Source organism: Shewanella nanhaiensis (assembly GCF_019457885.1).
Classification (GTDB): Bacteria; Pseudomonadota; Gammaproteobacteria; order Enterobacterales; family Shewanellaceae; genus Shewanella; species Shewanella nanhaiensis.
In genome coordinates this window covers 57,672-115,342 of sequence record NZ_JAHZST010000016.1, presented here as the reverse complement: position 1 = coordinate 115,342, position 57,671 = coordinate 57,672, and the positions used below count along the sequence as shown (strand labels likewise).

Below are 57,671 nucleotides of genomic sequence, written 5' to 3'. Positions count from 1 at the left end.
GATCTCGGCTTAAATTAGTAAAAATAGCCAAGTCGAAGGGGACCGCATCGACTCTTGCCTGTATCAGGCCATGGCTCGACACTTCCATCGCACACAGATCTGCACCCTGCTCATTAAAAGCGTTAAGTTGAGCCATGATGGTAATAGGATCAGCGGTTGTATTACCACTGTCGACTAAATCCCCCCAAAGTCCATTCCCTAAGGTTCCCATCACAGCAGGCTGTTTGCCTAAACAAACTAACAGTTGCGCCATAAGCTGTGTAATAGAAGTTTTACCGTTTGTGCCTGTGACACCAACTAATTTCAAACGTTCAACAGGCAGCGGATAGGCCTGAGCAGCCAAAGCAGAGAGTTGACGGTTTAGCTGAAAGAAGAAGATCTGGGTGCTGTTACTAATCAATGCTTTGCCGTGCATATCTGGCTCGTCAGTATGAACCAGTGACACTTGTGCACCATTTTTCACCGCAGCTTCGATATAATCTCGGCCGTCAACTTGATGCCCAGGTACAGCAACAAACAGATCGCCTTGGGCTACCTCTCGGCTATCAAGGCTCAACTTGTTAACACTCTCAGATCCTGAGTAATGGAACCAAGGTGCTAATAGATCTCTTAGTAGCATCACTCTGCCCTCCTTGTGCTTCCAGCTAAACGCACCTTCTCAGTTGAGGAGATTGGCTCAACATTGAGCATCTGCAATGCACCCGACATCACCTTGGCAAAAGCTGGTGCAGCAAGATCACCACCATAATATTTGTCACCTTTAGGTTCATTAACCACAACCGCAATTGCCAGTCTTGGATTATGAACAGGCGCAACGCCAGCAAAGACTGCCACGTAATCTTCGCCATAGCCGCCAGCGACCGCCTTTCGAGCCGTACCGGTTTTACCCGCCACTGGATAACCCTCAATATGCGCTTTAGTGGCCGTGCCACCTTTCTCGGTCACACCAACCAACATCTCCATCACACTCTGCGCCACATGGGGAGAGATCACTTGAGTCCCTTCCGGTTGCTGTTTAAGCTTTAAAATTGACACAGGGTATAGCACCCCTTTGCTCCCTAAGGTCGCATAGAGTCTGGCTAGCTGAAGCGGGGTCACCATAAACCCATAACCAAAAGATAGCGTTGCTCTTTCAAAATCTGACCAACGTCGACGGTCATGGATAAGCCCTGAGCTCTCCCCCTCAAGATTGATGCCTGAGTAGTTACCCAGCCCCATGGTTTGATATGAACCTAATAACTCCTGTACTGGCATAGAGAGGCCGATTTTAGCCATGCCTACGTTACTCGAATGCACTAAGATCCCAGAAAGTGACAAGTCCCCATAATCTCTACCGTCACGAACAATCTTGCCACCTATCCTCATGCGCCCAGGGTAAGTTTTAAAGATTTGCTCCTCTTTTATCGTCCCCGCATCAAGCGCTGCAGCGACCACAAAAGGTTTAATGGTCGATCCTGGCTCATAGGCATCTGTCAGCGCGCGGTTACGCATTCGATAGCTTTGTAGGTTTTCACGAGAGTTGGGGTTATAAGATGGTGTATTGGCCATAGCCAGTACTTCACCGGTATGCACATCAAGCACCACAATTGACGCAGAAGTCGCTTGATTAATCTCAGTTACTCTCTTTATTTCGCGGTAAGCCAGTTGCTGAATACGCTGATCGATACTAAGAACCAGATCGTTCGGGCTTTCTCCCTCATGGACCATATCCAGACGCTCTACAACATGGCCATCACGGGATTTACGTACCTTCTGCTTTGAAGGAGTACCAGTTAACCAATCGTTGTAAGAGTTTTCAATCCCCTCAATTCCCACATCATCAATGTTAGTGATCCCGACTAATTGAGCGGAGATCTCACTGGTTGGATAGTAACGACGGGATTCAGATTTCAGATAGACACCAGGTAACCTTAGCTGCTTGATATACTCAGCAACCGCGGGCGTTACCTGACGTTTAAGGTAGGTAAAACGTTTTCTAGGGTTAGATTGAACCCGCTTAAGGATCTCATCTTTAGGTTCATGCAGCACATCGGCCAGCGCCTGCCAGCGGCGCATATCAACAAAGCCATTCTTATCATGTACAACCTTAGGATCGGCATAAACCGCTTTAACTGGAACACTCACCGCCAGCATTTCGCCATTGCGATCTGTGATCAAGCCACGCTGTACCTCACGACTTGTTGTTCTTAGGGTGCGCATATCACTTTCATGGCGAAGCTTCTCAGGCTCGACAATCTGAATATAAGCAGCACGACCAATAAGACTGGTAAACAGCAGGCAAACAAAAGCCACGACGACATATAAACGCCATTGTATTAGTTGCGGCTTCTTCTTACGTTTTGCCTGCTTACTCATAACACTCTCACCGTTCTGGATTCTTTAGGAGTAAAATAAGCAAGATCCAGATTATCCGGTTGGTTCATACTTATGGCACTCTAACGACAATTTCTTCTTTCGGTAACGGACGGTTCATCTCTAACTCTTTCGATGCAATTCGGGTAATACGGCTATGTTCCGATTGAGACTGCTCCTCAAGAAGCAAATTCCGCCATTCAATATCCAACCTATCCCGCTCCTGTAACATCTGATCCCACTGGCTGGTATATTTGCGCGTAACATGGCTTGTATATACAACAGTAATTGCATTTCCTAGCACAGCACATGCAAGCAACAAAACCCACTTATGGTGCCAAAGATCAAGTAGCACGATTTTGGGTAGATTAAATTGAGGCTGACTCAAACCTGCTCCTTAACCTTTTTCTTTATCTTTCATAGCCCAAACCATCATGGCTGTTATCACCAGTGTTTCATTAGTATTCCAGTCTCTGCGCAATACGCAGAACTGAACTACGGGCACGAGTATTACGCTCAATCTCTTCATCGGATGGCTTAATTGCTTTACCCACGCCCTTAAGAAGACGAGTCTTATTAATCTCCGCTTCGGTGATCGGCAGTCCATGAGGGACACTCTCTCCCTGACTGTGACGACGAATAAAGCGTTTAACCATCCTGTCTTCAAGAGAATGGAAACTGATAACCGATAATCGACCTTGAGGGGCCAATACCGTTAATGCTCCCTCTAACGCCTGATCTATCTGCTCTAATTCACTATTGATATAGATTCTAATCGCCTGAAAAACCCGTGTAGCAGGGTGTTTATTACGCTCTTTGCTCTTAGAGATACGTGCAATCAGATCAGCCAACTCTTTGGTACGTAAAAATGGCGTTTTTTCACGATCTGCAGCAATACATCTGGCGATATGGCGAGAATTTTTCTCTTCACCATAGGTTTTAAATACCCATGCCATATCCTCTACTTCTGCACGCGCTAACCAATCGGCAGCGGTCTCTCCTTGAGAGTTATCCATGCGCATGTCGAGCGGACCATCACGTAGAAAACTAAACCCACGCTCGGCATCGTCAAGTTGAGGTGATGACACCCCAAAGTCCAGCAACACCCCGTCAATTTTACCTTTTAAACCAAGCTCTTCTACATAGGTCGCTAGCTGGCCAAAGCCACCATGAACTATGCTAAACCTTGCATCATCAGCAAACTGCTTAGCCGCTTCAATCGCTTGTGGATCACGATCGATCGCAATCAAACGACCATTTTCACCTAGGTGTTTAAGCACTTCGCGAGAGTGGCCACCACGGCCAAATGTGCCATCGATATAGATGCCATCTTCTTTTATATTTAGACCTGCTACGGTTTCCGTCAGCAGAACTGATAAGTGTGCGAATTCTTGGCTCATTATTTTCTTCTATCTAATTTATTTAAATTCACTGTTTAAAGTGAAAAATCGGCAAGACGTATATTTTCAGCGAACTCTTCATCCTGAATCGTCTCCCGGCTTTGCTCTATCTGATGCTGCCAAGCAGTTTCATCCCAGAGCTCAAATTTATTCAGCTGTCCCACCAGCATGGCGCGTTTACCTAAATTGGCATATTGACGCAGGGGAAGAGGTAACAATAACCTGCCGTTACCATCCAGCTCACATTCATGTGCATAACCTAGAAGCATACGTTTCATCGCGCGCTCAGCTGGCAAAGTATCTGACAGCAACAGCAATTTAGCTTCGATCTTGCTCCACTCATCCAGTGGATAGAGCAGTAAACAAGCGGATTGGATATCAACTGTGATCACTAACTGGCTGTTATATTCAACGTGCAGAGGCTCCCGGTAACGCTTTGGAATAGCGACCCGACCTTTTGTATCAAGGTTAATAGCACTGGCACCACGAAACACGTTAGCTTGTCCTTAGCTCCTAGAAAAGATCCACAAAGATCCACAATTTCCCACAAGACCTAAGTTTAGAGATAGAACGCAAGCATTGTCAAGCAGTCACAGCGATAGGAACTATTTATGAATCCAGTATTCAAGCGGGTTAGCAGCAGATTTCAAATAGAAGGAGTTGTTGAAATAACAAGGGATAAAAGTGGATCTCCCACCCATAAACTGCTGAAAAAACAGGCAGAACATACATACATTAATCTTTATTTATCTTAAAAGTGGTTTTATTTCCCAATATTACACTTTTGAACTGTGCTTTGATGTTTACACTTATATTGCTAGTAATTAAGTACAGTAATCTCCTCTAAGTACTTTTAAGAGACAAATTCAGAGAATGGGTAATGCACATCATGCTTAGTTATAGTGGGGTCATCAGTTATAAAATTAACGAGTTAGCTTTTTTAGTCTAGCCTTACATGTATATACAGGCTTTATATCTACATTGCTGTAGCAGGTGAAAACCAGAAAATTAAGGAGTTATCGCTGAAGTTTTCATCTTAAAAGGCTAAATATTGACCAATCACTGCCGATAGAGGATTATAGAAAAGTGAACGGGGGAATTATGATAGGTTTAGACAGCCTCTACGCTATGTTAGCTCGCCCAGTACAGGCAAGCGTGAAGCGAAAGCGAATTGTTGAAGAGACAGAAAACAGTGCAGGTATTGCAGAGGATAGCCATGAGGCGCCACAATCTCAGCTTCCGCCTAATTTAGAGCGGCGTCGAACACTCGAAGACAGACGCGGTACATCTCGTGGAGATCGTCGCCGAAAAGCCAAACAAGAGGAAGAACTCGAAGATAACAAAGCGTTACTTGAATCACCTCTCCCGCGGATCGACATAGACGTTTAATTTATCCATTAATCGTTTGCGAGACAGCACTTTGCCAGCCTGCATATAACTCATCTTTTTGCTCTTCACTGATAGATGGCACAAAAGATTTATCGATATCGGCCCTATGCTTAAGCTCTGAGGTAGAGTCCCAGAATCCCACAGCTAAACCTGCAAGAAACGCAGCTCCCATAGCCGTCGTTTCTGTGACAGCGGGTCGCTGCACCTCAACCGAAGTAATATCGGCTTGAAACTGCATCAAAAAGTCATTGGCAACAGCACCACCATCGACTTTAAGTTGCTTTAGATCCACGCCACTATCTTTAGCCATAGCATCGAGTAGATCTCTGCTCTGATAGGCTATCGCTTCCAGTGCAGCCCGAATAATGTGATTTCGATTTGAACCTCGGGTTAGCCCAACTAATGCCCCTCTGGCACTTGGATCCCAATATGGCGCCCCTAAACCCACGAAGGCTGGCACCAGATACACGCCATTTGTACTCTCGACTCTTGAGGCAAAGTACTCAGTATCCTGAGCATCTCTAATCAACCCAAGCTCATCCCTTAGCCATTGAATCGTTGCACCTCCCATAAATACTGAGCCTTCCAGAGCATAGTTCACCTCTCCCTTGGCACCAATTGCTATGGTTGTCAGTAGCCCATGATTCGACTTTACAGCTTTTTCTCCTGTATTCATCAGAAGGAAACAGCCAGTACCATAGGTATTCTTTGCCATACCCGGCTCAGTACATAGCTGACCAAAAAGCGCTGATTGCTGATCGCCAGCAATCCCAGCAATAGAGATCTCCCCCCCTTCGCCTGCGATACGGGTTTTACCATAGACGGCACTAGAGGGTTTCACTTTAGGAAGAAGAGACTCAGGGATAGTTAATGCTTCAAGTATCCGCTTATCCCAGCTTTGGGTATGGATATTGAACAATAAAGTACGACTGGCATTGGTCGGGTCGGTAACATGGACTTTGCCTTCAGTCAGCTTCCATACAAGCCAAGTATCTATAGTGCCAAATAACAGCTCACCTCTTTTCGCACGCTCCCTCACGCCCGGAACATTGTCTAAAATCCATTTAATTTTAGTGCCAGAAAAGTAAGGGTCTAAGAGTAGACCTGTAGTATCTCGAATATACTCCTCCAACCCTTGAGATTTAAGCTCTTCACAGATCTCACTACTGCGTCTGCACTGCCAAACAATGGCATTATAAACTGGCTTGCCAGTTTGCTTATCCCAGATAACCGTTGTCTCACGTTGATTGGTGATCCCAATCGATGCGATCTCACTGGCATGGATACCACTTCGTGCTATGACCTCTATTAAAGTGGAGCTCTGGGATGCCCATATCTCCATAGGATCATGTTCAACCCAACCCGCCTGGGGATAAATTTGAGTAAACTCACGCTGTGAAATCGACACAATATTCGCATCATGATCGAAAATAATCGCTCTGGAACTGGTAGTTCCCTGATCCAGTGCCACAACATATTTTTTAGTCACAAATCTTTCCTTAAGCTCGATGTTCTACTTAATATTGAGTTTGTTGCAAAACGCCCACTTCAGGCTCAACCTCTGGCTTTGTGCTCAGCTCATCACATGAATGGGCAGGAAAATACCAAAACTCAGCAAGCTTACCATCAACGACTCTGAAGGTTCCAATACTACACTGGGACAGCTCTTCACCATCATTATCCCACGTGACTCTCTCTACAGTACTAACATAGTTGCCAGACTCCATCATATCGAGAATCTTCGCATTGGCACCTTTGAGACTTTCAAAATAATCTGTCATTGCAGCGCCAAACTCGGCTTTACTGGATGTTTCAACTTCAACCTTTTTACCTGTGATATGCATCCAGGTAACATTGTCAGTGGTGTGGGAGACCATCAAGCCTACATCATGCTGGTTATAAGCCTGTATAAAGCTCTGAACGACTTCACTCGATGTTGGAGTCGTAGCAGCACTTAAGGTGAATGGTAAAACGGATAATGTGGCCACCAATAGGAAGGGCTTCATTGTACACCTCTGTAGTTGTGACTTAAGTTTGAATAAAAGGTATTACTTAACAAAATTCACTTCATTAGATGAATATAATCTTATGAAGTTCATTTTGCTAACAAAAAATCTCCTCCTTTTGACTTAAAAAAAAGGGCTGGCACCTAAGTACCAACCCTTTATCAATAAAGTCTACATTAGAAACGGTAGCTAGCCTGCACACCCACTAACATAATATTACCGCTAACTTGCCCCTCAAACACCCCACCAAACGGCAGAGAATCGGTTTCAGCCTCATGCATTGGAGACTCATCAGCAAAGATATAAGTTGCCCCAAAATCAAACGCTAAATTTTCGCTATATTGGTAGCCATAACCAGCACTCAACCAAAGACGGTTAACTTCAGGAATCGTTGCCGTACGATGAATATCATCAACCGCGGCCTGATCATAGGCAACACCCGCTCTTAGGCTTGATTTTGCAGACAGCGCATAAGTCGCACCAAGAGCAAAACGGTAGTTATCTTTCCAGTTTTCCTCTTTAACTAAAATAGCGGAGTTACTTAGCTCAGGAATTTTAGCTTCAAGCTTCTCGAATGAACTCCAATCAGTCCAGTTTACGCTGGCATGAACAGCAAGCTTATCCGTTAATTGGTGGAAACTGGCAATCTCAGCTGTGGCTGGAAGCGTAAGCTCCATTGCGCCCGCATAAATTTTGCTCGCATCCATGCTACCTTCAAGCATGCTAAAACCTAGGCCATTGGCTTCACCTTCCAAGTTTTGCTCAACCTCAGAACGATAGTTAAAGCCAATACGGTTATTAGCATTGATCTGCCACGCACCACCTAACTGCCATCCCCAAGAGGTATCATCCCCCTCCATATACTTTAGAGTGGTTCCCTTAGGAATGATGAGGTTTGCCGATAATGGAACATCGACAGAGCTCTTGGCACCGAAGCTGCCTTCACCCATCACAAAGCGAACACCAGCACCGATACTAAGCTGATCATTGATACGGTATGCAATATTAGGATTAAGCTCTATTGTTGTCACCGAAGCTTCATTACCAAATTGGTTACCACGAAAGCTATCATCAAGCTCTGTCGCCATACCAAAGTTACTTCCTAAGGCTAAACCTAAGAACCACTGCTCACTTAACTGATGTGATACATAAAAATTGGGAACAACCGCATCACCAGCAATATCTTTTGCCGATGTTGGGTTTTTACCGTCTACATAGGTCACTTCGCCATCAACATCGATATTTGGCATAACCAAAATCGCACCTGTGGTCATTTGAGTGCCTTGAAGATAGGTGAGCATGGCTGGGTTACGAAATTGTGCAGCCGCGTTATCGGCCATGGCAGCTTCACCGGCGTAGGCACGACCTAATCCGGTAGCAGAATACTCAGCTAACTGAAAACCAGCCGCTTGAACTTGAGTCGTTGTTCCCATGATGGCTGCAATCACAGCCACAGATAAAATGCGCTTATTCATTATCTCTCTCATCTTTATGTATCACGCTTAGCGCTATCACCCTTAACTTAGAGTAATAACTCAACAATTTTCTGAAGCGCAGTGTACTCACGCAGCACATCTTTGCAAGCAAACTCGATAAATCAGAGAAAAACACTGGATAAAATAGATAACGCGACATAAAAAAGGAGAAAATAACTTTTTAAACAAGGCTAGCGAGTTAAAAGAGAGTATTTGATTCGGAATTTCGATTAGAAAAACCTAAGGGATTTATAAAAAGACATTAAAAATCAATAAGTAAAAATAGGCACAAGCAAGAACATATGTGCACTGAAGATCAGGTTTATGGCCAGTGTAAATAACTAGCTTGCTTTGTGAATAGAAATATCAAAAAGAGGACCAATAAAATAGTCTTATTTTTCAATAAACTAATCAATACGGATTCGTCATTAAAACAAAAGCCAGACAAGCTTAAGCTTATCTGGCTCATTTTTTATAACACGTCAGTACAAATGTACGCTTAAATATCAATGATATCTATCACGCTTTCCAAGCTGGAAGTTGTGACTCATAGCTCGCGATCTTCGCTTCATAAGCTAAGGTCAAGCCAATCGCATCTAAACCATTAAGCATGTTATGCCTAGCAGAGCCTGCGATCTCAAAATTAAACACTGCGCCAGAGGGAGATGTCACCGTTAGCCCCTCTAGATCCACTGTGATCTCAGCCCCTTCGTTGGCTTGAACTTCGTCCATCAACTGCTGAACTTCAACATCACTTAGACGCACAGGCAGTAAACCATTATTAATGGAGTTGCCATAGAAAATATCGGCAAAGCTTGGGGCGATGATAGCTCTTAGACCAAAATCAGCTAACGCCCAAGGTGCATGTTCTCGGCTCGAACCACAGCCAAAATTCTCTTTAGAGATCAGTATCGACGCACCTTTGTATCTTGACTGATTTAGAGTGAACTCAGGGTTTGGCTCATCACCGGCATCATCGAGATAGCGCCAATCATGAAAAAGATGAACACCAAAACCATCACGAGTCACTTTAGATAAAAACTGTTTAGGGATAATCTGATCGGTATCGACATTGGCACTGTCGATCATCACAGCCAACCCGGTATGCTTAGTAAATGCTTCCATGATAATCTCCTAAAGCGTTTGACGAATATCGACAAAATGACCAGCAACCGCGGCCGCAGCAGCCATGGCAGGACTAACAAGGTGGGTTCGACTCCCTCGTCCCTGACGCCCTTCGAAATTACGGTTACTCGTAGAAGCACAGCGATCGCCAGCCTCCAATCGGTCATCATTCATCGCTAAGCACATAGAACAACCCGGTAGACGCCACTCGAATCCCGCTTCGATAAAGATCTTATCTAGACCTTCGGCCTCCGCTTGCTCTTTAACTAAACCTGAGCCTGGTACCACAATCGCTGTCACACCTTCAGCCACATGCTTACCTTTAGCATGCAAAGCCGCATCACGTAGATCTTCAATACGCGAGTTTGTGCAAGATCCAATAAAGACCTTATTGATACTCACATCTTTCATGCTAGTACCCGCGCTCAACGCAACATACTCTAACGCTTTTTCGATGCTGGCCTTAACCGTTGCATTAGGCTCATCTTGAGGATTTGGCACAACACCATCGATCGCCACCACCTGCCCTGGGTTAGTTCCCCAAGTAAGTTGAGGTGCGATGTCAGTCGCTTCGAGTATAACTGTTGAATCAAAAACGGCGTCTGCATCCGTTTTCAGTTCAGACCAAGCCGCAATCGCCTGCTCCCAACTCTCTGCCTTAGGCGCGAACTCACGGCCTTTAAGATACTCAGCAGTTGTTGCATCTGGTGCAATCATGCCAGCTTTAGCACCCATCTCAATTGCCATGTTACATACCGTCATACGGCCTTCCATAGAGAGCGCTTCAATAGCCTCACCACAGAATTCGACCACATAACCTGTACCACCATCCATGCCGATCTTACCGATAATCGCAAGTACGATATCCTTTGCGGTAATGCCAGGTGTCACATGGCCTCTAACCTCAATCTTCATCGTTTTGGCTTTGTTTTGACGCAGTGTCTGAGTTGCCATGACATGCTCAACCTCAGAGGTACCGATCCCGAACGCTAGCGCTCCAAATGCACCATGAGTCGCGGTATGAGAGTCGCCACACACGATAACAGTACCCGGCAAAGTAATACCAAGCTCAGGGCCCATCACATGGACAATACCTTGATTTTTATGATGAATGTCATAGAGTTTGATACCGAACTCTTTACAGTTATCCTGTAGCGTTTCCACCTGAATACGGGCCATAGGGCTTAATGCATCTAAGCTAGCACTCTTGGTAGAAGTGTTATGATCCATGGTGGCAAAGGTTTTCTCTGGCGCACGTAACCTACGTCCAGCGACCTTTAAACCACTAAATGCCTGAGGTGATGTCACCTCATGTACTAGGTGTCTGTCTACGTAGATAAGCGGCGCTTCACCTTCATTAGCCATAACGACATGACTGTCCCAAACCTTCTCATATAATGTTTTAGCCATGAGTTATGCACCCTCTTTAATGACTTGAGCAATATAATCACCCATCTGCGAAGTCGTCTTCGCATTGACTCGCTCATCAGCTGGTAGCAACTCGCCAGTTAGATAACCATCACTTAGCGCTTTACCAACAGCGGCCTCGATTGCCGCTGCGGCCTCTTCTAATTTCAAGCTATGGCGCAGTAGTAATGCAGCAGATAAGATCTGAGCAACAGGGTTAGCAATACCTTGCCCTGCAATATCCGGCGCACTGCCACCAGCAGGCTCATAGAGACCAAAGCCTTTACTGTTCAAGCTCACCGATGAAAGTAGCCCCATAGAGCCAGTTAACATGGCTATCTCATCTGAGATAATGTCACCAAACAGGTTAGAACAAAGCATGACATCAAACTCATTGGGACGACGTAGTAGCTGCATAGTCGCATTATCGATATAGATATGCTCTAACTCCACATCAGGGAAATCTTTGGCCACCTCTTCAACAACTTCACGCCACAGCACAGAGCAAGCCAGTACATTGGCTTTATCCACAGAGGTAACCTTCTTGCGACGACCTTGAGCAGCCTCAAATGCGATCTTAGCAATACGTCTGATCTCTTTACGGCTATAGCGCATGGTATCGAATGCTTCTTCACTCTCCCCTTCGCCTTGACGCCCTTTTGGCTTACCAAAGTAGATACCACCTGTCAGCTCACGCACACATAGCACATCGAAGCCTTTCGATGAGATGTCACTGCGTAGCGGCGACATATGCTCAAGCCCAGAGTGCAGTTTTGCCGGGCGCATATTGCAAAATAGTTCGAAATGACCACGAAGCGGCAGTAAGGCACCACGCTCAGGTTGATCATTAGGCGGTAAGTGCTCCCATTTAGGACCACCTACCGATCCAAAAAGAATGGCATCAGCCGCTTCGCATCCCTTTAAAGTCACATCTGGAAGCGGGCAACCATGATTATCGATAGCTGCTCCGCCTATATCGTATTCGCTATATTCAATAGCAAGCTCGAATCGCTCCTCTACAGCACTGAGCACTTTTCGCGCCTCAGCCATCACCTCAGGTCCAATTCCATCTCCGGCTAATACCGCTATTTGATAACTCATTCGACACTTAACTCCTGCTCTTTAATTTTAATATTCTAATGATTTCTAAGCATTAAACGCCACCAAGAGATCTCGCTTTTTGCTGGATCTTTTGCTTACAATCTGCAACCTTATCTGCACGCCATGTCAGGTTCATTACATGTATGAGCGCCTGCACCGACGCTTCAACCACATCGGTCGCTAAACCAACACCGTGGAAACTCTGCTGCTGATAACTCGCCTCAATATCCACCTGACCTAGGGCATCTTGTCCCTCACCTTTAGCGCTTAGTTTGTAGCTGGTGATATTAATTTCACGCTTGCTAGCACGTGCAATAGCATTATAAGCAGCATCCACAGGACCATTACCTGTAGCAGCCTCAGTGACTACCTCGCCATCAAGTTCTATCTTCACTGTGGCAGTTGCATTTCCCTGTGTGGAATCGGAGTGCACAACTAACTGCTTAAGTTGATAAAATGATTCCTCTTCAGCTTGTGCCTCCATAAAGGTCAAAGCTTCAAGATCGTAATCAAACACTTGGCCTTTCTTATCCGCAAGTTTCAAGAAAGATTCATATAAGGCATCCATATCATAATCGTGCTCGCCATAACCCATCTCCTCCATACGATGCTTGATCACATGTCGACCAGAGCGAGATGTCATATTCAAGTTGTTACGTGGAAGGCCGATACTTTCCGGCGTCATGATCTCGTAGGTATTTTGCGATTTCAGCATGCCATCTTGATGGATACCCGATGAGTGAGTAAATGCATTCGCCCCCACGATAGCTTTATTAGCCTGTACAGGCATATTACAAAGCTGACTGACTAAGCTGGAGGTACGGTGGATCTCTTTAGCATTGATCCCTGTCTCTAGTCCAAGTGACGCTTTACGGGTCGACAAGATCATGGCGATCTCTTCGAGTGAACAATTACCCGCTCGCTCACCAATACCATTAACCGTACACTCAATCTGACGTGCACCTTGCTGCACAGCGGTAATTGAGTTCGCGACTGAAAGACCCAAGTCGTCATGACAATGGACAGAGATCACCGCTTGATCGATATTGGGCACTCGGTTAAACAGGGTTTCAATGATGCCACCAAACTCACTCGGCACTGTGTAGCCCACAGTATCAGGAATATTAATTGTCTTAGCGCCAGCCTTGATCGCCTCCTCAACCATACGACACAAGTTATCGATTGGCGTACGACCCGCATCCTCACAGGAAAACTCTACATCATCAGTAAAGCGACGAGCATACTTAACCGCACCGACAGCCATCTCCAGTACTTGATCGAAAGAGCGTTTTAGTTTGCTTTCAACGTGAATCGTCGAGGTTGAGATAAAGGTATGAATACGGAACTGATCAGCAACAGATAAAGATTGCGCTGCCGCATCGATATCTTTTTCAAGGGCTCTGGCTAATGCACACACTCGGCTGTTTTTAACCGTTCGTGCGATCGTCTCTACAGATTTAAAATCGCCAGGAGAGGAAACAGGAAAACCCACCTCCATCACATCGACACCTAAACGCTCCAATGAGAGTGCTATCTGTAGTTTTTCCTTAACCGTCAAACTGGCCGCTAGGGCTTGCTCCCCATCACGTAGGGTTGTATCAAAAATAATCACTCGGTTAGACATCTAGTTTCTCCGTGGAATAGCTAGTTATTTAATGCGCTACTTCTCGTTGCTCGGGTACAAAAACAAAAAACCCCGCGATTCGTAGCGCGGGGTTTTGAATGTTGGTGACTCTAATCAAGCGTGCAACACTACATCCTCCGCGCAGAGACTGCGAGAATGAGAATGAGGAGGTTGAGTAATGCACGGCTAATATTCATCTGTCTTAATTCGTTGTTATATTCAATCCACATAAATAATTATGCGTTCATTTTTTGATAGAGCGGTTAATTTTTAACGTGAGGAGCCTCAAGTGTCAACCCCATTTTCCTCATTCAGGACAGATTAGACCAGAAAAACTCTGTTCTGCATCTTTAAATGAACTAGGTTACTTCCTAAACTTCAGTTGTTACATTTTGAGCTCCTCTTGCAACTAGCCTAACTAAGCATTCATACAAACATCACGCCTTGCTGATTTTTAATACAACATAGAGGCATAATTCGTTATAATGCGTGATTCAACGTGTTGAACTGTTAATTGGAACTTTTATAAATGGATTTTCGCCTCATAGTAGTGTGCCTGCTATTCTGGTCTGCACCAGTATGGGCTGATACTATGGACCGCCTCGATAATATTAATACCTTGCTCTACGAGTACCCGAGCAGGGCGCTTGAGGAGATCAACAAACTCGACAACATCAGCTCCCCTATTAAGTTATCCGAAACCGAAAAGCTGCGACTCTCTCTATTACGCTGTGAAACCTATCTTCAACTCGGTGAAAATCAAGCCGCAATCAATATCGCTAGAATGGGCGAAGCTAAGGCTAAAGTCCTCCAGCTAGAATCGGCACGGCCCTACTTTCTCAACTGTATGGCAGGCGCATTTACTAATTTTGGTGATTACCGACAAGCGCTCCCCCTTCTCGATAACTCCATTGAACTCTCCCGTGAACTCAAACAAGCACAATCTCTTATTAATGGGCTGCGAATAAGGGGGATCATAGATACCCAAATTGACAGTTATGGTAACGCTTCAGAAGATCTGCGTTTAGCGATAGATATCTTCCCAGAGCTCGCAAATCAAGCGCTTAATTGGAGCTGGCCACCATTGGCCCATGTGCAGTTATCATTAAGTCAACTGCTAGCTAAGAGAGGTGAGTTTAAGCAAGCCTACACTGTGATTGAAAATGCACTAAGTTCAGAGCCACTTAAGGGAAAGGTTAAAGCATTAGTCATCACTCAGTTAGCCAATATGGCACAACTCAATAACTTGCCAACCAGCGACACCTTAATCCTCAACGCAAAAAATCAGTTACCAGAGCTCGGCAGCGCCTTTGAACTGGCTCAAAGCTACACTCAGATGGCCCAACTTGAATACCTTCGCGGTAATTTACGCAGAGCAATTCAACTTTTGGAGATCAGTTTAAATACCTTTAAGAAAGAGAATAAATCGCTAGAGATAATTCGTACACAAAGGCAACTGGCAGAAGTGCTACTTGCTCATGGTATGACTGACAAGGCATTAGCCTTAATGGAAAACACGATAGCACTGGGCGTTCGCACATCACGCTACGATGAGTTGGTGATCTGCTATGAGATTTTAAGTCAGCACTATGAAAAAAATCAAAATTACAAACTAGCGCTAAAATATCAAATCATGCGTTTTAATCAGGCTGAAAACGCCTATAACTTCATTAAAGATACACGACTACTGCAGCTAAACACTAAACTAAGCAAACAAAACCAACTGTTTAAATCAGAAACAGATAGAAGTATTGCATCAGTAAATCAGGGGTTTGGAGTTAAATCTGGCTATCTAATTCTACTTACTCTGCTATTTCTCGCTCTGCTATTTAGCTTCATAATATTTAAAACGAAACAGCAAGCTAAGCGAATAATCGCGACACCTGAGCCAAACACCAAAGAGCAGGAGATAGAGCGACTACTAAGTAACAGTAAGCTAGGTGGATTCCCCTTGAGCCTTATCTTGATAAAAACCTTGCAGGTTTATCGTGACGATCTCCCCATACTCAATTCCCAACTTGAGAAGTTACTTAGAGAGCAGGATGTTATGCTCAATTACAGTGATGAGGAGATAGTGTTACTCCTGCCCTATACCAAAGAGAAGGGAACGTTAAAGGTTATAGAGCAGATAAAAGAGCTGATGACACCTTTACTACATGATAAAAAGTGCCAAATTGGTTACTCAAAGATGCAGCAGCAGGACAGCCTTAGCTCCCTAGTTAAACGCGCTAACATCCAGCAGCTAAGGCATAGTAAGCAACATAAAGTTGCGGCGGAATAATACCGATCAGTATAAGACCAATGGTCTACTGTTGAGATAACTAACTATTGGTTAAATAGTTGCTTATCTCATCAAGAAACTCATCACCAAAACGGGTCAACTTACGCTCGCCAACTCCATTTACGGCCAACATCTCCCCAGAGCTCGTAGGGAGTATGGCCGCCATCTCAGCTAAAGTCGCATCGTTAAATACCAGATAGGGGGGCACATCTAACTCTTCAGCTAATTTGCGTCTTAACTGCTTAAGTCGAGCAAACAGTTTACGATCGTAGTTAAGTGGCGCTCGCGTGCTACTGCCTCGACGCTTAGTGGTGCTTTGCAGTACCATTCTTGGCTCCGCAAGCAGCAACTCCACCTCACCCTTTAACACAGAACGCGCCGATGGATTCAGTTTAACGGAGGAGCCGCGGGTAATATCCTGACTGGCAAAGCCAAGGTGAATGATCTGACGTATGATACTCAACCAATACTCATGGCTCTTATCTTTGCCGATCCCCCAAGTTGATAACTTGTCATGACCTCGCTCCAACACTGTTGCAGCTTTAGACCCTCTAAGTACCTCAATCAGGTGATTAATACCAAAGCGTTGATCTAAGCGATAGATACAGGACAACACCTTCTGAGCATCTTGAATGCCATTGTACTTTTTCGGTGGATCCAAGCAGATATCACAGTTGCCACAAGGCTCTAGAGCACTCTCATCAAAATAGTGCAGTAACACCTGACGTCGACAAGTTTGTGCCTCGGCAAATGCCGCCATGGTATTGAGTTTATGAAACTCGACCTGCTGCTGAGGACCTGGTTCTGATTGCTCGATAAGATGTCGTACTCGGCCAATATCGGCAGGATCAAACAGCAGTAGCGCCTCAGACTCCAATCCATCTCGTCCAGCTCGACCAGTCTCCTGATAGTAAGACTCAACACTTTTAGGAATATCGTAATGCACAACATAACGCACATTCGATTTATTGATCCCCATACCAAAAGCGACGGTCGCCACCACAATATCGAGTTGATCTTTCAGGAATCGATCCTGAACATCAGCCCGCTCCTCTTGGGTTTTGCCAGCATGATAAGCCTCGGCATTATGACCTTGAAGTCTAAGGCGTTCGGCCACCTCATCGACACGTCGACGGCTACTGCAATAGATAATGCCGCTATTACCGTTTTGCGCTGCAATAAACTGACGCAGCTGGTTAGCAGCATTGAGTTTTTCCGCCACCGTGTAGCGAATATTGGGGCGATCAAAGCTGGTTAACAATGAATATGGGGTAATGGTTAGCCTGTCACAGATATCTTTTCGGGTTGCCTGATCTGCAGTTGCTGTTAACGCCATAATTGGCACATGCGGAAAAACTTCTCTGAGCTTACCCAAGGCGGCATATTCAGGTCTGAAGTCATGACCCCACTGTGAGATACAGTGGGCTTCATCGATAGCAAAAAGGGAGAGGTTCAGTTCATGAAGCCTATCGATAAAATGTCCCTGTAACAAACGCTCTGGTGATACATAGAGTAGTTTAAGCTCACCACTGTGCATCTGTTGTAAAATCCTAGCACTCTCCTCTCTTGGCTGTGAGGAGTTCAGATAAGCCGCGCTCACTCCCATCTGTATCAAGCTATCCACTTGATCTTTCATCAAGGAGATAAGCGGAGACACCACAAGGGTTAACCCTGGCAGCTGCAAAGCTGGCAATTGATAACAGAGACTCTTCCCCCCACCAGTGGGCATGATCACCAAACAGTCATAGCCAGAACAGCTCTGCTCTATCACCTCTTTCTGTCCATCTCTGAATGTCCGGTAGCCGAAAACAGACTGCAGACTTAATGAGAGTGGATCTAATTGAGGTTCGTCTATCACTTGTTCCATTGGGCTTCAGAGTCAGAAATTGGGCTGACTATTCTAATACCAAACTGAGTAAATTGCTTGTCTATTACGCCTCATTATCTGCTGATTTTTCTACTGGATACTTCGAGCCATTAGCTGAATAAACACACCTTATTAACCTGATTTTATTGAGATGTTCTAATTAATCACTCATGTATTTTGCGATTTTTGCTTGCTTAATAACCTAGATAAGGGATAGATTAATTGCTCTAATAATCGACAACAGGGAATGTAATCTCCATGACAACACCGATTCAATACGAGATCCTACAGCGAGTTGCAGAGGTTTTTGATAAGCAGGTTCCCTTTCACAATCTGCTGGGCATGGATATTAAACGATACGACCTTGATGGGGTTGAGGCAGTGGTGAATATGAAACCTGAGCTGATAGGTAATATTCACCAGCAGATCTTACATGGTGGGGTTACAGCCACAGTGTTGGATGTTGTCGGTGGGCTCACCGCCTTTTCAGGCCTAGTCGCCAGCCGTGATGATTGGAGTATTGAAGATCTACAGACCCGACTGCAAACCTTAGGCACCATAGATCTTAGAATTGACTATTTACGTCCCGGAAGAGGAACAATATTTACCGGTACCGGGACTGTGATACGTGCAGGCAACCGTGTTTCTGTTTGTCGAATGGAGCTTCATAATGAAAATGGCGATCATATTGCTTTTGGAACAGGCACTTACATGGTCGGTTAAATAAAATGTAAGTTTAACTTTCCTGCTGTCACAAACAGCTGACACTCGTCGAATCAAGACTGAACTTGAGCCCACTGGTTATGAGGCATACAATAGCGGCCTCTCTCCTTTTGTAACTTGATTAATGCTTAGTTCAGAACAAAACAAAGGTATCGCATCCGCCATATGCGCATACACCCTTTGGGGTTTTGCTCCCCTCTATTTTAAACTTCTCGATCAGGTATCAGCTACTGAGATATTGATCCATCGGGTGATCTGGTCTTTTATTTTTGTCACCCTACTCATGATGATGTTTGGTGGTTTTTCTAGACTGAGACAGGTACTTAAACGCCCCAAGCAGCTAATGGTGCTCACCCTCACCTCGGTGCTTATTGCTGGTAACTGGTTACTCTTTATCTGGGCGGTTAACAACGACCATATGCTGGATGCGAGTTTAGGCTATTTCATCAATCCCTTGGTCAATGTCATGCTGGGCATGGTATTTCTGAGCGAGCGCTTGCGTAAGCTCCAATGGCTGGCGGTTATTTTAGCTGGCACAGGTGTCTTAGTTCAATTGATCTCATTTGGCTCTATTCCCCTTGTTTCACTTGGACTTGCTAGCTCCTTTGGCTTATATGGATTATTAAGGAAGAAGGTTAATGTGGATGCAAAAACAGGACTGTTAGTGGAAACTGCGATTCTATTCCCCATCGCCCTACTCTACCTTTTTGCTAACTTTGGTGACTCTATGACGAACTTGATGAGTAATGAGTTATCCCTCAACCTGCTATTGATGGCAGCTGGAGTGGTCACCACTATCCCGTTACTGTGCTTCGCAGCCGCGGCGGTAAGGATCCCTCTATCTATGCTGGGCTTCTTCCAGTATATTGGCCCAAGTATCATGTTTATCATGGCCATCACTCTCTATAATGAGCCATTCGACCTTGAGAAAGGGATCACCTTTGGGTTTATCTGGAGTGCCTTAATCATCTTTACTATTGATATGTTTTACAAAAGAAAACCTATTAAACAGTAAGATTATGATAAAGACAAAGCCCCATAATGGGGCTTTGTCTTAAATACAGCACAGAGATTAATCAAACTTATAGCTAAACTGCAGAGTCGCTGTTCGTCCAGGTTCGGTGTAAACCACGTAGCCACCAGGAGTAAACGGCATATCATAGGAGCTGTTGATCGTGATCTCATCAGACAGATTTTTTAATATTAAACCTAGCTGCCAATCAGAATTAGTATTGATCAAGGCGATTTGTGCATTGTATTTAACAAACGCCTCCTGCTCAGTGAATGGGTTGAGATCGGCATTGGTAAAGTAACTGGATTTAAACACTGTCTCAGCCATCACTCTAATATCATAATCACTGCTCAGCTCACTACGGTACTCAAGCCAGGTACTGCCCGACACCTTAGGTGACAGCGCATTGGGTTGGCCCGAGAGATCACAAGAGCTGCCATTAGCCTCAATATTAGTTGAGGAGTAACTTAAACTGGTAAAGCATTTTGCTCCACTAAACTCATCCCAGCTAAAATCGAGTAAACCTAAACTACCAGACCACATCCAATCATCAGCAAATGCCCATCGACCATCTAGCTCTAAACCATATGAAGTTGCCTTAGCGCCGTTTTCCACAAAAAAGCCTGTATTGCCATCAAATGTTGAGGTTTGTAGATCGCTAAACTCCATATAAAACACAGCTAAATTAAGATCTGCAGCGCCACCATCTAAGGTCAGCTTACTGCCGATCTCATAGGACAAAACAGATTCATCATCAAACTCGAAGTTCTCGGGAAGATTCGCTCTGGCATCAAAACCACCAGACTTAGCCCCCTTAGCGACACTAGCATAAAACATCGCATCCTCCAGTTGATACCTTACTGAAAGGGCAGGTGTGAAACTCTCCTCAGTTCGCTCGGCTCGAATACTATGATCCGCTCCAGTTCGATAGATGGGGTTAGCGATATTTTGTGTATTGCTGCCAAGTAAAAGAGGATCTAAATAGGGATAATCTGCGCCTAACATCAAGCTGTAAACTGAACCTGGGATAGCGGGAAGCCCAAATTGCTCCAACGCGGGTTTAAGTGCAGGGGGGCTAATAAAGGGCACTTGGGAGATAGGCTCACCAGATACCAGATCCACCAAGGTTAGATCCCGCGCTCCCTCTTTCTCCTCATGGGTATACCTAAGCCCCAAGCTTGCACTCCAGTTATCATCTAACTGCCAGTCAAACTTGCCAAACACACTCATCACCTCAGAGTCGGTCCCGAACTGTCGCACACCATCAAACTGCAGTGCATAGGCTAGAAAGTGTTCATCATAGTTAAGCTCAGAGTCTTGGTAATAGGCTCCAAGAATATAATCAAACGTCTCTCCCCCCTGTGATGCTAAACGAAGCTCTTGGCTAAATTGGTCATACTCTTCATCACTGACACTACGAAACAGTAAGGGCCGTGGGGTTCTATCACCATCATTTGAGGTGTCTACCTGATAGGATTGCCAACCACTGATAGCCGTTAACGTGTGCTCATCAAGTTCATACTCTATCTTTAAGGTTTGATGACTTGCCGTAAACTCCCCCCCTTCAACCTCAACTAAACTCGGTGTTGTTTTTGCCGATGTCAGGCTAACACCATAATCACCTAAACTCGCAGCGAGCGCTGGGTTAGCTGCAGCCAGAGCTGGCTCTAATATGCCTTTGGTATTACTGTCACCAACAAACTCATCTTTGTCTTCTTGTAACTTAAGATCGATACTTAGTCTATCTGTTGGCTGCCAAGCTAAAGATAACCGCCCCAACAATGTTTCATGTTGTACTTCATTTTGCTCTGTCACGCTATTGGTCATATAGCCGTCACTGTCTACCGCTCTAAATGCAAAACGCGCCTGAAAATTGTCGGCTAAAGGGCCAGAAACCGCTCCCTCAAATGTTAACCCCTGATCCGTCATATCATAGTTACCATTAAGGTAACCGCTGAAGTAATCGGTCGGCGCCGCAGTGGTCAAATTAAGTGCCCCTGCTGTGGTATTCATACCAAACAGGGTTCCTTGAGGCCCCCTGAGAACCTCCACCATCTCAAGGTCGAGAAAGGTGCTACGCATCAAGTGTCCTCGACCACGGTAGATCCCATCAACATAGGTTCCTACGGTCTGCTCAAACCCTTGGTTTGGCCCGGAGCCCAGACCACGCATATAAATATTAAATCCCTGACCTGATTGACTCACACTGAAGTTACCAATACGGCTAGATAGCTCCTCGGTGTTGCTAATATTCATATCCTCTATCGCCTCTCTATTGACCGTAGCCACTGAGAGAGGCACCTCTTTGACACTCTGAGTACGCTTTTGCGCCGTGACAGTGATCACCTCAAGCTGTCTTTCACCTACATCACTTGCGCTTGTCTCATCATTTGCATATGACACCAAAGGGGCTCCAATCAAGGCACCAACAATCAATTTCGATAACAATGTTAATCGCATAGTTACTCGCATAATCCACTCTCTTTCTTCTATTTTTAATCGTTATTGGAATACGCAGATGAATACAACTAAACCCCATCTGAAAATTGGCTCACTCTCCCCAGTGAGCCATACCCGTTAAATACAGGGAAATACCGCCTCAAACATAGAGGGCATCATGTAATGAGATTTAGGAAAATACTCCTGCATCACAGCTTTCTCATCACCCGGTTTCAATATTTTCTGTATAGCATGGGGGAAATCGGGCGAGGCAAGTAAGTTACGGATCTGCACTACCGCCATATCCTCATCACCTAGACCATCACCATCTTCAGCCATCTCCAGCCAAGCGACACCACACTGCCTCTTAGCATTTCGAGGACGATCTTCCTCTCGAGACACCACTATCGTGTAGTAACCGTTTTTATCCAAAGGGACCTCTTCATCGAATAGGCAGTCTGTCACTCGGGTATTGGCGAAACTTTGATTCGAGCAGATAGACCAGTAACGCAGATCGGCATCAGCATGTTTACGCTCCCCATAAAATGACTTACTGATATTGGGCATCTTGGCGCGAAGGACTAATACCTTGCCGAACTTTCGATTCACTATGGTACGAATATAGTTGTTATCTAAGTTGGGGTAGAACCCCCCTTCAGAACGTCGTCCCATCTTCACCTTTTCACCTGAGTACATAGAGAGCAGAAACTCTCGATCATATTGGATATACCAAGAAGATGGATTAGTTGCAGGCCAAGTAGCTGGTTTATCTGCTTGATCTCTAAGAGCCACGTATTTCTCGGCGCTGATATTTAGTGCGTTAGGGTCAATTTTAAGCTGTTGACCAGTTTTTAGTGCCGCGCATGCATCACCACCACGTAGCCTTTTACCATCACTTAGGGTCAATACAGGCTCTGGTAGAGGCACGCCACCAGTTATTGAGGCCTTCTCATCAGGCAGATAGATCCGATAGATTAACAGCTGCTGATCTTTTCGATAGCTCGGCGCATAGATATCGGTACGAACCGTATTACGCTGCATCACGCCGCGCTCAATTTGTGGTGGCATTCCCGTTTGAACGGCGATGCTGTAACTTCGCTCTTCAGCCTGCCTGTCTGCACCAGCTTGGTAAGGGTTAGTGTTATTGAGCTTAGGGGCAATAAGGTAATCGGCCACAGAATCTTGCGGTCTTCCACGCTCATCGTAACTGATTAAAGATTGGTATCTTGCATGAGCAAACTCACCATCAACCTCTAGCTTAGCCCCTTTAGGAATAGTAAACGTTGCCGCCCAATAGAAGACATTGGCATCAGGGTAAGCTACGTTAATATAGGGATCGGCACTAAAGGGACCGCGGTTCCAGAAGCAAGATCTAGGCCCCTCGATATCAGCAGTTGGCTTCTCATAATCCAGTGGTTTAGCTTGAATATTCATGCTTGCACCGGCGAGTAAAAAAACAGATACCCATTTAAGGCGTTGCGTGTTTATTATATTAGCGATCTTGTAAGTCATCTTTCTCCCCATCGGAGATGAAACAGAGATGTTTCAGTTCCGTAAATAGATTTAGAGTATTAACCTAGACGATAAAGAGAGGGGCAATTGTCGCCAAATAGACAATCTTTGAGAAAATATAGCCAAGAGGAGTTAACTAGTTTTCTAGCCTACTCCGGGGTTTTTAGTGTCTGTAATCAGGATGAAATAGACTACATTCTGAGCCAATTAAAGACTAATAAATATAAAAATGAGACAGTTATAGCCCATAGGGAAGATGTGGGAGATCAAGTTAGATTTGTTATCAATGGCAGCTTAAATATTGTTGCAACCAGCTTAGATGGCAAGGAGGTAAGATTTCCTCCAATTGGCCCCCAACGTTGGGTTGGCTGGATCTCCTGTTTCGACAATCAAGCACTCTCCCACGACTGGGTCGCCACGGCAAAATCTGAGGTGATCTCAGTGCCAGGCGCTGTGATCCGCAAGCTCTGCGAAAACAATCCCGCCCTATATCCAAAGGTGATGACAGAGATAAACAGACAGTTCAAACTATTAATGAGCTGGACTGAATTTGTCAGCCTCCACTCACTAACAGCCAGAGTCAGAATGTTAGTCCAAATTTTAGCTCAAATTAGTGCCACCCCAATGGATGAAAAACCTGGATGGTTGCAGGTCGATGTCACCCAGGAGCATCTTGCTTCTTTTCTCAATCTCTCACGTCAGACCGCCAATAAACTGCTTGTCGAGTTAGAAAAAGAGCAGATCATTAGTATTGGTTACCGAAAAATTTTAATCAATGGCGAGAAGCTATCTAATCTCGCCAATTAACAAGCTCTGCTTAAAGCCCTAAAGCCCTAAAGCCCTAAAGCCAAAATTTTAGACTTACGTTGATAGTTATACAGCTGCTTCTTCTTATCGGGTAGCTCATCCACCTCAACAATTTCAAAACCATGCTCTAAGAACCAATGGATACTGCGGGTCGTTAAGGCAAACAGACGGGTATAGCCACGTACTCTGGCTTGACCTATGATGTTCTTCAGTAACAGACTTCCTCTGTCAGCGTCACGGTACTCAGGATGAACCACTAAACAAGCGAACTCGCCTGCACTGTCCTCTTCAAAGGGATAGAAAGCCGCACAACCAATCACCAAGCCATCACGCTCAATCAACATGAACTGCTCAATCTCCATCTCAAGCTGTTCACGGGAGCGGCGCACTAAGATCCCCTTCTCCTCAAGCGGACGGATAAGATCGAGTATGCCACCAATATCACCGATACTCGCCCTACGTAGCCTCTCAGCACTTTCAGTCACGATTTGAGTACCGATCCCATCTCTGGAGAAAAGCTCTTGCAGCAAAGAGCCATCATCTAAATAGCTCACAAAGTGACACCGAGAGACCCCATTGCGACATGCATCTATACTGGCTTTTAAGAAAGCTTTAGTGCCGACACAAACACCGACTTCACCATCAATATGATTTAAGATAGATTGTGCTTCATTTGGCATTAACTCGGCCAACACCTCTCCAGTGCTATCTAGTATCCCTTTTTGAGAACTAAAGCCGATCATCTTATCTGCCTTAAGTTTCACTGCAATCTGAGTCGCCACCTCCTCGGCGGTGAGGTTAAAACTCTCTCCCGTCACGGAAGCTGCAATAGGACCTAAGAGCACGATACCTTTATTGTCGAGCTGGGCCTTCAAACCCTGAACATCGATACGCCTCACCTTGCCACTCAAGCAGTAATCGACACCATCATCAACTCCCAAAGGTTGTGCGATAACAAAATTACCGCTGACCACGTTAATCTGTGCCCCTTGCATAGGTGTGTTGCTCAGGCTCATGGAAAGTCGCGCTGTGATATCGAGTTGCAAGCCTCCAACAACTTGCTTAATGACCTTAAAAGCCTCCTCTTCAGTAATGCGAACACCATTGTAATACTCAGGAGTTATCGCTCGTTCAGCCAAGGCCTCATCAATCTGCGGACGAGCACCATGAACGAGCACCATCTTAATCCCTAAGCTGTGCAAAAGTGCAATGTCATTAATGATCGAACGAAACTGGCTTTGAGCCAAAGCTTCTCCCCCTAACATCACAACAAAAGTCTTTCCCCTATGAGCATTCACATAGGAGGCTGAGTGACGAAATCCTTCAACAAGTTCTGTGGTACGCACACTAATATCTCACTTAAGTCATCATTAATCGGCTTACAGCTAGCTACTGTAATAACAAATCGATAATATTGCATTTTAATTCACTTTAACAGCATTTATTGTCACTTCAAGCATTTAAATAAATAACTTGAAGAGTGAGTTTAATAGGAGGCTAGTAGCAATAGAGCGGTATACCACTAAACTGAATATTTTTTCACAAAAGGTAGTAAGTAAAAGTAGAAATTTCAGGCAAAAAAAAGCCCCTTTATAAGGGGCTTTTTAAGAAAACTAGCTATCAAGCAATTACTTGATTTTAGCTTCTTTGTACATAACGTGCTGACGGATAACTGGATCAAACTTCTTGATCTCCATCTTTTCAGGCATGTTACGCTTGTTCTTTTCAGTGGTGTAGAAATGACCAGTTTTAGCGCTAGAAACTAGCTTGATCTTCTCACGATTACCTTTAGATTTAGCCATGGTTTATTATACCTTCTCGCCACGGGCACGAAGTTCAGCAACAACAACTTCAATACCTTTCTTATCGATGATACGCATACCTTTAGTAGAGATACGTAGCTTAACGAAACGCTTTTCACCTTCTAACCAAAAACGGTGGTTTTGTAGGTTAGGTAAAAAACGACGACGTGTCGCGTTTTTCGCGTGTGAGCGGTTGTTACCAACCATTGGTTTCTTGCCAGTTACTTGGCATACTCTTGACATGTCAAACTTCTCCAAAACAATATATATAACGCTCGAGCATTAATGTACCTCGAATATGGCCGTCGCCTGAGGCACACAACAGAGGGCGCATTTTATACAGGATCTAAAAATAAAGATCAAGGGATAGTTAATCTATCCATCCCCGCTCTGCAAATGAAACTATCTCGCGATCGCCTACAACCATATGGTCTAACAAGGAAACATCTATGGTTGCGAGCGCACATTTCAATCGCTCAGTAATTCGCCTATCGGCTTGACTTGGCTCCGCAACTCCTGATGGATGGTTGTGGCAGACAATCACAGCCGCGGCCTTTTTTTCTAGTACTAAGCCAACTACATCACGAGGATATACCGAAGCTGAGTCTATGGTGCCACGAAATAGTTCAACAAACTGAATCACCCTGTGCTGGCTATCCAGTAATAAAATTGCAAAGACTTCATAGGCACGATCACGCAATTGTCTCATTAAATAGTCCCGAGTTAAATCAGGATCACTCAATATTTTGCCTCTTTTTAAATTTTGCGCAGAAACTCGACTACTTAACTCTGCTGCCGCGCGCAGTTGAGCAAATTTTACAGGTCCCATTCCAGATAAACGACAAACTTGAGATTGCGAGGCCACTAGCACCTCTCTAAGGCCACCAAACTCATTGATTAGGTTTCTTGCCAGCTCAACAGCATTTAATCCCTGTGAGCCATTTCTGAGGAGTACAGCTAAAACTTCAGCATCAGACAGTTGTGACACGCCAAACTTGATCAATCTATCCCTAGGACCTTCACCTTCTGGCCAGTCTTTAATTCCCATCACGACCTCCCAGTGTGACTAATCCCTGAGTATGGCTTAGATTACAAAACTTGCACTCTCATACTTAGAAGGTTCTGTTTACTGCAAATCAACTCAACTTAATCTTTGTTTTCATATTCTGATTTTTTGAAACTTGTATCCTCTCAACCCATTGCTTTGTGCTATCTTAAGCGCAATTTCTGTTGTGACTATAAACAACATTTCTTATTGAGCCATGTTATGAACCAGAGTCAGAATAAAAGTCAGGTAACCAAAAATGTCTTGCTCGCCATTGGAGGCGGAATTGCTGCCTACAAGTCAGCTGATCTTATACGCCGCTTAAAGGAGCGCGGATTTGATGTGCGGGTTCTCATGAGTCAAAGTGCAAAAGAGTTTATCACTCCCCTGACTTTGCAGGCCTTATCAGGACATCCTGTCGCTTCAGATCTACTGGATCCTGCTGCAGAGGCTGCCATGGGTCATATTGAACTGGCTCGGTGGGCCGATCTGGTTGTTGTTGCCCCTGCGACTGCTAATCTAATCGCACGTATCAACGCAGGTATGGCCGATGAACTTATCACCACCACCTGTTTAGCCACAGAGGCTCCAGTGATTATCTGCCCGGCCATGAATCAGCAGATGTACCGCAATCATGCAACCCAAGATAATCTAGCAAACTTAACCAAACGTGGTTTAACGATTTGGGGACCTGCTTCAGGCAGCCAAGCGTGCGGTGAAGTAGGCCCTGGTCGTATGCAAGAGCCACTAGAGATAGCCCAGCAAGTAGAACAATTTTTTGCGCCTAAATTGCTTCAAGGGAAATCAATTTTACTAACCGCAGGACCAACTCGAGAAGCGATAGATCCTGTTCGCTACATCTCAAACCACAGCTCAGGAAAGATGGGATTTGCAATTGCCTCTGCCGCGGCAGCTATGGGCGCCGATGTCACCTTAATCGCAGGTCCTGTGCACTTACCAACACCTTCTGGTGTTAAGCGTATCGATGTGGAATCGACTCAAGATATGCTCAATGCTGTTATGCAGTATGTTGATAATAGTGATATTTTTATCGGCTGCGCTGCCGTTGCAGATTATCGAATCGACCAGATAGCCGAAGATAAAATAAAAAAATCAGCACAGGATATGCAACTTGCACTCGTTAGAAATCCTGATATCTTAGCCACGGTTGCCAGTCACAAGCCGCGCCCCTTTACGGTCGGTTTCGCTGCCGAGACTAAAGATGTCGAGCATTACGCCAAAGATAAACTTATCAGGAAAAAGCTCGATATGATTGCGGCAAATGACGTGTCTAATCCAGCTCAAGGATTTAATGCTGAGCAAAATGCACTTAAGGTCATCTGGGCCAACGGACAGCAAGATCTGCCAACCACTGATAAGCAGATATTAGCAGGTCAACTACTCACATTAATTGCGGATCAACTAGCCCTTTTAAAAGACGACAAGTAATGAAGACACCGATTGAAGTTAAAATCTTAGATTCCCGGATTGGATCTGAATACCCTCTGCCTGCCTATGCGACACCAGGCAGCGCAGGCATGGATCTTCGTGCCATGATTGAGACCAGCCTTAGTGTTGCGCCGGGTGAAACCCGATTAATCCCAACTGGAATATCCATCCATGTTGCCGATCCAAGTCTCGCTGCTGTCATTCTTCCACGTTCAGGACTAGGTCATAAACATGGCATAGTACTGGGTAATCTGGTCGGCCTTATCGATTCAGATTATCAAGGACCTCTTATGGTCTCTTGTTGGAACAGGGGTGATAAGCCATACACCATAGAGATAGGTGATCGTCTGGCACAATTAGTCTTTGTTCCTGTAGTACAAGCCGAATTTAAGCTTGTCGATGAATTTGATAATTCACTGCGTGGTGAAGGTGGCTTCGGTCACTCAGGTACCAGTTAGCTACACAGCAAAGCTCATGGATCGGATTAAATAACTCGTTCCATTACATTAAAAAACATAAGAGTGACCTCGCCAGAGCACACATCTACCGTGCTGGCGGAGATATCACCTAGCTCCAGTTGTATAGAGTCAAGGAAAAACAGATGGCTGCAAGCCCAAAGATCAACCGTCGTGAACATATACTCCAATGTCTAGCCACTATGCTAGAAACCAATCCAGGACAGAGAATCACAACAGCAAAATTAGCAGCCGAAGTCGGTGTATCTGAAGCCGCTCTTTACCGTCATTTTCCCAGTAAAGCGAGGATGTTTGAGGGATTAATCGACTTTATTGAAGAGTCGCTACTGTCACGCATCAACCTCATAATGGATGAAGAGAAAGACACCATGAAGCGCTGTCAGCATCTGCTACAACTACTACTGATATTCGCCGAGCGAAACCCAGGGATCTCACGCCTGCTCAATGGCGATGCACTACTAGGTGAACATGATCGCCTCCGCAGTAGAATAGGACAGATATTTTCTAAAATTGAGACCCATCTAAAACAGATCCTACGCGAAAAAACACTCCGTGAAGGAAAAGGTTTTAATCTAGATGAAGCCATACTGGCTAACTTACTGCTGGCAGTCGCTGAGGGGCGCATCTCTCAATTTGTTCGCAGTGAGTTTAAACAAAAGCCCACCACACATTTTGAAGAGCAGTGGGTATTTATCCAGCAGCAACTGCTACTGAGCTAAATAACCCGCCAGTGACATAAGTGACGGCTGTTTGCCGTCACTTCTACCTGATACCTGCACACAACTAAATTTTTAACACCCATTGAATCCCTACAACTTTTCCCTTACCTTGAACACTAAAGACAAGTGTTAACACTTTTACACAAGGCGTTACAAGGAAGTTGTATGACATTAATAAGATCTATCACTATCACGCTACTGGTCGCTATTGGTTTGCCGTCTCAAGCCAATGCAGCAGATAAGTTAACTCCCGAACAGCTATTCAGCCGAGGGGCTGAATTTACTGACGTTAAGATATCGCCCGAAGGTGATTACATCAGCGCCATCACTAAACATGATGGTAAAAAGAAACTGCTTATTCTTGATTCAAAAACGAACAAACTTACTCATGCGGTATTTTTTCCTGGTAATGCACAAGTTCGTGACTATGTTTGGGCTAATGATGAGCGCATTGTGCTTCAGATAGAGCATCTCAAAGGCTGGCAAGACCATCCGCTATATTACGGTGAACTATTTGCAGTCAATGCCGATGGCTCCCGACCAATCTATCTCTTTGGCCACAAAAGCGGTGGTCAACAAACTGGTTCACATATAAAACAAAACACGCCGATGCGAGCCACAGCTTACATCCTAGATCCACTCCCTGAAGATAAAAAATATATACTAATTAAAGCACTCCCGTGGGGTCACGGGGGAAGCAACTGGCAAGAAAACACTCAAAAAGTTTTCCGAGTTAACCTCTACAGTGGCAAACGTAAAAAAATAGCCAGCGCCCCTATCCCAAATGCAAACTTTCTCACCGATAATGACGGTGAAGTACGCTTTGTCAGTGGCACCAGAGATTATATCAACTATGAGCTGTTTTACCGCCAAGACAGCAAATGGGTAAATGTCGATAAGCTAACCCACAACTTAAACAACTTAACTCCTATCGCCTTTGGTGATGACAAAGACAGTCTCTATGTCACAGGTAGTGAGTCCGGTAAGCCTGAAGGCGTCTACCTTCTTAATATCAAAACAGGTAAACAGAAATTAATCAGTCAAGATAATGTGGTTGACCCAAGCAACTTCTGGATCAATAAAACCAGTAAAAAACTCTATGCCGTTGAGTATGAAAATGGTTATCCAGAATATGAGTTTATCGCCCCAAAAGACCCATCTGCTAAATACATTAAACAGCTACTGGCATCCCTACCCGGCCATCAAATACACTTGGTCAGCCAAACCAATGATGCTGAAAAGATGATTATTAAGGCATTTAACGATCGAAACCCCGGCGATTACTACCTATTTGACTCCAAAGCTGTCAATCTTGCCTATCTTTTCTCAGAAAAAAAATGGCTCGATCCGGATCAGATGGCTGAGGTGAAGCCCGTTAAGTTCACCAGCCGAGACGGAATTGAGATCAACGGCTACCTGACACTCCCCTATGGCGTAGATGCTAAAAACTTACCGCTTGTAGTTAACCCACACGGCGGCCCCCATGGCCCAAGAGATTGGTGGGGATTCGATCCTCAAAATCAACTGATCGCTAGCCAAGGTGCTGCCGTACTGCAAGTCAACTTTCGTGGCTCTGGTGGCTACGGAGCTGATTTTGAACATGCTGGCCATCAAAAATGGGGCACTAATATTCAATATGACATTATTGATGCCACTAAATATGTTATAGAGCAAGGGATAGTAGATAAAGAGAGAGTCTGTATTGCAGGCGGAAGTTTCGGTGGCTACTCAGCACTTCAGAGTGCCATTATCGAACCAGATCTTTTTAAGTGTGCAATCGGCTTTGCAGGCGTTTATGACCTTCCACTTATGTTTGAAGAGGGCGATGTTCAAGGCAGACGTGCAGGAGAGCGCTATTTAAAGCAGGTTTTGGGTGAAGATGAACAAGTGTTGAAGGCTATGTCTCCAACCCATAATGTTGATAAGCTCAAAGCCAAACTACTACTGGTTCATGGTGGTGATGATGAACGTGCCCCTATCGAACAGTTTGAAGCATTAGAGGAAGCACTAAAAAAACACAACTACCCCTTTCAACAGCTAGTCATGGATGACGAGGGGCATGGCTTTTATAACGACGAACACAGAGCCAAATATTTTGGTGAGATGATGGGGTTCTTAAAAAAGAACCTTAAGCTATAACCCTATAAAACGTGCTGAAAAGCCGATGACCATCATCGGCTTTTTTCTTATCTAAAGCCTTTTTTATGGTGTATATTTACACCAAATAACGGTATCCTCCGTTCTCTCTGAATTCATGCGAACAGTTGCCACTCTACATTTTCCGTTTTATGTGAGATAACTAGCTCTCCCTAAGAGATTCGCAGTCTCTAGACAAAAGATACCGAATATCACCACTTATAATTATGGTGGAGGAACTTATGACATCAAAAGAAGCAATCCTAAGTGAGTCTGCACAGCTTGTTCAGGCTGCGCTATTGGAGCGTGGTTTAGAAACTCCTATGCTACCGAGCGAATTTAGCGCCAAAGAGCGCAAAGTTAAGATTGAGCAGCATATGCGTGAGATCTTAACCTTGATGTCTCTCGATCTCTCTGATGATAGCTTGGCTGATACCCCTAAGCGTATCGCTAAAATGTATGTGGATGAGATCTTCTCTGGCCTAGATTATGCCAACTTTCCAAAGATCACTGTCATTGAAAATAAGATGGGATTCGATGAGATGGTTAAGGTCAATGACATCAGTCTAACTAGTACTTGTGAACATCATTTAGTGACCATAGATGGACTAGCCAGAGTGGCTTACTTGCCGCGGAAAAATATCATAGGTCTATCGAAGATTAACCGTATTGTGCGATTTTTTGCCCAGCGCCCTCAAGTTCAAGAGCGTCTAACACAACAAGTTTTAGTCGCCCTACAGACGCTGCTCGAAACTAAAGATGTCGCCGTTAAGATGGACGCCGTTCACTACTGCGTAAAATCCCGTGGCGTGATGGACTCCACCAGCTCAACGACAACGACGGCATTGGGCGGCATATTTAAATCCAATCCAGCGACAAGAGCAGAATTTCTTAGTAACTAAATTTAAAAGAAGGTACTAGGTTCTAGGACGCTTCGCTCCGAGAGCGGCCTTCGGCCTGCTAGGAAAAGCAAAAAGCAGAAACTGAAAACAAAAAGCAAAAGCCAAACTAATAGCTTTTGCTTTTTTCTAGAAGCGAACTTGTGAGCGCTCTCGAAGTGAGCCTGCGAACGCTCTAGTCATCTAGACTTATCTTTTAAATCCCATACTGATCGCGATAAGCACTAACTGACTCAAGCTGAACCTCCATACCTGGCTTTTCAGATAAGTAGTTGATCAAATCGCCTAGCTTAATAATTGACACGATATCACAGCCGAAATCACGCTCAACTTCCTGAATAGCAGAAAGCTCACCCTTACCTTTCTCTTGACGATCCAGTGCAATTAACACGCCGGCAAGCTTAGCTTCATGGGCCGCAATAATCTCCATCGACTCACGAATCGCGGTACCAGCAGTGATCACGTCATCAACCAACATTACACGCCCTTTTAGCTCACTCCCGACTAAGCTACCGCCTTCCCCGTGATCTTTCTTCTCTTTACGGTTAAAACAGTAAGGGATATCTATATCATGGTGCTCACACAGAGCAACAGCCGTTGTCGTTGCAATCGGGATCCCCTTGTATGCAGGGCCAAACAGTAGATCATGCTCAATGCCAGAATCCACGAGGGCAGCAGCATAAAAACGACCAAGACGAGCCAGATCACGACCAGTATTAAACAGGCCAGCATTGAAAAAATAGGGGCTTGTACGGCCTGATTTTAACGTAAATTCGCCAAATCTAAGTACCTGACGCTCTAAAGCAAACTCGATAAACTCACGCTGATAGGCTTTCACAATCTCTCCTTAAAAAAATGTAGGGGCAACTCTTATTTAGTTTCACTTACAAAAAGGACCCCGTAGGGCCCTAATAACAAAAACAATGATTAGCTCAATGCAGCCTTCTGTACATCGACAATTTCACGAATACCATGCTTAGCCAGCTCAAGTAAGCTAAGAAGCTCTTCATGGCTAAACGGCTCACCTTCTGCAGTACCTTGAATCTCGATCATCTTGCCAGTTTCAGTCATCACGACATTCATATCGGTTTCAGCTTCACTATCTTCGATATATTCGAGATCACAGATAGGCTCACCTTTATAGATACCAACACTAACCGCAGCAATCAGGAACTTAAGAGGATTATTCTTCAAAATACCTTTACCACGAGCCCAGTTTAGCGCATCAACTAGCGCAACACAGGCACCAGTAATCGCCGCAGTACGCGTACCGCCATCGGCTTGAATCACATCACAATCGATCACTATGGTATTTTCACCGAGTGCCTTCATATCCACCGCAGCACGAAGAGAGCGACCAATAAGACGTTGGATCTCTTGAGTACGGCCCGACTGCTTACCGCGAGCCGCTTCACGATCCATACGGCTATGAGTCGAACGAGGCAGCATGCCATATTCAGCCGTTACCCAACCTTGGCCTTTTCCTTTTAGAAAACGTGGCACCCCTTCGGTGAAACTTGCAGTACACAGCACTTTAGTTTCGCCAAACTCTACCAAAACAGAGCCTTCAGCATGAGCTGTAAACTGACGTGTAATTGTCACTGGGCGAGATTGTGCTGGCGTTCTGTCATTTGGGCGCATAGGAAATTCCTGTATTCATAAATCTAATGGCAATTGAGCTACATGATTTTGAGTGGGTGATTTTGGATCGATATTATAGGGGGTTGTGCCCTTGGATGCCACGATATTCCGATCCATAACGTAAAGCTCGCCGAGATTACTTTGACGCACAAGTTAACAAGTCTATAATCCCTGTTCACTTTGCCGTTTTAAACAAATTGGAATACAGACCCATGATTCAAAGCATGACAGCCTACGCTCGAATCGAGCACAAAGCAGAATGGGGCACTGCCTCTTGGGAAATCCGTTCAGTCAATCAGCGCTATTTAGAGACCTACCTGCGCCTGCCTGAACACTTCCGAAGCCTTGAACCTCTGCTAAGAGACCGTCTGCGTAAACGCCTTAATCGTGGCAAAATAGAGGTGAATTTAAGGTACGACCTCGCTGACAATAAAAACAGTGAACTTCAGCTAAATCAAGACTTAGCAAAGCAACTCGTCAGCGCTGCCAACTGGGTAAAACAGGAAGCGGGTCAAGGTGAATTAAACTTAGTTGATATCCTAAAGTGGCCTGGTGTTATGTCTGGCAGTGAGCAGGATATGGATGCTTTAGGCAAAGAGCTACTTACTGCTTTCGATAGCGCAATCGATCAATTTATCGAAGCCCGCGGCCGTGAAGGTGAAGCGATTAAAACCATGCTACAAACACGCCTCGACGCCATCGTTGAGCAAGTGGCTATCGTCCGTGAACATATGCCAACCGTCATGCAATGGCAACGTGACAAGCTAACCAATCGTCTAGCCGAGATCACAGGTGAACTCGATCCAGCCCGTCTTGAGCAAGAGATGGTTATCCTAGCGCAGAAGATGGATGTTGCCGAAGAGATGGACAGACTCGACGCCCATGTCGCCGAAACACAACGCATCCTCAAAAAAGGTGGCGCACAAGGCCGTCGACTCGACTTTATGATGCAAGAGTTCAACCGCGAATCAAACACTCTAGCGTCTAAATCAATCAGTGCGGAAGTCACCGCGGCAGCGGTAGAGCTAAAAGTGCTAATTGAGCAGATGAGAGAACAGATCCAGAACGTAGAGTAACGTTTTTACCCATTTGATTTAATGTCTCTAAGCCCAGTTTATCGCTGGGCTTTTGTTTGCAGTTGTTCTAACTTTTTGATGTATCAGCTCTACTACAACACCTTTAACATCGGCTTTTGTGGGTAGGGGCAAGGAAAGTCTCTGGGTTTAACATCGGGAAAATCATCAGGACTAATGCCACTACCAAAGCGGTAAAGAATGTCATGGATAAAACGATCTACAGGAAAAAACTCATGCTTTTTTCCACGCTTTCCGCCAACTTTTTTAGGCTGCTGATTAATGAAATGACTCAATTCCCACGCCTCCTCACTGTCAAAACAGCTTGGATGGTAATTATCAAATAGTGAGCGTAGATAGTACTGTATCTCTGCAATGTGGGTTGCTATGCTGCGATCTAAGTTACGAAAAACATGAACCTTAGTTTGATCAAAATACCACTCTATATTATCAAGCACCTGCATACCGTCATCATCGTTTCGAATAAAGCCATTAGCCCTAAGGCAGCCAACGGTGTGAAGTTTCCACTGGTTGTAAAAATCTTGCTGTAGCTGCTCCCAGTCAGGTTTCAGAGGATAATGAGTCATCATGCAGTAACGACTATGGGACTCCATAAACACCACCAGCCAACTGCCGTCATCATAGGGTTGCCAATGACGACCCGTTAACTGAATCACCTGCCCTTGCCAGCTCACACGATTGGCATTGGTGCTAATGGGCTGCACACCAGGGTTATTACCCTCAGCATCTGTTATCCGCTCAAATGGTTGTTTCAACATTTTGCACATAGGATTGGATAAACTTAAAAATAGCGCCATCAGGGTCCCTTAGGTAGCTGGTTAGATAATCATCATGTTATCACCTTAGCTTAAAAAGTTTACCGTTATACATTAAGCACTTTAGGTTTTATTAATCTCTTACTGCAGTACCACTATATGTCGTGATACAAATGGTAGAACATATGCATTGAGTTATATTGAGCTAAACTCAATAGTACCTAAAGGATTGATAAAGGTATTCAGGATGAATAGCCCTCTAATTGAGATCGTCTATGACGATCGTGAACACGCTGATCTGCTACTTGAAGAACTAACCCTACACACAGATGCCCGCTTAACGAAGAAAAGGCTAACTCTTGGGGATTATCAGATCAATAACTGGCTTATTGAACGAAAAACATTGCCAGAACTTGTGGTTTCACTCTGTAGTGGCCAATTATTTTCACAGATTTCAAGGCTATCTGAATGTGACTTTAATACTGCACTGCTTATTGAAGGTTCCTCACAAGATATTGCAACTTATGATATTACAAGGGAAGCATTAATCGGTGCTATCTGCTCCATTTCAATTAACTTCAACATGCCTATCTTGCGCAGCTTATCCCAAACTGAATCGGCTAAGATTCTCTACTTTTGCGCCACCCAGTTAAACAATAGAGAAACAGGAGTTATCTCTACAGGCAGAAAACCTAAACGCCAAAAAAACCGGCAGTTGTTCATACTCCAAAGCCTACCTCAAGTAGGGCCTAAATTAGCGAAAAGACTCTTAAGTCATTTTGACAGTATCGAGGCGATATTCACAGCACCAGTAGAGGAACTCATCAAGGTCGAAGGTATAGGCCAAGAGAAAGCTCGAACAATACGTGAAATATTAACCTTATGATCAACAAAATTGATACGCCATTAGTTTTATACCGATCACATATGCTGAAACACCTTCCTATCAAAAAGTTTTTGGCACAAATCTTAGCTAACTTCTACGCTTAAAAAGCCAATATCCCATCAAGATCAATGGAGCGATTTGATGAATACCAAACACTTACTTTTCCTAGCATTTCCCCTTCTAGCTCTTAGCGCCTGCGGGGGGAGTGACAGTAATGACACCACACCACCGCCAGAGCCGACACCAGAGCCCACTCAGATTGTGATGAGTGGTAAAGTCGCCGACGGCTACCTTGTGGGAGCCAAGGTCTGCCTAGATCTGAATGAAAACAAACTATGTGATGATGGAGAGCCTAGCGCGATCAGCAGTGCAGGTGGCGACTTCTCAATTACTGATGCGACGCAAGAGCAGATAGACAGCTTCCCACTTTTGGTAGAGGTAACAGCTGGAGTGGTCGATGAAGACACTGGTGAGGCTATCACCCAACCTTACACTATGACAGCCCCAGTGGGTTATGAGTTCGTCAGCCCTTTGACCACTATGGTTCAAAACGAAGTTGAGCAGGGTAGTGAGCTAACTGAAGCAGAAACCAACTTACAAGCCCTTCTAGGCACCAGTTTAGAACTCAGTCAAGACTATGTTGCCCAGCAGCTTAATAATGAACTCGAGGAAGATGTCCAGAGCGAGTATGAGCGTCTCCATCAAGTCGCACAGGTAACCGCCCTGCTTATCGCTACCAATTTGGAGGCGATTCAAACAGCGGCTGATGATGCGGGCATTACGACCGATGATATGGTTGGACTGATTGTCGATCAGATCATTGAGGCCCTAGATGAGATAGTCACTGAGGTTGAGTTTGTAAACGAGCAGGGTGGGGAATTTGATCCCAGTGATGTTGTCGAGTCAGAAACTGTTACCGATGCGAGCACGGTATCGACGGATGATCTCGAAGGCCAAGTGCAAATCCGTGATACTGAAGCGACTGCGGCAGCCGCAAACTTAACCGAGCTTGTTAGTGGCGATGGGATAAACTTCTTCGATGATGGCTATTATGACAACATGCTACACCTTTCATATGGCACCTTAACCTATGATGCTGGTACCGAAACAAGCTCCGAAACACTCTTCGAGCTAATTAACGGTGAGTTTGTCGAAGAGACAGAGATGAGTGATGAAGATGACCTTATCCTCACTGAGTCAGGCTGGGTAGCCAGCAATGATAACTTCATCATTAGCTCACTCAATGATGACGGCAGTATTACCTTAGTCAATTCAGAACTACCGATACTGAGCGAGCTTATCTTCGCCGAGCAGATCTCCGTCACCGACCTTAAAATTAAACTCTTTCTATCGGAACAAGCAGACACAGATGTCTGGCATAAAATCATACCTGAAACAGTCACCTTTAGCGCCGAAGCGGAGGCTTTCGAGTTAAGTTTCAGCAACATTAATGATGTCTACTCTATCTTCAATTGGGATGACTGCTTAGAGGATGACCTATTTGAAGGTATGTGTAACAGTGTTTGGGCACATACAGCTGACAGCGAAATAGATGGCCCAGCAACGACATTAAATAGCCTGATCTCAGCCAGCGCATCTGATGGCATGGTCAATAATATTGTCGGCCCTCATGTCGGCTGGGATGGCAGTCGCTCTATCATCGCCGAAATGGTCGAAGGTGGCGCTGTTAACTACTACAAAATTGAGTGGCAAGCACAAAGTGACTCAGGCGAAGTCAGCAGTGTCGCCTCCCTATTTGCCACGGGGACCTGGCGTGATGAAACCGTTATGGAGCAAAGATTGCTCCTATTAGCATTGCCTGAAAGTGTGCGCAATTTTGGTGACAATGATGATGGCGATATGGGAGAGCTACTATTCGCCGAATATGAGGGGGCAGTCAGACGAGGCGAGTTTATCGCAGCAGGTCTAGTATCCGATGATGACGAGTGGGTGTTTAACCTCACCGCTAAAAATGACATTTTAGAGAATCTAGATCTAACCTTACTCGACAATGTGATGCCACCAGAGCCTGACAACAGTGACTTTGTCTGCCGTGATGGCGATTCAGATTGGGATGAAGAAACCGACCAACCTAAAGAGGGCACCACACGTTCATACAGTGAATACCTCGCCCTCGTCGCCAACTGTAGAGATGGCGAACCTCAGCTGTTTAATACCGAGATGTTAGCGGGTAACAAGCTCAAATCTTTTGATTCAGATGGCGAGATAGAAACAATTCTGACATTCAACGCTGATGGTACTGGTAGCCATACGGATAATGACACAGAAGAGCCTATGGTTGAGGATTATCAATGGACGGTCAATGACACAGGAGAGATAGTTATTGAAATTGGTAACTCTGCAGGTACCAATGATACTAGGGCAGTCATCAGTCTAATTAAGCAAGATGGCGATCATTTCTCAGTCAAAGGCTTTCTTGAAGAGAGTGACTGGAGCCCCATGGACGGCACGGTAGGTGAAGTCTGGAGCGAAAAGTTGAAGTTATTCCCCCTTCCAGAACCTGATACTAGTCTCTTTGTATGTGATGAGGGTGACTCAACTTGGAATGATGAAACCGATCAGCCTGTTACTGAAACCTTAGCGTCACTTACTGAGTATCAAGCCTTAGTCACAAGCTGTCGTGATGGCAGCGAAGCTTCATTTAATACCGATATGTTAAGCGGTAAGCAGTTAAAGAGTTTCGACTCAGACGGCAATGTTGAGACAATATTACTCCTTATATAGTGGTGGCAGTGGCACATTAACGGAAACGGATGAGGGTGAAACCACAGTCGAAGAGCTGACTTGGGAAATAAATTCTATTGGTGAACTTATCATAGATGTCCCCAACACTAACGGCACTAGCGATCTTAGCGTTGTGATAAGCCTCATCGCTCAAGATGGCGATCATCTCTCGGTTAAAGGTTTTACCGAAGAGCCTGAATGGTCGCAAATGGACGGCACTGCTGGAGAGGTATGGAGTGACAGTATGAAGTTATTTACCCCTTCCTAGCCATTCCTAGTCATCCCTGAAAAGCTTACTAGCCCGTACTCAGTGCGGGCTTTTTTATGTTACTGTTTCATTTTTTACGATTCTTGGAGCCTTTATGTGTGGCCGACTCAATATGATCGACGATCTGTTTATGCGCACATTGCTGCAAGACTTAAGCGTATCAAATCCCAACGAGATGCTCTTCGATCGCTTTAAAATGCCCACCAATGAAATAAGCATCGTCAGAGAAGTTAACGGGATCAGACAGCTACAAACCGCAACTTGGTGGTTACTTCAGGATATGGGATATGCAGGCTTTAAACCCAGTAAATACACCTCATTTAATACCCGTTATGACAAGCTTAATCAGCTCGGCTCAGCTGGGTATATTCCCTTCCGTGAAAGCAGGTGCATTGTTATTGCCAAAGGCTTTGGAGAAACAGAAAAGCGAGTGAATACTGTAGAGTATTATGATTTTATCGCTCAAGACTCAGCGATCACACTAGGGGGACTATTTCAAGAGTGGCAACACCCTAAAACTGGTGAGCATAAGATCTCATGCTCTATTATCACCAACCCGCCTCACCCAGATATGCAAGCTTTTCACAGTAAAGCGAGTCCCTTGATATTACCGCAATCCACTTCTGTTCGTGATGCCTGGTTAGATCCTAACAATCATCAGGTCGATATGTTCGAGCACTTACTAACACCCGCACTTAGGCATAACTTTTTAGTTCAACAAATTGAAAAACCGAGCCTTTATAAAGTCATAGGTGAAGCACAACAGCTTCACCCATATGATGCTTAGCTTAAGGAGGGCTAATTAAAATACTGTGTTAATGCCTGCTCTTGGGCCAATAAGCTTTGATACAAGGTAAACTGATTAGCAGCACGTTCAAGATTATGATTTTCATGGTGGATATGAAAATATACATCACCATTAAGGTGATCCGTTAAGAAACGAACCCCAATCATTAGACAGATAACTCGAGCGCCTAACCAAAGACTTCTCTTCTCATCTTCACTGAGCACTGAGCCCAACTCACTCAAATATCCACGACAGATAGCAGCGAAGATAGACTCTCGCACATGTACCTTATCCAGTGCCTTAGAGTCCTCCTCTTCCGGTGAGGTAAAGGTTCGCACCATATCACCGAAATCATACATCAAGTGACCCTTCATGCAGGTATCGAGATCAATAATCGCCAAGCTACTCATATCTCGCTTGTCATACAGCATATTGTTGATCTTAGTGTCATTGTGGCAGGTTCTTAGCGGCAAGCTCGGCGAGATCTCGGCTAACTCTTGCAAAAGCGATTGCTGAGCAAACACCATATCAACCCAATCACTACAGGTATCTAATCGTTTATGTGTATCTTTGCTAACCGCCAACTCTAATTGAGCGATACGTCCTGGCAGGTGATGAAATTGAGGAATAACATCTTCAAGTACAGTAGCATCAAGATCGCTCAAGGCTGAAGAGAAATGGCCAAAAGCCTTAGCGGCTGCAAACGCCTCCTCCTCATTGGTTACCACTTCAATACTATGACTATAAGGCAGGTAGTTAATTGCGCGCCAAAAACCATGCTCTTTAAGATCGACAGCTAACGCTTCATCTTGAGTTCGCAGTGGCTCAACGACTTTTAACTGGTACTCATCACTCTCACATTTTTGTGTAAGATGCGCCGCAATTTTATGTGCGTTCTCTACTAGAGCATTAGGAGTCTTAAAAACATCAGTGTTGATCTTCTGCAGTACCAGCTCGCCTGAACCCCAACGAACCAAAAAAGTTTCATTAATATGTCCATTACCTAACGGAGACACACTTGCGTCCAAGGCTGGGACGCCAAAATGCGGCAGTACTAACTGCCTAACAAAATCAATCACTAATAACTCCATTACTCTTATTATTTAATAGCTTAGACAGTTTCTGTCTTACCCACACTGCATCCTGAGGGTAGGTCACACCAAACCAAGGCTCCTGAGCCGTCTTAACCCTGACACGCTTAGCGTCAGGTAAATTATTTATTAATGCCACTTTAGACATACTATGCTGAACCACATCTGGGAGAAAGCACTCAGATTTAGCTTCCTGACCATAAACGGAAATAAACTGTATTAATTCCGCTTCAATCGCTAAAAATATATCTTGGGTGAATCCCCAGCAGGTCATAGAGACAGGCACTGAAGGCGACAAAACTCCCCGCTCTCCTTTAGAGGTTCCAACTAACCCCTCATCAGAGCCCTGACGAATATCTGTCCATTCGGCGACACTTTGAAGTAGCCCCTCCTTGACTAAGCATACGCCTCGATTAACGCCACCATGCTCAGAGAGAGTCAAGCCAAGAGGGTAAGCAACCAGCATCCAATCCTCTTTTGACTCATTCAATCCAGATGCAAGCAGCTCAAAAGCCGTATCACCATAATAATCATCGGCATTAATTACCGCCATTCGACCTTTGACTTTCTTACGCGCACTCCAAAGTGCATGCGCCGTTCCCCAAGGCTTTTCCCTATGGTTAACATTGGAAATATGAGCTAATGCAGCCTCCGGTAGATCGTCCATAGCCTGATAACAAAAATCATGGCTAAAGCCTGCATCAAGCTTATCATTTAAGCTACCATTAAAAAGCGCTTCGATATCAGACTCGAGCTCAGGCCTTATCACTAACACTACGCCAGAGAAACCAGCTCGACAAGCGGATACAATAGCGAGCTCCAACATAGTTTCGTCATTAGGTCCTAGCGCCGCTAGCTGTTTATCACCGCCAAAACGACTGCCTAACCCCGCAGCCATAATTACTAAAGTCAGCGCTTCATTTTCACAATCTGTTGTCATTCACTTAAATCATCATTATCAGTCAAAACATGACTGTGGCTCGCATTGAGCCGTGCAGTCTAAAGAGAAAACCTTGCTTTATCCAGTTATAAATAGGGGATAAATGCATCGCTTTTTGATAAGGCAGACTGGCTTCCCTTCAAACTGAATTCATAGCCACACAACTTAACCTCTCCTCTCAATGCAATATCGGTAATAATCTTCCCAGTATCGAGGGGAGTAAAGCGCGCTTCAATGCTGGTATCAGGCATCATCTCAACAATAATAGGGCGATATTCACTGCCGTTATTAAACACTAAGTTAGCACAGCTTCTGTCTCCCTCAGCAGTGGCCAAAGACCAGATAGGGCCTGGATTATCAGCCTCGCCCAGCCAGCGCATAATAAGTAACTTATCCTCTAACACTAAGCTAAAGCCATCGGGCAATGTTACCTCATCACGCTCAACTGAATTTTGAGCTTGCACTTCAACTAATTCAGGCTCTAGAGGGGCCTCATCAGAGCTACCCAATATTGACCATAGACTGCTCAACACCATCAGAAAAAGAGCAACACCAAGCACAGCTGTTAACAGTTTCTGGTTTTGCTTAGCCCAAGTAAGCCAAAGCTCGAATGTCGCCCTGCTCTTTTGGGGCGAAGCATATTCCGCTTCATGGTAGCTTACTTGCTCCTGCTCCTCTCCCTCGTCAGCCCCACCTCCTAAGGTGGGCTCGACTCTGGAGCGACTTCGCTCCCTACGCGGTTCAACTAGAGGGCCAGAGTAGCCCTGTTGGTAAATTCCACTGTGGTTCTTAGCTTTTTGAATCGATAAAAAACCCGTCATTAAACCAGCTATCACGCCACAGGTCAGCGACGCCATAGCACTACCACTGTAGGCCAAAGAGAGAGAGAAAAACATAAATGGGAGCAAGGTAAGCACCGCAAACCAACTTGGACGCTCGATATCCCTAACCCGTCTTAATGCACTCAAACCTAGTAAAGGGGCAAGTAGCAGAGCTAAAAATATCAACGCCCCACCGCCACCTATCAACATAAACCCCAAGAGCAAAGTGAGATAAAGTGAGCCGCTTATGACTGAGAATCTCTGCCAGTTATCCCGGCCTTTTATACAAAAAAGAGACTTATACTGCATTAAATTCAACACCTAAGAGTTAGTTCACGGAGAAAGGCACTAATACCAGCCTCCCCAGTAAATAGCGACTTAACCATTAGCGCAGGGGGAGCATTACTGACACACCTTAACTGAAGATAAATTTCAGCTGACAACAGCCTAACGAATTTACCCGCCAAAGTCAGTGCCAGCATAAGATATCCTCCCTAAAGAGCGCCATAATCTCTGCCAAGAAGGCAAAATAGCGCAACAGAGACTAGGCCAAAGAGACACTGACTTGTATAATGTCTGTACCCAATGACGGGTGAACCTAAATCTTTTTGTTTTAGCTTTTGGATACTTTGCAAATGACCGCACGCGGAAACCTATTTATCGTATCGGCGCCAAGTGGCGCGGGTAAATCATCACTCATCTCCGGACTGCTAAAAGACAAGCCGGCAGATAAGCAGGTATCGGTTTCTCATACGACCCGACAACCGCGTCCTGGTGAAGTTAATGGCCAACATTACCACTTTGTCAGCGTTGAAGAGTTTAAGGCGTTAATTGCCGAAAATGCCTTTTTCGAATGGGCAGAGGTGTTCGGTAACTATTATGGTACCTCACGTAAAGTCATTGAACAGACACTAGAGCAAGGTATCGATGTGTTCCTCGATATTGACTGGCAAGGGGCTCAGCAGGTAAAGAAAGTGATGCCAGAAGCGATCGGCATCTTCATTCTTCCTCCATCAAAAGCTGAGCTTGAGAGACGCTTAACTGGCCGCGGCCAAGATAGCGCAGAGGTGATTGCTGGGCGCATGGCTCAAGCGGCTTCTGAGATATCTCACTATGATGAGTATGATTTCATCATTATTAACGATGATTTTGATACCGCACTTGGTGATTTTATCGCTATAATTCGCAGTCAGCGCTTAACTCGCGCTGGTCAAATTCATACTCACAATGATATGCTTAATGATCTATTGGCAGAATAACTGTCTTAGTGTACAATTTTGCGTCATTTTTTCATCCTAACACTGGAGTTCCATACATGGCTCGCGTAACTGTAGAAGACGCCGTAGAACAAATCGGCAACCGTTTTGATATGATCCTGGTTGCAGCGCGTCGTGCTCGCCAAATCGCCGTGCAGGGCAAAGACCCTATGGTTGAAGAAGAGAACGACAAGCCAACGGTTATCGCTTTACGCGAAATCGAACTTGGTTTAGTCACAGCAGATACTCTGGACGCAGATGAGCGCCAGACTGTTCGTGAACGTGAGGCGGCTGAAATAGCTGCTGTTGCTGCGATTGCTGAAGGTCGTAACAACGTAATCTAAGGAGTATTACCACTTGTATCTGTTTGAAGGTCTCAAGGAGTCTGCATCAGGGTATTTAGAACCTGATCAGGTAGAATTACTCAAGCAGGCCTATCAGGTGGCGCGTGATGCCCATGAAGGTCAAATGCGCACAAGTGGTGAACCTTATATCACACACCCGGTTGCGGTCGCCCGTATCCTGGCCGATATGCGTCTCGATCATGAGACGCTTATGGCTGCTCTCCTGCACGACACCATCGAAGACACCCCAGTCACCAAAGAGGAACTCGCTGAGTTATTCAGTGAATCCATCGCCGAACTGGTTGAGGGCGTCTCAAAACTCGATAAGCTAAAATTCCGCGATAAGAAAGAGGCCCAAGCCGAAAACTTCCGCAAAATGATGATGGCCATGACCCAAGATATTCGGGTTATCCTTATCAAACTAGCCGATCGTACCCACAATATGCGCACCCTTGGGGCTTTAAGGCCTGACAAGCGTCGTCGTATAGCGCGGGAAACTTTAGAAATTTACGCCCCGATTGCCAACCGTCTCGGTATTCATAACATCAAGACCGAGCTCGAAGACCTAGGTTTCCAAGCCTACTACCCAATGCGTTATCGCGTACTCAAAGAGGTAGTAAAGGCCGCACGCGGCAATCGTAAAGAGCTTATTCAAAGTATTGAGGCAGCAGTTCACACTCGCCTCGAAGACACTAAGATCCCAGGTACAGTGAAAGGCCGTGAGAAAAACCTCTACTCCATCTATAACAAGATGTGCAGTAAGGAGCTACAGTTCCAAGAGGTCATGGATATCTACGCGTTTCGCGTCATCGTGGACTCCATCGATACCTGCTACCGAGTCTTAGGGGCAATGCATGCCCTATACAAACCTCGTCCAGGTCGATTTAAAGATTATATTGCTATCCCAAAAGCCAACGGCTATCAGTCACTCCATACCTCACTGTTTGGACCTCACGGCGTTCCTGTTGAGATCCAGATCCGTACCGAAGATATGGATCAGATGGCAGATAAAGGGGTTGCAGCCCACTGGATCTACAAAAAAGGCAGCTCAGCGGAGCAGGGCACGACGACACAAGTTCGTGCACGTAAGTGGATGCAGAGCCTGCTTGAACTGCAGCAAAGCGCCAGTACCTCATTTGAGTTTGTTGAAAACTTTAAGACTGAGCTTTTCCCAGAAGAGATCTACGTGTTCACCCCTGAGGGTCGAATTTTAGAACTTCCTGTTGGCGCAACACCCGTCGATTTTGCTTACGAAGTGCATACAGACGTAGGTAATACCTGTGTTGGCGCACGAGTCAATCGTCAAGCATACCCACTTAGTCAGCCTCTAATCTCAGGTCAAACCGTTGAAATTATTACGGCTAAAGGCGCTCGTCCCAATGCGGCGTGGCTAAACTTTGTAGTCACAGGTAAGGCTCGCGCTAAGATACGTCAACTACTGAAAAGTTTGAAAGAGGATGACGCAGTCATCTTAGGTAAACGCCTACTGAATCATGCGTTAGGTGATACCAAGTTAGATATGATCGCACCCGAGCAGATTGAGAAAGTCGTCAGTGACACTAAGCACGACACACTCGAAGAGCTGCTCGTCGACATAGGTCTAGGTAATGCCATGAGCATAGTGATTGCCCAACGACTAAAAGGCGATCAGGAGCAGATCGAGCCCCATGAGCATAAAGAATCTAACATGATGCCGATCCGCGGTGCAGAGGGGATGCTAGTCACATTTGCCAACTGCTGCCGCCCAATCCCAGGTGATGCTGTTATCGCCCATGTGAGTCCAGGTAAAGGCTTGGTTGTTCATATGGAGAGCTGCGCGAATATTCGTGGCTATCAAGGTGAGCCAGATAAATATATTCCTGTGCAGTGGGATAACGCCGAAGGTGTTGAGTTCCAAGCTAACTTGCGAGTTGAGATTGTGAACCATCAAGGTGCACTGGCCAAGATCACCTCGATTGTGGCTGCCGAAGGTGCCAATATTCATAACCTAAGCACAGAGGAGCGAGACGGTAGAGTCTTCCTCATCAATTTACGAATCTCGGTCACTGATCGAATTCATTTAGCCAACGTGATGCGCCGTATCAGGGTACTGCCTGAAGTATTACGTACATCCCGTAATCGATAATCAAATATAAGAGAGAGAGTTATGGCGAACAAAAGCATCATAGCAACCGATAAGGCACCACAGGCGATCGGCACCTATTCTCAAGCGGTTAAAGTTGGCAGCACCGTCTACCTTTCGGGTCAGATCCCGCTGGATCCTGCAAGCATGCAGATAGTAAGCGATGAGTTTAATGCCCAAGTTGTTCAGGTTTTCGAAAACTTAACAGCAGTATGTGAAGCGGCTGGCGGCTCACTCAATGATATCGTCAAGCTCAATATTTTTATGACAGATCTCAGTAACTTCGCTACCGTAAATGAGATAATGGAACGTTACTTTAACCAACCTTTTCCGGCACGTGCCGCCATTGGTGTAAAGCAACTTCCAAAAGACTCTTTAGTAGAGATGGATGGAGTCATGGAGCTCTAACCTCCCCACTCCTACATACTTTTGGGCGCTACGGCGCCCTTTTCTATTTTTTACTCTTTAGCAAAAGATAACACCATGAGCCCTGAACGTTTTGCCCGCATCAATAAGATGCTAGATAACCGCCAACCCGATCTCACTCTCTGTCTCGATAAAGTTCACAAGACGAATAATATCGCTGCCGTTATCCGCACAGCAGACGCTGTAGGCGTTCATCAAATACATGCAGTCTGGCCAGATATTGAGATGCGAGTATCAGGCAACACAGCCTCAGGCAGCCAGCAGTGGGTCAAAACCATCAAGCACTACCATATGGATGATGCCCAACAGGCCTTTCGCGCCCAAAATATGCAGGTTCTAGCCACCACATTTTCAGAAACAGCAGTGGATTTTCGCGAGATAGATTACACTCGCCCAACCGCCATCATCTTAGGCAATGAGCGTGATGGAGTCAGTCAAGAGGGGATTGCAGCGGCAGATCAGCACATCATTATCCCTATGATAGGCATGGTACAGTCACTCAATGTCTCAGTTGCTTCGGCGCTGGTGATGTATGAAGCCCAAAGGCAGAGAGCCGCAGCTGGCATGTATGGTACGCGCAAGCTAGATGAGGCTTATTGCCAGAAGATGTTATTCGAGCAAGGCCACCCTATCTACGCCAAGGCGTGTCGACGTAAAAGCATCCCCTATCCAGCAGTCGATATGGAAGGCCAGATTGTCGCTAGTGATGAGTGGTGGGAGAGAATGCGTGCACCAGAGGTTCATTCACTTGTCGAATAACAAGTTTCGAGTATCTTTGTGGTTGGTTTCATTGGGCTGATTTGGTACTTGGCTGTGTGCAGCATACCAATATTGAACTGTTATCTACCGCCTGCCCGGCGAGGGATGTGCAAACACTTCTGCGGGACGCTATAAATATATCCCTATACGCTCTGCGGTTTCATCCTTGAAACCGAAGCCCACAGCCGCGTTTACACTTGCTTATTTGTCTCTTCGACTTGACTTCGAGTGACCAAACACGTTTTTGGACAAAAGTTTGCTAGAGTAAAATCCCTTTAAGTGATGAGAGTTATTAGGGAAAGTATGGCAAGCGGGTATGCGGTAACGCCTGCAATAAAGTGTGCCCTACATAACGAACAAAGCACACCGAACTTCATACCTAAACCGCCGAGTGTAAAGCATTGCCTTGTTAGCAACCAATCTCATTGGCAATCAAACATGCCGATTGTACACGCGTCCACTTTTGCAATTTGTTAGCTACATCACGCCTAATTACTTGAAAAAATGCAATATTGACCACATGTATTAGTAACAGATAAGGAATCAGTAATGTTCCAAAAACAAAGTTTAGAAAAAATGCAGATTATGCTGCTTACCGACTTAGATATGAACGTAATGATGGACCTTCTTTCAGGATCAAGTGTTTACACACAGCATGTAGAACAAAATACCATCAAAACAGCAAAGTCTATTGAGAATGACCAAACCCTGACTGAAGATCAAAAGCAAATTCAGCTAGAGTTTTTAAGTGATGACATAAACTATGCTCAAGAGGCTCAAGAGTTAGCTGAAGAGCTGGCTATTATTGGGCTTTATAAAACCATTGAGGTTCGAATCGCTAAAGCCGCTAAAGCCTCGAAGTTATTCAGCAATAAAAAAATTAATGAGCTTTATATTACAGATAAACTTACTGAACACTTTAATGCTATTGGAATTGACGTTGAGTCCATTTTACACTTCGATAAGTTCAAAGAACTCAAATTACTGAATAATTGCCTTAAGCATTCAGGTGAAGTCAATCAAACCTTAGCGGATTTAGAACCTTCTAAATGGACCAAGGGAGAAAAGATTACTAAATTTGCAACTCACTTCTACTATTTATTAGAACCCAATATGATGTTCTTAAATAATTTAGGCTCAGAATTACGTTCGAAACTATAATCATAAACTCGTACAGCGATCAATTTGTTGTGCGAGCAGTATACTCCGCTGGCTACGTTATTAGTTATGCTTTTAGCAAACCGAGGATAAATGCAACCAAAAATGTAAACGTCCCTAGTGCCACTAGACCTGCAATTACTTTTACTGATGTACTACACCATTCTTTTTTATATTTTTGATCTAGCCCTAAAATGAACTTTAAAGTGCCAGTCTCGTTTTCATTAAACACAACAAGAAAAATATGGTTAACAGCGGTAGCCAGTAGAACTGATAAAAGAATAAGGGATAAAGCTAAAAGATAGGTTTCGTTATGGAAAAAATATGCTGAGGAAAAACCAAAAACAGCCATAGCTAATTCAGAAAATTGCTTTGAACTTGAATACATAAAGTTAAGAAATTTGCTTTCATTTGGCCTATTTTCATAAAAGACAGATGCTATAAATAGAGCGATTAGTGCCAGTAACACAGACAAAGCGACACCTGCTTGAAAAGATGTTACTGACATATTATCCGAATTTAAAAGCGTTTCAGGCCAGAAGTATTGAGCTATATAGCCAATACCGAGCCACCAAAACGCAGGTAAAGGATTAATCAACTTAAAATTATTTACTGCTTTTGAAAACATCTACTATTTCCTACTCGTTTAAAAACATAACACCCAATAATCGGCACGTAAATAGTTGACTAGACATACGAAAAAAGAGCGCCGCGAACTGTTTCGCGTCCGTTATTTATTGGCTTGTTATGTGAAATTACACTCCGAGCATAATCTCTCTGCTTCAGCTAGTTGTATGTTTGGAAACAGTGCAGTTAGACCTTCAGGTGTTGCCAGACTCAACTTACCAAAATGAGCCTTTATTTTTGTTCCCGCATCGTAAACGTCATCCGAAAGCTTATTTACTAAATCCCAGGCTTCTAAATAGAATGGACAATTTGGTTGTTGTGCATGGTTCGTAAATGCTTTTGACATTTCTACTGAAAAATGAACCGCAAATCCTTCCTCAAGGTAGTTAGTGTAGCCTTCGATAGGGTCTAATAAGTGAACCGTCTCATGAGCTAGCTCATAAAGAGTTGTAGGCCAATATTTACGAGCTGCATTACTTAAGGATGCAAAAGCACCATCTAAATTAGGTGTATTGACTATGTTCGGTCTATCACCATCAAACACTGGCTGATAAATTTTCTTATCATTCGCAACAGCGCCTAAGCGCACCTCACATTCATGTTTTAAAAAACACTGTAACGCCCAAAGAGAAGCCGCGTCATCTTCAGCATTAATATTTGAGAATACGTACATATCTACCTTTTCACATATGTATAGTGCGCACGCGCGTATATTTGACAAAACGCGCATGCCCATTTAGCAAACCTATTATTTAAGCTTTGCTAAAGTAAAGCCATTGATTTATAAGCACTCTATCAGAGTAGTGCTGAATAAACGAGCACGAAAGTTGCAAAGTAAGCATTGATATTGATGTTTTATCGAAAGTAATCAGTAACAGTCATTTATCGATTAGTAAAAGTAGGTCTGCAGGCTTGTTACTTAATCTGTGAGATTAACGCCTGAAACTGATAAAGGGGCATAAGTGAGTTACGAAGCTACAGCAATGAAATCAAATCGAGGAGATACTCTTGCTTAGAATCAACAAGTGTAGATACGGCTGCGAGCTTCCAAAACAGGGTGAGGTATCATGAAGTGATACTCTTCGAACGAGAGACTGGGATGTCGAACTGGCACTTTAACAGGGAGGTTATTGGTTTTGGTAGAGCCCACAGGGCAGAAAATGTTCCAGACATTTTTCTGCATTTCCACCATCCATGGCGGTCAGATGTGCTTACGGCGTCTCGTAGAAGTGTCTGCACATTCCCCCGCAGGAGGCGATAGACAACCATGAAGATATAAGCTTCAATACACTTGCAAATACCAACTAATCCAAAACCTTCAAACTGGCTCCTGAAACTAGTTCAGGAATAAACAAAAGACTGGTATATCCTTTAAAGTTTAGTAAGGAGCGTGAAGTTCACGCAACTTGCTATGCCTGTCCATGTTTATCTTCTTTGAGATCGACTATTTAGCCAATATTTTTTCAAATTGAACATGTTTAACTCGGTTTGAGGAGAGCTTGAAGCCAGTGATTGTGTCCTCGGAATCTCTTTCTATATTGATGACACCAAGGCTGCGGCTGACAAGCATGTCTCGCTGTGGTGCATCGAGTTTAGAAACTTGCCTGTTACCGATGTAAAGTTGTAGCTCACCGTCAATAACCTTGATCTGATAATTAACCATGAGCGCTTCACTGTAAAAACGTCCCGTAAATTGGGCTAGTTGCTCCTTGGTGTAATTGGCAGGCATGTACTGATCGCATATAAAAGGCTCCCGACCATTTACCGAGACTGACATCTGTCTGCTTTTAGGCATAAAAGTGATGATGACGTTAGCTGAAACCCCCATTAACTTAAACTGGGTTTCTGAAAGAGGCGCTAAGTCATATTCTCGTTTGGGAGCTGGTGATAATTTTAACTTTCCCTCTTTAATATACACATGACGTGAATCGTTTCTGTCTCCGCTCCAGTAGTGACCAGGAAGACCTTTTAACTGCTCAGCGTTGAGCTCAATAAACTCTAGCTCACTGCCGACCTCCTTTTTGAAGTGCTGACTTAAATACAGATCGGCAACTTGATGTGCTAAGCCTGTCGAGTAAGCATCTTCTCGATTCGCAAGGACTATGACTGAAAGTTTTTGCTCTGGAAATCTAATCAGGTTCGACTTAAAACCGCCAAACCACCCAGCATGGTCTATCTGTTTAAGCCCTTTATAATCACTTATACGTAGTCCTGAAGCATACTCAAGTGACGCACCATTATTGAGCTTCCCAACTGTAGTCATCATTTCCCAGAAGCTTTTATCGAACACTTTTTGTTGATAAAACTCATCATCCCACTTTTTCAGATCTTCAATGGTAGTCAAAATGCCGCCATCGCCAATGAGATCTAATGTTGACATGTTAATTTCGAACTCAGATCCAGAGAAGGGGGTATATCCATAGGCTTTATTTTTCACAATACGGTTATGATTATTATGAAACAGGGTACTGCTCATCTTCAGCGGCTTAAAAATTTCGTTGTCGGCAAATGTGGCCATTGAGGCTCCCGTTACCTTTTGCACTATTTGCCCAAGCAACCAATAGCCTGAATTACTGTATAAAAACTCCTCCCCTGGGGTGAAATTAAGTGATGGTTGAGCGGTTAGCCACCCCATGACCTCTGCGTCATCATAGTAATCATCTTTTCTGAAACCTTTTAATTCTTTAAGGTTAAAAAGATCTCTCACTCCACTAGTGTGGTGGAGTAGATCTCTTATGGTGATCTCTTTTGCATAATCTGGAAACTCAGGAAAGAAAGAGTAGAGCGAGTCGTTTAAACTCAATTTTTGTTGCTGAACTAACAAAATAATCGTGGCAGCGGTGAACTGTTTTGAGGTGGATGCAATTCTAAATACCGTGGCTGGAGTATTGGGGACAGAGTGCTCGATATTGGCTAAGCCATACCCTTTACTGAAAATCAGTTTCCCCTCTTTAATTACTGCTACTGTACCGCCAGGCTGGTCAACTTGCTCCCATTCGGAAAAAATACTATCAATCTCCTGCTGACTAGGCTCAGCAACAGTGCTTTTAGCAAGAGCATTTTGGGAAAAGGCACAGATAGCTGTACATATATAAACGAGAATTAACGATTTGATTTTTAGCAACTTAAACTCCATTTTAAAATCACATATACCCTTTTAGTCCACTGTATTCTATTTTTGTTCAAAATACTTGCAATCTAAACCTCCATAGCAAACTTTAACTACCCAGCCCAATAGCAATAAAGATACAAGTTAACAGATAGAAAATGCACTCAGCCTTCATTTAAAGGTTTATCTCATTTTGTATCGATTCCCGTCACAATTATTCAAATCATTTGTCATAGATCACATTTTTCGCCATACTCAAAGCGGCTAATCAATAAAAACTAAAATCAACAACATTTCCTTTGAAAGTAACTAATTAATCATGGAGTCGCTGATGGAATCGACAATGAAAACCCCTGTTGAGATGCTATCCCAGTGGGTCGACAAACAGGGTGATAAAACCTATCTTAGGCAACCCATCAACGGCCAATATCAAGACTTTACTTGGCGAGATGTGCAGCAGCAGATGCAGAAGATTGCAGGGGCGCTAAGGCATTTAGGCCTAGAACCCGGTGATAAAGTCGCAGTGCTTTCGAAGAACTGCGCCGAATGGTTTATTACAGATCTTGCCCTCATGCATGGCGGCTACATCAGTGTCCCTATCTATCCAACCGCCAACGCCGACACAATTCGCTATGTGCTTGAACACAGCGAAGCCAAAGCCATCTTTATCGGTAAGTTAGATTACTGGGCCGATCAGGAAGCGGGCGTCGGTGGTGATATTCTCAGAATGGCGATGCCCTATGAGACAATGCCGGCGCAATACTCTTGGCAGAGTTTGCTTAAACTAGGCCAACCATTGATTGATGTCCCCTTTGCAACACCAGAGCAGATCATGACCTTAATTTATACCTCAGGGTCAACGGGTAAGCCTAAAGGCGCCATACAGACATTTGCTAGCTATGGCTGGACCTGTAACGCAGTTGTACGCGATCTTAAAACTGATGTCGAAGACAGACTCATCTCCTATCTGCCACTCGCTCATATTACCGAGCGTGTCGCGATGGAGGGCTCCTCTTTCTATTCAGGCAGCAGCGTGGCCTTTGTCGAGAGCCTAGATAGCTTCGTTGCCGATGTGCAGCGTGCAAGGCCAACGGTATTCTTCTCGGTGCCACGTCTCTGGAGTCTGTTCCAGAAAAACATTATCGATAAAATTGGCTACGATAAGCTAAATTTCCTACTTAAGCTGCCCATCATCAGTGGCATAGTGAAGCGGAAAATTCATGCGGGTTTAGGCCTTGAACATTGTCGTCTGCTCGGTTCTGGCTCTGCGCCTATCCCACCTTCATTGATCGCTTGGTACCACAAAATTGGTCTCAACATCAGTGAAGCCTGGGGCATGACAGAGAACAGTGCCTACTCCATTATCAACTACCCTTTCGATGCCAGCAAAATTGGCACCGTAGGTCGAGCCGTTGAGGGGAGTTTTATCAAGCAAGCCGAAAGTGGTGAGCTATTGGTAAAAAGCCCAGGCTTGATGACGGGATACTATAAACAAGATGAGGTTACCGCAGCATCATTCGATGAAGAGGGCTTTTTCCGCACAGGCGATCTCTGCTCAATCGATGCCGATGGTTGCGTCTCTATCACTGGGCGAGTAAAAGATAACTTTAAGACCTCCAAAGGTAAGTATGTTGCCCCCGTGCCTATCGAGCGCAAACTGGCCCAAGATCCGCATATCGAACTGTTATGTGTTATCGGCTCCGGCCTGCCCCACCCTATTGCACTGGTGCAACTCTCCGAAGGCGCAAGGCTTCAGCCCAGAGAGGAGGTTCGCAGCTCACTTAAGGCTACCCTTGAGAGTATCAACCCTAACCTCGAGTCCCATGAAACGGTCGACGCCATTATCGTTGTCACTGAGCCTTGGGACGTGGACAACGATATACTCACGCCCACACTGAAGATTAAGCGCCATGTTTTAGAGAAAAAATTCAGTGATACTGTCGATGGTATTCGTGGCGGCAAGGTCCGTTGGGAGGAGGAGCTCTAGGCTCTAGCAAGTCGTTAATTTTAAAGCACGCTTCGAGCGTGCTTTCTTTTTTCGCTTATTAACAATATACCTTAATTAATTAAGATTAATGCTGGCTCAGCTAAAGTTTATTGCCTTGTTATCAAAAATCCTTAAGCTAGCGTATCCCAAATTCTATCCTGCTTAAAGATGAACCAAATATGTTAATTTTACTCGCTATTGTCGGTGGCTTTGTCATCCTAACTTTAGGAGCAGAAGCCCTAGTTCGTGGTGCTAGCGCTATCGCCCTAAAGCTTGGGATCGCCCCACTTATCATTGGCTTAACTATTGTCGCTTTCGGTACAAGTGCACCAGAATTGGCTGTTAGCTTAAAATCGGCAATTGCTGGTAATAGTGGTATTGCACTGGGTAATGTCATAGGTTCAAACATCGCCAACATTGGCCTAATTTTAGCCATTACAGCTTTGATCCGTCCAATACAGGTTCAATCTCAAATGGTTAAGCGTGATATCCCGATTATGATCGCAGCCTCGATGCTGTTCTGGGGTCTTCTGCTCGATGGCCAGCTCAGCTTCTGGGACGGCGCATTACTGACAACACTGCTAGTGTGTTACCTCAGCTTTAGTTACTTCAGTAGTAAAAACAGCGATGATGGTGAGGAGCTAGATACTAGCCCACAACACCCTATGCTATCGGTACTGTTCATCATAGCCGGTATTAGCATGTTAGTTGGCGGAGGCATACTCTTTGTCGATGGCGCTGTAGACTTAGCAAAAACCTTTGGGATCAGCGAAGTGATCATCGGCTTAACGATTGTGGCTATCGGCACTAGTATGCCTGAGCTTGTCACCTCGATTGTTGCGGCCCGTAAGGGAGAAAGTGATATCGCCATAGGCAATATCGTTGGCTCTAACTTGTTTAACATTTTAGGTATATTGGGTATTACCGCCCTTATCCACCCAATTGCAGCGGCAGGCATTCAAGACTTTGATCTGCTTGTTATGTTGCTACTGGCACTAATAGTCCTTCCCTTTGCCTGGACCGGATTTAGAATTGGCCGACGTGAAGGCGGGATCCTTTTACTGGGCTATGTAGCCTATATCGGCTATTTGATCTCCCAAGCCTCTGCTTAAAAGCTACTGCTAGTGCGAAACTATAAAGCCATCGACATACCGATGGCTTTTTTGTTGAAGTGGTTTTGAGTATACCAATTGCATCGAAAGTGACATTTGTCATACCGATCTCATGACCTTTGTATCTGCAATAAAACCTCGCCTATCTCCATAATTGTTCTGTACCCAACAAAAGGAGATTGACATGAAAGCATCCATTCTTATCGCTGGCATTGCTCTACTACCTAGCCTAACTCACGCTAACGAGATCCCAGCTATTGATGAAGCTTCAAACACCATGAATATGGCGGCACTGCAAAACCTCAGTCAGCAGACGCAAAATTATGACAGAGCCTATGCTAATTACCGTTTAGCCATTACCGCTAACATACTCGGTCAAGGTGAAATCGCTATAAACGCACTAACATCGGCGCAAGCCACACTAGAGAACCTAGACCAAGCCGATGCTGAGAACTTAGCCCTACTCGCTTCAGTTTACGGTATGCAGATTGCGCTTGATAGTAGTCGTGGCGCGAGTTTAGGACCTAAAATTGGCCAAGCACTTGCACAAGCTCAGTTATTGGATCCCACCAATCCCCGTGTTGTACTAGTGCAGGCGATATCCGCCTTCAACACACCGGTTAGTTTTGGTGGTAGTATGAAAAAAGCAATGGAATTAAGCAGTAAAGCGATAGCACTTTATGAGACTCCCTGTGAT

The 57,671-nt window shown here is 44.7% G+C and carries 52 protein-coding genes (2 of these 52 cut by a window edge); 24 read left to right on the top strand and 28 right to left on the bottom strand.

Annotated features, from left to right (window positions below):
* From murE to mraZ, 5 genes are all read right to left on the bottom strand, one after another.
* On the bottom strand, positions 1 to 619 hold the 5' end (the start) of the coding sequence (gene murE, locus K0625_RS19065; protein WP_232847177.1) for a UDP-N-acetylmuramoyl-L-alanyl-D-glutamate--2,6-diaminopimelate ligase. 890 nt of this gene lie to the left of the window's left edge; 619 of the gene's 1,509 nt are visible here — the first part of the coding sequence; its start codon is at positions 617 to 619; the stop codon falls past the left edge of the window.
* Positions 619 to 2,355, bottom strand: a complete 1,737-nt coding sequence (locus K0625_RS19060; RefSeq protein ID WP_065204575.1) for a peptidoglycan D,D-transpeptidase FtsI family protein — start codon at positions 2,353 to 2,355, stop codon at positions 619 to 621. The genes murE and K0625_RS19060 overlap by 1 nt, the downstream gene beginning before the upstream one ends.
* Positions 2,356 to 2,425: 70 nt before the next feature.
* Positions 2,426 to 2,740: a cell division protein FtsL gene (gene ftsL, locus K0625_RS19055; protein ID WP_012327116.1), complete on the bottom strand. Its 315-nt coding sequence runs from the start codon at positions 2,738 to 2,740 to the stop codon at positions 2,426 to 2,428.
* Between the two features lie 70 nt (positions 2,741 to 2,810).
* Positions 2,811 to 3,752: a 16S rRNA (cytosine(1402)-N(4))-methyltransferase RsmH gene (rsmH, locus tag K0625_RS19050; RefSeq protein WP_220111133.1), complete on the bottom strand. Its 942-nt coding sequence runs from the start codon at positions 3,750 to 3,752 to the stop codon at positions 2,811 to 2,813.
* Positions 3,753 to 3,787: 35 nt separating this feature from the next.
* On the bottom strand, positions 3,788 to 4,246 hold the full coding sequence (mraZ, locus tag K0625_RS19045; RefSeq protein WP_012327118.1) for a division/cell wall cluster transcriptional repressor MraZ: 459 nt from the start codon (positions 4,244 to 4,246) through the stop codon (positions 3,788 to 3,790).
* Between the two features lie 607 nt (positions 4,247 to 4,853).
* Here mraZ and K0625_RS19040 point away from each other — a divergent pair.
* Positions 4,854 to 5,141: a hypothetical protein gene (locus tag K0625_RS19040; protein ID WP_220111132.1), complete on the top strand. Its 288-nt coding sequence runs from the start codon at positions 4,854 to 4,856 to the stop codon at positions 5,139 to 5,141.
* 1 nt (position 5,142) lies between these two features.
* Here the strand turns inward: K0625_RS19040 and glpK are convergent, their stop codons facing one another.
* From glpK to leuA, 7 genes are all read right to left on the bottom strand, one after another.
* The gene (glpK, locus tag K0625_RS19035; RefSeq protein ID WP_220111131.1) at positions 5,143 to 6,630 is read right to left on the bottom strand and encodes a glycerol kinase GlpK; all 1,488 of its coding nucleotides are present in this window, start codon (positions 6,628 to 6,630) and stop codon (positions 5,143 to 5,145) included.
* A gap of 28 nt (positions 6,631 to 6,658) precedes the next feature.
* Positions 6,659 to 7,147 (bottom strand): nuclear transport factor 2 family protein, encoded by a 489-nt coding sequence (locus K0625_RS19030; protein WP_220111130.1) that lies wholly within the window; start codon positions 7,145 to 7,147, stop codon positions 6,659 to 6,661.
* Between the two features lie 176 nt (positions 7,148 to 7,323).
* Positions 7,324 to 8,622 (bottom strand): outer membrane protein transport protein, encoded by a 1,299-nt coding sequence (locus K0625_RS19025; RefSeq protein ID WP_220111129.1) that lies wholly within the window; start codon positions 8,620 to 8,622, stop codon positions 7,324 to 7,326.
* Between the two features lie 519 nt (positions 8,623 to 9,141).
* The gene (leuD, locus tag K0625_RS19020; protein WP_220111128.1) at positions 9,142 to 9,747 is read right to left on the bottom strand and encodes a 3-isopropylmalate dehydratase small subunit; all 606 of its coding nucleotides are present in this window, start codon (positions 9,745 to 9,747) and stop codon (positions 9,142 to 9,144) included.
* Between the two features lie 9 nt (positions 9,748 to 9,756).
* Positions 9,757 to 11,157, bottom strand: a complete 1,401-nt coding sequence (gene leuC / locus K0625_RS19015) for a 3-isopropylmalate dehydratase large subunit (protein WP_220111127.1) — start codon at positions 11,155 to 11,157, stop codon at positions 9,757 to 9,759.
* 3 nt (positions 11,158 to 11,160) lie between these two features.
* Positions 11,161 to 12,255, bottom strand: coding sequence for a 3-isopropylmalate dehydrogenase (gene leuB, locus K0625_RS19010; protein ID WP_220111126.1), 1,095 nt, complete (start codon positions 12,253 to 12,255; stop codon positions 11,161 to 11,163).
* Between the two features lie 52 nt (positions 12,256 to 12,307).
* A complete protein-coding gene (gene leuA / locus K0625_RS19005) occupies positions 12,308 to 13,879 on the bottom strand; it encodes a 2-isopropylmalate synthase (protein WP_220111125.1) in 1,572 nt (523 codons plus the stop codon).
* A 592-nt stretch (positions 13,880 to 14,471) separates the two neighbouring features.
* Between leuA and K0625_RS19000 the strand changes: the two genes are divergently transcribed.
* The gene (locus K0625_RS19000; RefSeq protein WP_232847173.1) at positions 14,472 to 16,160 is read left to right on the top strand and encodes a tetratricopeptide repeat protein; all 1,689 of its coding nucleotides are present in this window, start codon (positions 14,472 to 14,474) and stop codon (positions 16,158 to 16,160) included.
* A 40-nt stretch (positions 16,161 to 16,200) separates the two neighbouring features.
* On the opposite strand, the gene recQ is transcribed toward K0625_RS19000, so the two are convergent.
* Positions 16,201 to 18,027 (bottom strand): DNA helicase RecQ, encoded by a 1,827-nt coding sequence (recQ, locus tag K0625_RS18995; RefSeq protein WP_220111123.1) that lies wholly within the window; start codon positions 18,025 to 18,027, stop codon positions 16,201 to 16,203.
* 258 nt (positions 18,028 to 18,285) lie between these two features.
* Between recQ and K0625_RS18990 the strand changes: the two genes are divergently transcribed.
* Together K0625_RS18990 and rarD are read left to right on the top strand one after the other, a co-directional pair.
* Positions 18,286 to 18,750 carry a thioesterase family protein gene (locus K0625_RS18990; RefSeq protein ID WP_012327129.1) on the top strand — a complete coding sequence of 155 codons (465 nt, stop codon included), beginning with the start codon at positions 18,286 to 18,288 and terminating at the stop codon, positions 18,748 to 18,750.
* A 124-nt stretch (positions 18,751 to 18,874) separates the two neighbouring features.
* The gene (gene rarD / locus K0625_RS18985; RefSeq protein ID WP_012327130.1) at positions 18,875 to 19,765 is read left to right on the top strand and encodes an EamA family transporter RarD; all 891 of its coding nucleotides are present in this window, start codon (positions 18,875 to 18,877) and stop codon (positions 19,763 to 19,765) included.
* Between the two features lie 57 nt (positions 19,766 to 19,822).
* On the opposite strand, the gene K0625_RS18980 is transcribed toward rarD, so the two are convergent.
* Both K0625_RS18980 and K0625_RS18975 read right to left on the bottom strand, forming a co-directional pair.
* On the bottom strand, positions 19,823 to 22,222 hold the full coding sequence (locus K0625_RS18980; RefSeq protein ID WP_220111122.1) for a TonB-dependent receptor: 2,400 nt from the start codon (positions 22,220 to 22,222) through the stop codon (positions 19,823 to 19,825).
* Between the two features lie 117 nt (positions 22,223 to 22,339).
* Positions 22,340 to 23,713 carry a hypothetical protein gene (locus K0625_RS18975; protein WP_220111121.1) on the bottom strand — a complete coding sequence of 458 codons (1,374 nt, stop codon included), beginning with the start codon at positions 23,711 to 23,713 and terminating at the stop codon, positions 22,340 to 22,342.
* 87 nt (positions 23,714 to 23,800) lie between these two features.
* Here K0625_RS18975 and K0625_RS18970 point away from each other — a divergent pair, with 87 nt between their 5' ends.
* On the top strand, positions 23,801 to 24,520 hold the full coding sequence (locus K0625_RS18970; protein ID WP_220111120.1) for a Crp/Fnr family transcriptional regulator: 720 nt from the start codon (positions 23,801 to 23,803) through the stop codon (positions 24,518 to 24,520).
* Between the two features lie 26 nt (positions 24,521 to 24,546).
* Here K0625_RS18970 and argA read toward each other — a convergent pair whose 3' ends face one another.
* The 4 genes from argA to radC form a co-directional block, all read right to left on the bottom strand.
* Positions 24,547 to 25,866 (bottom strand): amino-acid N-acetyltransferase, encoded by a 1,320-nt coding sequence (gene argA / locus K0625_RS18965; protein WP_220111119.1) that lies wholly within the window; start codon positions 25,864 to 25,866, stop codon positions 24,547 to 24,549.
* A gap of 282 nt (positions 25,867 to 26,148) precedes the next feature.
* Complete coding sequence (gene rpmG / locus K0625_RS18960) at positions 26,149 to 26,322, bottom strand: 50S ribosomal protein L33 (protein ID WP_011494790.1); 174 nt, start codon at positions 26,320 to 26,322, stop codon at positions 26,149 to 26,151.
* Positions 26,323 to 26,328: 6 nt separating this feature from the next.
* Positions 26,329 to 26,565, bottom strand: a complete 237-nt coding sequence (gene rpmB / locus K0625_RS18955; protein ID WP_012327135.1) for a 50S ribosomal protein L28 — start codon at positions 26,563 to 26,565, stop codon at positions 26,329 to 26,331.
* Between the two features lie 127 nt (positions 26,566 to 26,692).
* The gene (gene radC, locus K0625_RS18950) at positions 26,693 to 27,370 is read right to left on the bottom strand and encodes a RadC family protein (protein WP_220111118.1); all 678 of its coding nucleotides are present in this window, start codon (positions 27,368 to 27,370) and stop codon (positions 26,693 to 26,695) included.
* A 219-nt stretch (positions 27,371 to 27,589) separates the two neighbouring features.
* Here radC and coaBC point away from each other — a divergent pair, with 219 nt between their 5' ends.
* The 5 genes from coaBC to folE all read left to right on the top strand — a co-directional run bounded on the left by coaBC (position 27,590) and on the right by folE (position 33,049).
* A complete protein-coding gene (gene coaBC, locus K0625_RS18945) occupies positions 27,590 to 28,816 on the top strand; it encodes a bifunctional phosphopantothenoylcysteine decarboxylase/phosphopantothenate--cysteine ligase CoaBC (protein ID WP_220111117.1) in 1,227 nt (408 codons plus the stop codon).
* Positions 28,816 to 29,274, top strand: a complete 459-nt coding sequence (gene dut / locus K0625_RS18940; RefSeq protein ID WP_012327138.1) for a dUTP diphosphatase — start codon at positions 28,816 to 28,818, stop codon at positions 29,272 to 29,274. Before coaBC ends, dut begins: the two co-directional genes overlap by 1 nt.
* 143 nt (positions 29,275 to 29,417) lie before the next feature.
* Complete coding sequence (slmA, locus tag K0625_RS18935) at positions 29,418 to 30,011, top strand: nucleoid occlusion factor SlmA (protein ID WP_220111116.1); 594 nt, start codon at positions 29,418 to 29,420, stop codon at positions 30,009 to 30,011.
* Positions 30,012 to 30,176: 165 nt separating this feature from the next.
* Positions 30,177 to 32,150, top strand: coding sequence for an alpha/beta hydrolase family protein (locus K0625_RS18930; protein ID WP_220111115.1), 1,974 nt, complete (start codon positions 30,177 to 30,179; stop codon positions 32,148 to 32,150).
* Positions 32,151 to 32,389: 239 nt separating this feature from the next.
* Positions 32,390 to 33,049 (top strand): GTP cyclohydrolase I FolE, encoded by a 660-nt coding sequence (gene folE, locus K0625_RS18925; protein WP_220111114.1) that lies wholly within the window; start codon positions 32,390 to 32,392, stop codon positions 33,047 to 33,049.
* Between the two features lie 193 nt (positions 33,050 to 33,242).
* On the opposite strand, the gene pyrE is transcribed toward folE, so the two are convergent.
* Positions 33,243 to 33,884, bottom strand: a complete 642-nt coding sequence (gene pyrE / locus K0625_RS18920; protein ID WP_220111113.1) for an orotate phosphoribosyltransferase — start codon at positions 33,882 to 33,884, stop codon at positions 33,243 to 33,245.
* Positions 33,885 to 33,973: 89 nt separating this feature from the next.
* Positions 33,974 to 34,687 carry a ribonuclease PH gene (rph, locus tag K0625_RS18915; protein ID WP_012327143.1) on the bottom strand — a complete coding sequence of 238 codons (714 nt, stop codon included), beginning with the start codon at positions 34,685 to 34,687 and terminating at the stop codon, positions 33,974 to 33,976.
* A gap of 212 nt (positions 34,688 to 34,899) precedes the next feature.
* On the opposite strand from rph, the gene K0625_RS18910 reads away from it, so the two are divergent.
* Positions 34,900 to 35,763 (top strand): YicC/YloC family endoribonuclease, encoded by an 864-nt coding sequence (locus tag K0625_RS18910; protein ID WP_065204589.1) that lies wholly within the window; start codon positions 34,900 to 34,902, stop codon positions 35,761 to 35,763.
* A 92-nt stretch (positions 35,764 to 35,855) separates the two neighbouring features.
* On the opposite strand, the gene K0625_RS18905 is transcribed toward K0625_RS18910, so the two are convergent.
* The gene (locus tag K0625_RS18905) at positions 35,856 to 36,578 is read right to left on the bottom strand and encodes an amino acid adenylation (RefSeq protein WP_220111112.1); all 723 of its coding nucleotides are present in this window, start codon (positions 36,576 to 36,578) and stop codon (positions 35,856 to 35,858) included.
* A gap of 205 nt (positions 36,579 to 36,783) precedes the next feature.
* Between K0625_RS18905 and K0625_RS18900 the strand changes: the two genes are divergently transcribed.
* From K0625_RS18900 to K0625_RS18885, 4 genes are all read left to right on the top strand, one after another.
* On the top strand, positions 36,784 to 37,422 hold the full coding sequence (locus K0625_RS18900) for an ERCC4 domain-containing protein (protein WP_220111111.1): 639 nt from the start codon (positions 36,784 to 36,786) through the stop codon (positions 37,420 to 37,422).
* 141 nt (positions 37,423 to 37,563) lie between these two features.
* A complete protein-coding gene (locus tag K0625_RS18895) occupies positions 37,564 to 40,167 on the top strand; it encodes a hypothetical protein (protein WP_220111110.1) in 2,604 nt (867 codons plus the stop codon).
* Entirely contained in the window at positions 40,139 to 40,435 is a 297-nt protein-coding gene (locus K0625_RS18890; RefSeq protein ID WP_220111109.1) for a hypothetical protein, read from the top strand. Before K0625_RS18895 ends, K0625_RS18890 begins: the two co-directional genes overlap by 29 nt.
* Before the next feature lie 94 nt (positions 40,436 to 40,529).
* Positions 40,530 to 41,222, top strand: a complete 693-nt coding sequence (locus tag K0625_RS18885) for an SOS response-associated peptidase family protein (RefSeq protein ID WP_220111108.1) — start codon at positions 40,530 to 40,532, stop codon at positions 41,220 to 41,222.
* Positions 41,223 to 41,233: 11 nt separating this feature from the next.
* Here K0625_RS18885 and K0625_RS18880 read toward each other — a convergent pair whose 3' ends face one another.
* From K0625_RS18880 to K0625_RS18870, 3 genes are all read right to left on the bottom strand, one after another.
* Positions 41,234 to 42,301, bottom strand: a complete 1,068-nt coding sequence (locus K0625_RS18880) for a phosphotransferase enzyme family protein (protein WP_220111107.1) — start codon at positions 42,299 to 42,301, stop codon at positions 41,234 to 41,236.
* Positions 42,294 to 43,253, bottom strand: coding sequence for an NTP transferase domain-containing protein (locus K0625_RS18875; RefSeq protein WP_220111106.1), 960 nt, complete (start codon positions 43,251 to 43,253; stop codon positions 42,294 to 42,296). Before K0625_RS18875 ends, K0625_RS18880 begins: the two co-directional genes overlap by 8 nt.
* 86 nt (positions 43,254 to 43,339) lie before the next feature.
* Entirely contained in the window at positions 43,340 to 44,383 is a 1,044-nt protein-coding gene (locus K0625_RS18870) for a DUF805 domain-containing protein (protein ID WP_220111105.1), read from the bottom strand.
* A 326-nt stretch (positions 44,384 to 44,709) separates the two neighbouring features.
* On the opposite strand from K0625_RS18870, the gene gmk reads away from it, so the two are divergent.
* The 6 genes from gmk (at position 44,710) to K0625_RS18840 (ending at position 50,142) form a co-directional block, all read left to right on the top strand.
* Positions 44,710 to 45,333 carry a guanylate kinase gene (gene gmk, locus K0625_RS18865; RefSeq protein ID WP_220111104.1) on the top strand — a complete coding sequence of 208 codons (624 nt, stop codon included), beginning with the start codon at positions 44,710 to 44,712 and terminating at the stop codon, positions 45,331 to 45,333.
* Between the two features lie 56 nt (positions 45,334 to 45,389).
* Positions 45,390 to 45,674: a DNA-directed RNA polymerase subunit omega gene (gene rpoZ / locus K0625_RS18860; RefSeq protein ID WP_012327157.1), complete on the top strand. Its 285-nt coding sequence runs from the start codon at positions 45,390 to 45,392 to the stop codon at positions 45,672 to 45,674.
* 13 nt (positions 45,675 to 45,687) lie between these two features.
* A complete protein-coding gene (gene spoT, locus K0625_RS18855) occupies positions 45,688 to 47,799 on the top strand; it encodes a bifunctional GTP diphosphokinase/guanosine-3',5'-bis pyrophosphate 3'-pyrophosphohydrolase (RefSeq protein WP_220111103.1) in 2,112 nt (703 codons plus the stop codon).
* A 21-nt stretch (positions 47,800 to 47,820) separates the two neighbouring features.
* Positions 47,821 to 48,204 carry a RidA family protein gene (locus tag K0625_RS18850; RefSeq protein WP_220111102.1) on the top strand — a complete coding sequence of 128 codons (384 nt, stop codon included), beginning with the start codon at positions 47,821 to 47,823 and terminating at the stop codon, positions 48,202 to 48,204.
* 75 nt (positions 48,205 to 48,279) lie between these two features.
* Positions 48,280 to 48,981, top strand: coding sequence for a tRNA (guanosine(18)-2'-O)-methyltransferase TrmH (gene trmH / locus K0625_RS18845; protein ID WP_220111101.1), 702 nt, complete (start codon positions 48,280 to 48,282; stop codon positions 48,979 to 48,981).
* A gap of 549 nt (positions 48,982 to 49,530) precedes the next feature.
* The gene (locus tag K0625_RS18840) at positions 49,531 to 50,142 is read left to right on the top strand and encodes a hypothetical protein (RefSeq protein WP_220111100.1); all 612 of its coding nucleotides are present in this window, start codon (positions 49,531 to 49,533) and stop codon (positions 50,140 to 50,142) included.
* A gap of 64 nt (positions 50,143 to 50,206) precedes the next feature.
* Here K0625_RS18840 and K0625_RS18835 read toward each other — a convergent pair whose 3' ends face one another.
* The 3 genes from K0625_RS18835 to K0625_RS18825 all read right to left on the bottom strand — a co-directional run bounded on the left by K0625_RS18835 (position 50,207) and on the right by K0625_RS18825 (position 53,890).
* A complete protein-coding gene (locus tag K0625_RS18835) occupies positions 50,207 to 50,767 on the bottom strand; it encodes a hypothetical protein (protein ID WP_220111099.1) in 561 nt (186 codons plus the stop codon).
* Between the two features lie 117 nt (positions 50,768 to 50,884).
* Entirely contained in the window at positions 50,885 to 51,439 is a 555-nt protein-coding gene (locus tag K0625_RS18830; RefSeq protein WP_220111098.1) for a hypothetical protein, read from the bottom strand.
* 771 nt (positions 51,440 to 52,210) lie between these two features.
* Entirely contained in the window at positions 52,211 to 53,890 is a 1,680-nt protein-coding gene (locus tag K0625_RS18825; RefSeq protein ID WP_220111097.1) for a serine hydrolase domain-containing protein, read from the bottom strand.
* 316 nt (positions 53,891 to 54,206) lie between these two features.
* Between K0625_RS18825 and K0625_RS18820 the strand changes: the two genes are divergently transcribed.
* The 3 genes from K0625_RS18820 to K0625_RS18810 all read left to right on the top strand — a co-directional run.
* A complete protein-coding gene (locus K0625_RS18820; RefSeq protein ID WP_220111096.1) occupies positions 54,207 to 55,862 on the top strand; it encodes an AMP-binding protein in 1,656 nt (551 codons plus the stop codon).
* A gap of 179 nt (positions 55,863 to 56,041) precedes the next feature.
* Complete coding sequence (locus K0625_RS18815) at positions 56,042 to 56,974, top strand: calcium/sodium antiporter (protein WP_220111095.1); 933 nt, start codon at positions 56,042 to 56,044, stop codon at positions 56,972 to 56,974.
* Between the two features lie 184 nt (positions 56,975 to 57,158).
* On the top strand, positions 57,159 to 57,671 hold the 5' portion of the coding sequence (locus tag K0625_RS18810) for a tetratricopeptide repeat protein (protein ID WP_220111094.1). Its footprint extends 168 nt past the window's final position; the window shows 513 of its 681 coding nt (coding positions 1-513); the start codon lies at positions 57,159 to 57,161; its stop codon lies beyond the right edge, outside the window.

Bases quoted from the DNA above. Each gene is read 5' to 3' on its own strand.
- K0625_RS19060 (WP_065204575.1), bottom strand. From the start codon at position 2,355: ATGAGTAAGCAGGCAAAACGTAAGAAGAAGCCGCAACTAATACAATGG.
- rsmH (WP_220111133.1), bottom strand. From the start codon at position 3,752: ATGAGCCAAGAATTCGCACACTTATCAGTTCTGCTGACGGAAACCGTA.
- K0625_RS19040 (WP_220111132.1), top strand. From the start codon at position 4,854: ATGATAGGTTTAGACAGCCTCTACGCTATGTTAGCTCGCCCAGTACAG.
- K0625_RS19030 (WP_220111130.1), bottom strand. From the start codon at position 7,147: ATGAAGCCCTTCCTATTGGTGGCCACATTATCCGTTTTACCATTCACC.
- K0625_RS19025 (WP_220111129.1), bottom strand. From the start codon at position 8,622: ATGAATAAGCGCATTTTATCTGTGGCTGTGATTGCAGCCATCATGGGA.
- leuD (WP_220111128.1), bottom strand. From the start codon at position 9,747: ATGGAAGCATTTACTAAGCATACCGGGTTGGCTGTGATGATCGACAGT.
- leuC (WP_220111127.1), bottom strand. From the start codon at position 11,157: ATGGCTAAAACATTATATGAGAAGGTTTGGGACAGTCATGTCGTTATG.
- leuB (WP_220111126.1), bottom strand. From the start codon at position 12,255: ATGAGTTATCAAATAGCGGTATTAGCCGGAGATGGAATTGGACCTGAG.
- leuA (WP_220111125.1), bottom strand. From the start codon at position 13,879: ATGTCTAACCGAGTGATTATTTTTGATACAACCCTACGTGATGGGGAG.
- K0625_RS19000 (WP_232847173.1), top strand. From the start codon at position 14,472: ATGGACCGCCTCGATAATATTAATACCTTGCTCTACGAGTACCCGAGC.
- recQ (WP_220111123.1), bottom strand. From the start codon at position 18,027: ATGGAACAAGTGATAGACGAACCTCAATTAGATCCACTCTCATTAAGT.
- K0625_RS18990 (WP_012327129.1), top strand. From the start codon at position 18,286: ATGACAACACCGATTCAATACGAGATCCTACAGCGAGTTGCAGAGGTT.
- rarD (WP_012327130.1), top strand. From the start codon at position 18,875: ATGCTTAGTTCAGAACAAAACAAAGGTATCGCATCCGCCATATGCGCA.
- K0625_RS18980 (WP_220111122.1), bottom strand. From the start codon at position 22,222: ATGCGATTAACATTGTTATCGAAATTGATTGTTGGTGCCTTGATTGGA.
- K0625_RS18975 (WP_220111121.1), bottom strand. From the start codon at position 23,713: ATGACTTACAAGATCGCTAATATAATAAACACGCAACGCCTTAAATGG.
- rpmG (WP_011494790.1), bottom strand. From the start codon at position 26,322: ATGGCTAAATCTAAAGGTAATCGTGAGAAGATCAAGCTAGTTTCTAGC.
- rpmB (WP_012327135.1), bottom strand. From the start codon at position 26,565: ATGTCAAGAGTATGCCAAGTAACTGGCAAGAAACCAATGGTTGGTAAC.
- radC (WP_220111118.1), bottom strand. From the start codon at position 27,370: ATGGGAATTAAAGACTGGCCAGAAGGTGAAGGTCCTAGGGATAGATTG.
- coaBC (WP_220111117.1), top strand. From the start codon at position 27,590: ATGAACCAGAGTCAGAATAAAAGTCAGGTAACCAAAAATGTCTTGCTC.
- dut (WP_012327138.1), top strand. From the start codon at position 28,816: ATGAAGACACCGATTGAAGTTAAAATCTTAGATTCCCGGATTGGATCT.
- slmA (WP_220111116.1), top strand. From the start codon at position 29,418: ATGGCTGCAAGCCCAAAGATCAACCGTCGTGAACATATACTCCAATGT.
- K0625_RS18930 (WP_220111115.1), top strand. From the start codon at position 30,177: ATGACATTAATAAGATCTATCACTATCACGCTACTGGTCGCTATTGGT.
- folE (WP_220111114.1), top strand. From the start codon at position 32,390: ATGACATCAAAAGAAGCAATCCTAAGTGAGTCTGCACAGCTTGTTCAG.
- rph (WP_012327143.1), bottom strand. From the start codon at position 34,687: ATGCGCCCAAATGACAGAACGCCAGCACAATCTCGCCCAGTGACAATT.
- K0625_RS18910 (WP_065204589.1), top strand. From the start codon at position 34,900: ATGATTCAAAGCATGACAGCCTACGCTCGAATCGAGCACAAAGCAGAA.
- K0625_RS18905 (WP_220111112.1), bottom strand. From the start codon at position 36,578: ATGGCGCTATTTTTAAGTTTATCCAATCCTATGTGCAAAATGTTGAAA.
- K0625_RS18900 (WP_220111111.1), top strand. From the start codon at position 36,784: ATGAATAGCCCTCTAATTGAGATCGTCTATGACGATCGTGAACACGCT.
- K0625_RS18895 (WP_220111110.1), top strand. From the start codon at position 37,564: ATGAATACCAAACACTTACTTTTCCTAGCATTTCCCCTTCTAGCTCTT.
- K0625_RS18890 (WP_220111109.1), top strand. From the start codon at position 40,139: ATGTTGAGACAATATTACTCCTTATATAGTGGTGGCAGTGGCACATTA.
- K0625_RS18885 (WP_220111108.1), top strand. From the start codon at position 40,530: ATGTGTGGCCGACTCAATATGATCGACGATCTGTTTATGCGCACATTG.
- K0625_RS18875 (WP_220111106.1), bottom strand. From the start codon at position 43,253: ATGACAACAGATTGTGAAAATGAAGCGCTGACTTTAGTAATTATGGCT.
- K0625_RS18870 (WP_220111105.1), bottom strand. From the start codon at position 44,383: ATGCAGTATAAGTCTCTTTTTTGTATAAAAGGCCGGGATAACTGGCAG.
- gmk (WP_220111104.1), top strand. From the start codon at position 44,710: ATGACCGCACGCGGAAACCTATTTATCGTATCGGCGCCAAGTGGCGCG.
- rpoZ (WP_012327157.1), top strand. From the start codon at position 45,390: ATGGCTCGCGTAACTGTAGAAGACGCCGTAGAACAAATCGGCAACCGT.
- K0625_RS18850 (WP_220111102.1), top strand. From the start codon at position 47,821: ATGGCGAACAAAAGCATCATAGCAACCGATAAGGCACCACAGGCGATC.
- trmH (WP_220111101.1), top strand. From the start codon at position 48,280: ATGAGCCCTGAACGTTTTGCCCGCATCAATAAGATGCTAGATAACCGC.
- K0625_RS18840 (WP_220111100.1), top strand. From the start codon at position 49,531: ATGTTCCAAAAACAAAGTTTAGAAAAAATGCAGATTATGCTGCTTACC.
- K0625_RS18835 (WP_220111099.1), bottom strand. From the start codon at position 50,767: ATGTTTTCAAAAGCAGTAAATAATTTTAAGTTGATTAATCCTTTACCT.
- K0625_RS18830 (WP_220111098.1), bottom strand. From the start codon at position 51,439: ATGTACGTATTCTCAAATATTAATGCTGAAGATGACGCGGCTTCTCTT.
- K0625_RS18820 (WP_220111096.1), top strand. From the start codon at position 54,207: ATGGAATCGACAATGAAAACCCCTGTTGAGATGCTATCCCAGTGGGTC.
- K0625_RS18815 (WP_220111095.1), top strand. From the start codon at position 56,042: ATGTTAATTTTACTCGCTATTGTCGGTGGCTTTGTCATCCTAACTTTA.